Source organism: Mesorhizobium sp. M8A.F.Ca.ET.207.01.1.1 (assembly GCF_004794715.1).
In the GTDB taxonomy this organism is placed as follows: Bacteria; Pseudomonadota; Alphaproteobacteria; order Rhizobiales; family Rhizobiaceae; genus Mesorhizobium.
In genome coordinates this window covers 1-57,428 of the sequence record NZ_SRUS01000003.1, presented here as the reverse complement: position 1 = coordinate 57,428, position 57,428 = coordinate 1, and the positions used below count along the sequence as shown (strand labels likewise).

The following is a 57,428-nucleotide window of genomic DNA, read 5'->3' as shown; positions in this document are numbered from 1 at the left end:
CGCACGCCGGTCTTCTCGAACAGCCGCAGCAAATGCGTCCTGACCGTGCTCCGGCCGATGTTGAGGGCATCGGACGTCTCCTCCACCGTGCGGCCCGCCGCGATCTGCTCGAAGACACGTGCCTCGGCCGGCGTCAGGCCGAACAGCGCCGCGACCAGCGCGGTCGGCGCGACAAAGGGCGTATCCGCGCGTGCGACAAACACCGCCGCCACCACGCTGGCATCGAACGCCCCGCGCCCCGGACGCAGCGGCAGCACGTGCAAGGCTCCGGCCGAGCCGTCCTTCCAGCGTATCGGAACTCCCAGCCCCTTGCGATCGATGGCGCTTTCGTCCTGTGCCGCCTGCGATACCGCGACGGCCAGCGCGCTGGACACGGCGGCGACCCTGGCGGTGAGAACTCCGTTGCGGATGTTCAGCAACTCGCCCGTGGCGACGATGTCCTGGGCAGCTGGATTGGCATGCACGACATGCAGATCGGCGGTGGTGAGAAGGATCGGCGCCGTCAGCGTGTCGAGCACCGTCTGGAAGGTCGACCGGGCAATCGCCGCCATGTCCAGCAGCCGGTTGATCGTCGCGGCGCGCTGCAGATGCGGGATCAGCAATCGGGCGGCCTCGATCTGCAGATCGCTGATGGGAGCGGCATCGACATGGCGGCTGAAGGACAGCGAGCCTAGACCACGCCCATCCCGCGCGAGCGGCAGCGCCAGGGAATCGATCATGCCTTGCGGTTTGCCGCACTCCACGAAATAGCGGTTCGTCGTGGTGTCGAGGTTGGGATTGAGCTGGCTCAACACCGCCGGCCGATCCATCGGCAGCGAGCCTACCACCGCCATGCCACCCCATAGCTCGACGATTTCAGCGCCGTAGCTGGCCATCCGGTCGACATAGGGCTGCGGGATGTTGCTGGTCACGTTGACCAGCACCTCGCCCGACGGCAATGCTTGCAGGCGGATGGCGGCGGTCCCGAAGCCGAGCGCGATGCGCATCTCCTCGATCGCGACGGGCCAGCGCGCGGGATCGATCGCGGCGTCGTAGATCAGCCCGATCAGTTCGGACAACTGAGCCATCGAGAAGGCAGAACGCATCGCCACCATCCTTGCCGCACGGCAACAAAATCCTTGCTGTACCGCAGCAAAATTAAAGCATGATCCGGATCGGGCAAGCCCTTTGATCATCTCCCGACGGGGATGGTCATCCGGCCCCGGGCGCTACCATCGAACTCCGGCCGTCGCTATCCACCGAATGGTGGAAGACGCGGCATTCTCTTTGTGTTCGGTTGCCCCCCGTCGGGTGCTGCGGTCCTGCGCGGAATTCGAGGGCGTCGGTGTTTGCAAGGCGAGTGCTGTTCGGGGACGGCACAGCCGCCAAGTGCGCGATTGCCTGATCGTCAGCCCAGCCATGGTCGGAGCACCTCCCACCCGGCCCGGCCAGCGTGCGGGACCGACAGCGCCGGCAGGGGACTTGGTGGATTGTCTGGCAATGAAGCGAGGGCTTTGGGCGTGATTGCAGAAACGATTGGATGCGTGAGCGTATTGGAAGACGCCGCTGCCGAGACAATAAGCGAAACAGTCGCGACAAAGTGCCAAGGGCGAAAAGGCAATGGACTAATGTCGGCCGCGACGGCGGTTTTCGGTGGACTGGCATCCTCCCAAGTGCCCGCCCTCGGGACGGCAGTGATGGTGGCGATCGCGGCCACCGGCTTTGTCGCCTTCACGCCGGGCGCAGCGCGCGCGGGAGTCATCTGCTCGGATTTCAATGGTGTGGACGGTGGAGCAGCCTATGCCGGAGGCTCGACCCGCTCCACCGCATGCGGATATTTCGCCAACAGCAATGGCGATTTCTCGACAGCTATGGGCGATAGCGCGGGCGCCATTGCGGACAACAGCGTGGCGCTCGGCTACCTCGCTAACGCGGGCGGTTACTATGACCCCTATGGCAGCCCCACTATCAACTATGAGAATTCGAACACGACAGCCATCGGCGCCGGGGCTCAGGCCGGGGCCCGAGGGGCGGGCGGGTCAAATGCCACCGCCATTGGCGCTTCGGCTAAAGCGCGCGCTTTGAACTCCACCGCGCTGGGCGCGGGTGCGACCGCCCTCCAAGACAACTCCATGGCGATCGGAGCGGGCGTTACGGCGACGCGCGAAAATCAGGTCATGCTTGGCACGGGCAGCAACACCTACACGCTGGCCGGGATCACTTCGCAGGCGAGCACGGCCGCGCAGGCCGGCCCGACCTATCTGGTGACGACAGACGCCGGCGGCAATCTGGCGGCGTCGACATTCGATGTGGCCACGCTTACGAATTTGCCTGCACAGGTCGCCCAGAACGGCATCGCCATCGCCGATCTGAACAGCACGGTGAGCAGCCACACGACGCAGATCACCGCCAACACCACCGAGCTCGCCGACCACGAAACGCGCATCGCCAACAACACCTCACAGATCAGCACCAACACCCAAGAACTCGCCAATCATGAGACGCGTATCACCAACAACACCAACGAGATCGCGGATCTCGATACCAGGGTGACGACCAACACCGCCAACATCACCCAGCTCGACGGCCGCGTCGGCGCTCTCGAGGCCGGCCTCCAGGGCCTGGATGACCAGATCAGCGAAAACCGCACGGAAGCCCGTGCCGGCACCGCGCTAGCTCTGGCCACGGCGGGGCTGCGCTATGACGACAGGCCGGGAAAATTGTCGCTGGCCGGCGGCTTCGGCAACTTCAAGGGCCAGTCGGGCCTGGCGCTCGGTCTCGGCTACAATCCCAGTCTGGATTTCCGGCTCAACGCCGCCTTGTCGGCGACCACCAATCGCGGCGATGTCGGCGTCAGCCTCGGGGCTTCGTGGACGCTGAACTGATCACGAGTGCGAGGGGGCCGCTGGCGGCCGCGTTCCCACAGACGCGGTCGCCAGTATCGCCCGCCGCCGGCTCGATTGCGACCGCGGAGTCCACATGAAGCGCCTCCACTGTTCGGCGACAGGGCCGGTGACCCGGGCCGCCCTGGCAGCCTTGCTGGCGGCCAGCTTGATGGCGGCATCCCCGGGCGTTGCGTGGGCGCAGACGAAAAAGACCGAGAAGGGCGACAAGGTCCGTGTGGCCCATGCCGCCGGGATCGATCGCAACGGCGTGCTGATCCTGATCCGCGGCACGCTTCTGGCGCTCGACCAGGCCAACAAGACCGGCAACTACACGGTGCTGCGCGATCTCGGTTCACCGAATTTCCAGGCCAACAGCGCCGCCCAACTCGGCGACATCTTTGCCAACCAGCGCAAGCAGGCTCTGAATTTCGGCGCGGTCGCGGTGCTGGAACCGCAACTGACCCTGCTGCCGCAGATCGAGCCGAACGGCATGTTGCACATGGCGGGCTTTTTCCCTTCGGTCCCGATGCAGGTCAATTTCGAGCTCCTGTTCGAGCCGGTGAACCGGCAGTGGAAGATCTATGGCGTGTCGGTCAACCTCACCTCGGGAGCACCGCAGGCGCCCGATACGCCCGCCGCCGGACAGCCGAAACCAGACGAGGCCGGCCCACCGCCGGACGCGCCTTCGATGGAGGTGCAGCCGAAGAAGCCGATGAAACCCTGACATCCGTCGCGCATCGCGCCGGCGCCAGGGCGGTTCCCAAGGGAAAGCGCTCACACTTTCCGTGGAATTGCCCTATGGCAGCAATCCCACGCGCAGCGCGCTTGCCAGCAAGGACAGCGCGAAGACGAACAGACCCGAACTGAAGCCGAGATTGACGTAGCGCAGGCCGCGCGCGCTCAGCCGCTTTCGCAGATGGTTGGTGGCCAGCGTCAGCGTTGTCCACCAGCTTGCCGAACCGATCAGCACGCCGGCCGATACAAGCGCCAGGGTTTGCCAGGACGGCAAGCCCGCCCCCAGGATCCCCGGCGTGAGCGTGAGGAAACCAAGCAGTGTCATCGGGTTGCCCAACGTCCAGATCAGCCCCGTCAGATAGGCCCGGCCCGACGGCATACGGCGCTGCAGGGACGTGTCCAGCGACGGTGTCAGCCGCGCCGCCGTCACCGACATGTAGAGCAGGAACATACCGGCGCAGAGCTGCAGCCATACGTGCCAGCCCATCAGCATGTGCGCCACCGCCCCGAGCCCGGCGGCGGCCATAGAGGCATAGACCGAATGTGTGGTCGCCGCGCCATAGCCGGTCGCCAGACCGGGTACGATACCGCCGGCGATCGTGCGCTGCACGCATAAGAGCCCGGTGGGACCGATGGGCGCGGCGACCGCGAACCCCAGCAAGGCGCCCCGCATCATGTTGAGGAGAAGTTCCGGCGTGCCCGACATGCTGACAGATCTTCCTTTGACCGCACGTCGTCGGGGGAGCCCGGCCAGGCAACAGCCTGGGCCAGATGCCAGCCGTGGCCGGCCACGGTCACCCGTTTTCGTGAGCTGCTTCGACATTCTTCCGGTAGGACGGCCGTTGGCGGGGCTGACAAGCCAGTCGTCTTGAATCTCTCCAAGTATTAGCGAAATGTAATGTTCCGTCTCGCGCTATAGAGACGGCGTTCTGTCCCGTGAGTTGAAGACCTGACCGATGCGCCGGCGCATTCACTGGCGGTGGAGAAAATCTAGAATTCTCCTGATGCGCGTCACATGCTTTTGAATTCAGTCCAACCTTAAGCCGACGCACCCAATCACGAAATGGTCGTCGCGGCGTCCACCATTTGGATTAGGCTTGACACCCAGCTTCTATTTTTTTCTACTGACTTGGTCGCGAAGTCGAACGAGGATTGATCCCGTTGAAGCGATATCGGCGCAGCAGCACGCCATGTCCGACCGGGGCCGCCAGCCCATGTTGGTCAGCATGACTGCCCGATCCTATCCGGCGGAGCGCATTTCAGAACTCATAGGCACCATCTACGATTGCGTCCTCGATCCTGGCCGATGGCCATCGGTCGTCGACAACATTCGATTGGGAGCTGAAGTTCTGCTACGCGGTTCTCGGGTGTATCCGCTTCCGGGCGGCGAAGTTACGCTCGGCGTCGCGACAGGCATCGATTCGGTGAGGCTCGGCGAGGTTCCCGCCCATGGCCAGGACCTGGTCGACCTCTGGGGTGGCGACATCAGGGTCAAACAATATCCGCTCGAGGAGCCGTGGCTCAAGGCCACGCGCTATGATGTCGTCTGTCTTCAAGAACTCAAAACCTCGGATGAGAAGTTCGGTTGAGGCGATCGGCGGCGCTGCTTACGGCGAGCTGGCCAGCGGCATTGAGCGAGGCGCTGCGTGAATGTGTGATTTGAGCCGTGAACGACATGGAAAGGGACAGACCTCACCCACGCAAAATCTTGAAGGCACGATATGAACTTTGACATTAGGGCCAGAGTGTCGCTTCTGATCAACGCTAACCCGCAGGTTGTCTTCGACGCATGGGTTGACCCACCTGCGATGGAGCAATGGCTTTTCAAATCGCCGACTAACATCCTGAGGGCAGTGACCAATCCGCAACCGGGCGGGACATATTCGATCATCGAGCACGACGGGGACAGCGTCATTACGCATGACGGCATATACTCGGTGGTCGACCGCCCTGCCCGCTTAGCATTCAGCTTGGTAGTTCCCCAGCACTTCGAGGGGACGGCGTTCATCGAGATCCTGATTGCGTCCGAGGGTACGCAGTCACGCCTTGATTTCCTGGCCGCCGGAGACGGGCCTGAAGACGCGCAGAACCTTTGGAACCGGATGCTCGCAAATCTCGTCGAGCTGTTGAACCGAAAGTGAGTGGCCAAGGACAGCCACCGCCATTTCTTGGGCTATTAGCAAGTCAACTTTCCGGGGCGGAGCCGAAAGCTGGCGTTCCGTTTTCGGCATGGCTGTTAGGCCGACATTGAGGTTACGCATGCCGCCGACAGCACAGCCAGCCCTCGTCTTTGTGGCTAAAACGACATAGAGCGATCGCATAAAGGGTCGAGGCATAGCGGCGCGTGACCGCGATGCAACATGATGGGCGTCGAGGGCCGCGGCATCGCCCCTGTGAGAGCAGGATTCCCGAATTAGCTGGCTTGGCGCAATTCCGTACCTCGAATGGGGATGGAATTGACAAACCATTTCGCGCCAGCGCGCATAAGTATAGTAATCTTATCGACATAGAGAATTGGAGGCGACGATGACGGGCCATGTCGAGCGTATCGCGATTGCCGGCGTCACCGAATCCCGGCGGCCGGCCGGTGCGCGTCTGAATCCCGTTTCTGTGTCGCTGGCGTCACAAGGCGGGCCTAAAATCGCCGCAACGGTTTGAAAATCAAGCAAGATCAACCGCAATTGGCTTGTATATCATGTCACTAGAATTTATGTGTCATGGATGGTTCGGCGCGGCGGGGAGGCACGCCGGGCGTTTCGCAACGGATGGCTTCGCGCCGTCTCATGACAGAGAAACGTTCGCTTCATGCTCACCAAAAAAGGCAAGTACGGCCTCAAGGCGCTCGTGCATCTCGCTGAGATGCCGGCCGGGCAACTCGCTTTCGTTGGCGATATCGCGACCGGCAACAACATCCCGAAGAAGTTTCTCGACGCCATACTGGGCGAGCTGCGCAATGCCGGCTTCGTCCAGAGCCGCAAGGGCAAGGATGGCGGCTACCGCCTGGCGCGACCCGCCGACGAAATCAAGGTCGGCCACGTCGTGCGCGTGCTGGACGGTCCACTGGCCCCGATCCCCTGCGCCAGCCGAACACAATATCAGCGCTGTGAAGACTGCAACGAGGCGACATGCCAAGTCCGACATCTGATGCTGGAAGTCCGGCAGGCGATCGCCGAGGTGCTCGACCAGCGCAGCCTCGCCGAGATGCGCGACATTGCCGACGACCTCCCGGTCGCGCGGGACGACCTGCCGGTGAAGGTCCTGGCCTGAAGCCGGCGCTTCGTACGGGGCTCGCTCGCGCATGACCGGGCGAACCAACTCGATCAATTCCATCATCATCGTCGGCGGCGGCGCCAGCGGTGTTGTGCTGGCCGCGCATCTGCTCAAATCGCCCAATCCGGACCTGCGCGTCACGCTGATCGAAAAGCGCCCGCATTTCGGCCAGGGCATCGCCTATTCGACACTGCTGTCGGCGCATGTGCTCAATGTCGGCGCGGCCGGCATGAGTGCCTATGCCGACGATCCCGGCAATTTCTGGCGCTGGCTGCTGGAGCGCGGGCTGGCGACAGCAGAGCAGGCGCCGGTCTACGCGCCGCGCAGCCTCTATGCCCGCTATCTCAAGGAATTGCTCGACGATCTGGAAACGCGCGAGCGCGAGACCGGACGGCTGCGCCTGATCCGCGAGGAGAGCCTGTCGATCTCGCCCACCGCGTCCGGGGTCGAGGTGGCACTCGCCAACGGCACCAGCGTGGTCGCCCACCTTGCCGTGCTCGCCACCGGCCACGACGAACAGCCCGCGCAGGGCCATGCGATCCGGATGGGATCGGAGGCCGACACCGCGCTCGATCCCGACAGCCGGATCGTGGTGCTGGGGACGGGCTTGAGCATGGTCGACGCCTTCCTTTCCCTGGAGCAGCGCGGCCATCGCGGCGACATCATCGCGGTGTCGCGGCGCGGCCTGCTGCCCTCGCCGCACCGCAAGGGCAATCCGATCAAGCTCGACGTCGCCGACATCCCGCTCGGCACCCAGCTTTCCTATTTCGTCGGCTGGTTCCGCGACCTCATCCGCGAGAACCAGAAGGCAGGCGTCGACTGGCGCGACGTCGTCGACGGCCTGCGCCCCTTCAACCAGAAGATCTGGCAGAACTGGCCCGCCTCGGCCAAGCGCCGCTTTGTCGAACACACCAAGGCCTGGTGGGACATCCATCGCCACCGCATGGCACCCGAGGTCTACGCCAGGGTGACGGAGGCGGTGCAATCGGGGCGCATCCGGCCGATCGCCGGGCGCGTCGTCGGCGTCACGCCGGGCGACGGCTTCGCGGTGGAGGTCCAATCGCGCCACACCCAGCGCCTCGAAACATTCGACGCCGCCCGCATCTATGATTGCTCCGGCATCGTGCGCGACATCTCGACCTCGTCGAACAGCGTGGTGCGGTCGCTGGTCGACCGCGGTCTGGCGCGGCCCGATCCGCTGCGCATCGGCCTCGACGTCTCGGCCGATTGCGAGATCATCGCCGTCGACGGCACCGTCTCGCGAAAAATCCTCGCCGTCGGGCCGCTGACGCGCGGCACCTTCTTCGAGATCGACGCCATTCCCGATATCCGCGTCCAGTGCGCCAGGCTGAGCAAGCGGTTGCTGGGATAGAGCAATTCCGGCATCAATCGTATTTTTGACCGACCCGTCTTCGGCTCGACCCAAAAGCGGCTTCCGCGATCGCACCATAGTCGGCTGAGCGCAGTCTGGTATTTATTCGGGGCGGCCCTATGTCAGCCGAACAACTTCCGTTCTTAACTATAAGACGGCAGGACTAAAGTCTTGCGTGCCGGTAGGCCTTGGTCTGAGGGGCCTTCAAACGTTCCGTACCTGTCCATTGGACGTTCCGTACTTTAGTCAACTGAGATATACGTGACTTGACGCAGACCCGTTGCAAACGGGGCGTGATACCAGCGCTTTCGGTGTTGCTGATTTCCTCGGAAACCCGGTTTCGAGCCGGGCCTTCCTTTTTAGCCCCTAACGGCCAATTTCGACCGAATTTCCCTGACGGCGTTTGCGATGGCGTCAGCGGTCGTGAGGTCGAGAGCCATCCAAAAATGCCTTCCGTTGTCCGGATCGAAAGGATGCCTGGAGGGCCCTTCTCATCCTTGCACCCAGGTTGCGATTTGACGCTGGCCTAGGCTGCCAAGGGGGAAAAGAATGGCCGGTGCGGGGATGCTTGGGTTGAAAGCAGGTCGCACCGGCCATTGCGGGTTAGGCTTCGATTTGGGATCGTCCCCCGCATGACCAAGCTATATGTATATTAGCTATAGCTCAACTGAGACTGAAGTCCCTCCCGCAGTCAGCCGGAGGGATAGCGTTCAGCCGCCCAATGCCTCACACACGGCGCGCGCGGTCTCGGCGCCGGAAAAGCTCTGCTGGGCGGTGATCAGGTTGCCGTCGCGCACCGCACATTGCCATGTGCACGTTCGGCTAGCATGGTGAAATCGGCGGCTTTAACGAACGAGATGGTTCGTTGGACGGATGAGACGGTGCCGCAGCTTGGGGCCGTTGAGGTCGGCGCCCTACGGCGCCCGCCTCTGGCCTGCCGGCCATCTCCCCCTCAAGTGGGGAGATTGGCTGCGGCATCGTCTTCGCCAATCGTCGACTTTGTAAAATGGTGCGGCCCGCGAAGCTGTTGATCTCCCCCCTTGAGGGGGAGATGCCCGGCAGGGCAGAGGGGGGCGCTGTCCCGCCGGCGTCCCGGTCCGGCAGCGTATCGCCTCGCCCTGACGGGCGGCTGGAATTTCATTCCCCGTCTGGCCACCGGATTGGCACGATCTATCTTCTTTCCAACTGCGATCGGCTGGAAAAGACGCTAGGTTGATCCATGGAGGCTCCGACATGAGCGAGCACAGAAAAGCCACGGCCGACAGTGCCGCCTCGGACAGCGCCCCCTCGGCGAGCGCAATGTCGCGTCTGCGCCCGCCCTATGCGTCGGTGCTCGATCTGATCGGGCAAACGCCGATCGTCGAGCTGACCAAGTTCGATACTGGAAAATGCCGGCTGTTCATCAAGCTCGAAAGCCAGAACCCAGGTGGCTCGATCAAGGACCGCATCGCGCTGTCGATGATCGCGGCGGCCGAGAAGGATGGCAGGCTGAAGCCGGGCGGCACCATCGTCGAGGCGACCGCCGGCAATACCGGCCTTGGCCTCGCCCAGGTCGGCATTCCCAAGGGCTATCGCATCATCCTGGTGGTTCCCGACAAGATGTCGCGTGAAAAAATCCAGCACCTGCGCGCGCTCGGCGCCGAGGTGCGCATGACGCGCTCCGATGTCGGCAAGGGTCATGCCGAATATTACCAGGACATGGCGGAGAAGATCGCCGCCGAACTGCCCGGCGCCTTCTACGCCAACCAGTTCGCCAACCCGGCCAACCCGCTGGCGCATGAGGCGACCACCGGCCCGGAGATTTTCTGGCAGCTCAACAGTGATGTCGACGCGGTGGTGGTCGGCGTCGGCTCGGGCGGCACGCTGACCGGGCTTGGCCGCTTCTTCGCCGGCGTGTCGCCGAAGACGGAGATGGTGCTGGCCGATCCGGTCGGCTCGGTGCTGGCGCCGCTGATCAAGACCGGCAAGATGGAAGAGGCGGGGAGCTGGACGGTCGAAGGCATCGGCGAGGATTTCGTGCCGCCCAATGCCGATTTGTCGCTGGTCAAGAAAGCCTATTCCATCACGGACAAGCAGAGCATGCTGGCGGTGCGCGATCTGCTGTCGCGGGAAGGCATACTGGCCGGCTCTTCCTCCGGCACGCTGCTGTCGGCGGCCCTGCGCTATTGCCGCGAACAGACGGTGCCCAAGCGCGTCGTCACCTTCGTCTGCGACAGCGGCAACAAATACCTGTCGAAAGTGTTCGACGATTTCTGGCTGGCCGAGCAGGGGCTGGCCGAACACGAACAGCATGGCGATCTGCGCGACTTGGTGATGCGCACGCACCGCACCGGCGACACGGTGTTCGTCGGCCCCGACGAAAGCCTGCTCAACGCCTATGGCCGCATGCGCCGCTCCGATGTCTCGCAATTGCCGGTGCTCGACAATGGCAAGCTGGTCGGCATCGTCGACGAAAGCGACATCCTTGCCCATGTCGACGGCCCCTATGACGGGCGCTGGGAGCGCTTCAACGGCCCGGTGCGCACGGCGATGACCTCCAACCTGCACACGCTGCAGGCCAGCCAGACGCTGGACGCGCTGCTGCCGGTGTTCGACCGCAACGAGGTCGCCATCATCTTCGACGGCGACGAGTTCGTCGGCCTGATTACCCGCATCGACCTGATCAACCATCTGAGGCGCGCACGATGACCACATCCGGAAAGAACCGCCTGGCGTTTTCGACGCGCACCATCCATGGCGGCCAGAGCCATGATCCGCTGACCGGGGCGGTGATGGTGCCTCCACCTCGACCTATGGCCAGCAGTCGCCCGGCGTGCACAAGGGTTTCGAATATGCCCGCAGCCAGAACCCGACGCGCTTCGCCTTCGAGCGCGCGGTGGCTGACCTGGAAAGCGGCTCGGCGGCTTTCGCTTTCGCTTCCGGCCTGGCGTCGATCGCCACCGTGCTCGAACTGCTCGATTCCGGCGCGCATATCGTCGCCACCGACGACATCTATGGCGGCTCGTTCCGGCTGATGGAGCGGGTGCGCAAGCGTTCGGCCAACCTGCAGGTCTCTTTCGTCGATTTCACCGACCTTGCGGCGGTCGAGGCGGCGATCCGGCCGGAGACAAAAATGCTCTGGGTCGAGACGCCGACCAATCCATTGCTGCGCATCGTCGACCTCGAGGGCGTCGCGGCACTGGCCAGGCGCAAGGGAATCCTGTCGGTCGCCGACAACACGTTCTGCAGCCCCTATATCCAGCGGCCGCTGGAGCTCGGCATCGACATCGTCGTCCACTCGACGACCAAATATCTCAACGGCCATTCCGACATGGTCGGCGGCGTCGCCGTCGTCGGCGACAACAAGGATCTCGCCGACCGGCTGAAATTCCTGCAGAACGCCATCGGCGCCATTTCGGGCCCGTTCGACAGTTTCCTGGCACTGCGCGGCTTGAAAACCCTGGCGCTCAGGATGGAGCGCCATTCCGCCAACGGCCTGAAGATCGCGCAATGGCTGGAAGCGCGAAAAGATGTGCGCCGCGTCATCTATCCCGGCCTCGCCAGCCACCCGCAACATGGCATCGCCGTCCAGCAGATGCATGCCTTCGGCGGCATGATCACGGCCGTGCTCGACCGCGACCTCGCCGGCACCAAACGCTTCCTTGAACGCACACAGCTGTTCACGCTTGCCGAAAGCCTCGGCGGCGTGGAGAGCCTGATCGAACACCCGGCGCTGATGACGCATGGCTCCATTCCCGCCGAGAAGCGGGATGAGATCGGCATATCGGATTCGCTGGTGCGGTTGTCGGCGGGGATAGAGGATGGCGATGATCTGATCGCCGATCTGGATCAGGCGCTGGGGGGCTGATACGAGCGCTCTGGGCGGCTTATGCCGATACCTGTCGGGTGTCGGCGCCGCCCCTCACCCGCCTGCCGGCATCCTCTCCCCGTATAGTGACGGGGAGAGGGCGCTTTCCTCGGCGGTTTCGCCAATCGGCGACGTTGCAGGATTTGGCACCGAGGTCACGGCTGCTTCTTTCTCCCCGTCTCTATACGGGGAGAAATGCCCGGCAGGGTAATGAGGGGCGGCGCCAACGTTCCGGAATGGCAATTGACCACAAGCGCCATCTGTCCGAACTATTGCGCCCCATGACCACGCGCGACCCACCCGAACCCACCGAGCCCCTCACCTTCGCGGTGCTGGTATTCCCCGGTTTTCCGATGATGGCGTTCAGCTCGGTCATCGAGCCGCTGCGCGCCGTCAATGTGCTGGCGAAGCGGGAATGCTACCGCTGGATAATCGTTGGTGCGACCCAGGGTCCGGTCGAGGCGTCGAACGGCGTCGTCATCCAGCCAGGGTTCTATGCCGAGGCAGCACCCAAGGTCGACCGCATCGTCGTCTGCTCGGGCGGCGACGCCGATCATCTCGTCGCCGAGGACGCGGCAAGCTGGATCCGCCGCAGCCTGCGCGGCGGCGCCCATATCGGCGCGGTGGCGGATGCCGCCTTCTTCCTCGCTCGCGCGGGCCTGCTCGACGGCCATGCCTGCACCTTGCACTGGACCAGCCAGGCCGCGTTCACCGAGGCGTTTCCCAACATCGAGCTCAGGCGCGACCTCTATGTCATCGACCGCAAGCGCTTCACTTCGGCCGGCGGCGTCGGCAGCCTCGACATGATGCTGGAGATCATCACCCGGGATTACGGCGCCGAGCTTGCCGCCGGCGTCGCCGAATGGTTCGTGCACAGCCAGCTTCGATCGAGCGTCGACCGCAAGCTGATGCCCTTGCGCCTGCGTACCGGGGTGCAGAACGAACTGGTGCTGTCGGCCATCGCCATCATGGAAGACGCGGTGGAGGAGCGGCTCGGCATGGCGGAGCTCACCGCCAAGCTCGGCGTCTCCTCCGACAAACTCGAGCGCTCCTTTCGCTCCGAACTCGACATCTCGCCCAATGGCTACTACCGGCGGCTCAGGCTGAAGCGCGCCGCCGACCTGCTGGCGCACTCGACGCTCGCCGTGCGCGACGTGGCGCTCGCCTGCGGCTTTGCCTCGATGTCGAGCTTTGCCCGGGCGTTTCGCGAGGAGCACGGGCATCCGCCGAAGCTGGCAAGACGGCATTAGGGGCGCCCGCTGAAGCTGTGAGATGTTGGCGGGACAGCGCCCCCCTCTGTCCTGCCGGACATCTCCCCCACATGGGGGGAGATCGCTGCCACCTCGGCTTTCGCCTATCTCCAACATCGAAGACGGAGGCGCGGTTGGCGAAGCTGCCAATCTCCCCCCTCGTGGGGGAGATGCCCGGCAGGGCAGAGGGGGGCGCGAAGGATCGCGACGGCGCCTGTTGGCCAGCGGCATCTCGCACAACAAACGCGGTATTCCGCACAATCCATCCGCCCCGCCTGCGCCATGCTCGGCCCTCGCAAACCAGCCAAGGCCGAACCCCCATGAGCATCGTCGTATTCGACCCGGACAGCACCGAAGACGTCGACTTCAAGGACCGTATGCGCCACCCCGTGGCGGCCGATCCGGCGGGCGGCATGTGGCTGTCGGACACCGAGCCGTCCTTCATCGATGCCGATGCCTTGCGCAAGGGCCGGCTGGCGAAACTCCGCGGCTGGATGCGCGAGGCGGGCTATGGCGGCGTCGTGCTGTTCGATCCCTACAACCAGCGCTACGCCACCGGCTCACGCAACATGTTCGGCTATTTCCTGCGCAACTCGACCCGTTACTTCTTCATTCCGACCGAAGGGCCGATCGTGCTGTTCGAATATCCGCAGAGCTACCATGTCTCCATGGTGCTCGACACGATCGACGAGGCGCGTCCGTCCAAGCTTGTCTGGTCCTCCGTGTCGGGCCGCGACGATGAAACCGCGGGTCCCTTCGCCGACGAGATCGCCGAGCTCCTGAAGACGCATGGCGGCGGCTCGATGAAGCTCGGCCTCGACCGTTGCAGCCACCTGCAGGCGCTGGCGCTGGAAAAGCGCGGCTGCGAGGTCCGCGACTGCCAAGGCGAAATCCTGGCGGTGCGCGCGGTCAAGACGCCGGAGGAAGTCAAATGCCTGATGGCGTCGATGGCCGGCGCCGAGGCCGCCGTCTATGCGGTGCGCGAGGCGATCAAGCCCGGCGTCTCCGAAAACGAGCTGTTTGCGCTGATGTATGGCGAGGTCATACGCCAGGGCGGCGAGTTCATCGAAACGCGGCTCCTGACCTCCGGCCAGCGCACCAACCCGTGGTTCAACGAAGCCAGCGGCCGCAAGATCCGGCCAGGCGAGTTGCTGGCGCTCGATACCGACACGATCGGCTGCTACGGCTATTATTCGGATTTTTCCCGCACCTTCCGCTGCGGACCGGGCAAGCCGACGCCTTACCAGAAGTCGCTCTACCGCATGGCGCATGACCAGGTTCAGCACAATATTTCGATCGTCAAACCCGGTATGGCGTTCCGCGAGATCGCCGAGAAGGCGTGGAAAATCCCGGACCGCTTCGTCGACCAGCGCTACACCTCGGTCATGCACGGCGTCGGCATGCATGGCGAGACGCCGTTCATCGCCCACGCCATGGACTACGAGACCTATGGCCGCGACGGCCATATCGTGCCAGGCATGGTGGTGAGCGTCGAAAGCTATATCGGCGAGAAGGGCGGCCGCGAGGGCGTCAAGCTGGAGGACGAGATCCTGATCACCGACACCGGCACTGAGCTTCTGTCGCGCTTTCCCTATGAGGACGAGTTTCTGGAGAAAGAGGTTTGATAGCCGCTGCACCACTCGGTGACGTAGCCTTTACGGTTGGCGCAGCCTCCCATCGTTTCGTCATCCTAGGGCGAAGCAAGGAGCGCAGCGACGCGGCGCAGACCCTAGGATCCATGCCGGGACGTCAACGCGCCTCCCATCGCCTTCGTCATCCTAGGGCGGAGCAAGGAGCGCAGCGACGCAGGGCAGACCCTAGGATCCATGCCGTGGCGTCGATGCCGCGCAACGGTTACCGAATTCTGCTCCGTTGCGCCATTCGATGGACGTCACGGAATGGATCCTCGGGTCTCCGCGACGCCGCTGCGCGGCTGCTTCGCCCGTGGATGACGAAGTCGGGGAGGCTTCGGCCAATCATCACCGCTTGCGCCAACCCGCTAAAAGCAACGATGTCGGCTTTTGACCAGCCTGCCAACCGCCAGGTCGATTCAGCCTGCAACCCAGGCGCCTCCGCATGAAAGCCCCTATCTCCATCAAGCGCGGCACGGTGGCCGCCGTGTTCATCGACCTGCAGGAAGAGCACCGGCAGGACCCGCGCTACCTCGTCGAGGGCTACGAATACATCCTCGCCAACGTCCAGCGCCTGCAGGCGGCGGCGCGGCAAAACCATGTGCCGCTCCATCACTGGGCCTATATCGTCGATCTCGACAGCCAGGACCGGCCCTTTCATCCCACAGGCGAAGACGGCAAGTCGGCCTTTTCCGACAAGAGCGACCCGCTGACCGAGATCTGCCATGAGGTGGCGCCGGCGGAGGGCGAGGCGCTGCTGATCAAGGCCGAGGCCAGCGCCTTTCGCAGCGGTCCGGCCGCCGACCGGCTCGAGGCTTCCGGCATCGAATGGCTTGTTGTCGCGGGCGTGTGGACCGAGGCCTGCATCGACGCCACCGTAAAGGACGCGGTGGCGAAGGGCTTTCGCGTGTTGCTGGTCAAGGATGCCTGCGGCAGCGGCAGCGCGGCGATGCACCAGACTGGCATCCTCAACCTTGCCAACCGGCTCTATGGCGGCGCGGTTACCGACACCGACGGCGCCTGCCGGCTGCTGGCCGGCGAGACGGTCACCGTCTGGCAGGTCGAAGGCTCGGTACCCCTGCGCTTCACCTTTGAAAACGCCGCCCGTCTCTATGCCGAGCTTTGACGTGCCCCGCCGACTGAAATGACCGGCCGCGGCAAATACGAAACCCGGCTCGACCCGGCACTCTGGGCCTATATCGACAGCGTCAACGCCTGGTATCCGCCCGAGATATCAGGCCTGCCGGTCGACAAGCAGCGCGCGGTCTATGCCAGGATGTGCCGCGCCTTCCATCAGGGCAGACCGCCCGGGGTCAGGGCCCGCGACAGCTTGGTCGCCGCTTCCAAGCATGGCATCCCGGTCCGCCGTTACCGGCTCGCCGGCGCGGCGCCGCATGCGACGGTGCTCTATTTCCACGGCGGCGGCTTCATCCTCGGCGGGCTCGAAAGCCATGACGACATCTGCGCCGAAATCTGCGCCGGCACCGGCTTCGACGTGCTGTCGGTCGACTACCGGCTGGCGCCCGAGCACCTTCATCCCGCCGCCTTCAACGATGCGCTGGCGGGTTTCGAATGGGCGGCCGCAAGCAGCGGCCTGCCGCTCGTGCTGTGCGGCGAAAGCGCGGGCGGCAACCTGGCGGCGGCGGTGGCACAGGCCACGCGTCACCATCCGCGCGCCGCGATCGGCCAGGTGCTGATCTATCCCGATCTCGGCGGCAACGAGGTGGTGGGCTCCTATGTCGAACACGCCGATGCGCCGCTGCTGTCGACAGGCGATGCCGCCTTCTATCGCGACGTTCGCTCGACCAGGAAGCAATCGCCCGACGATCCGACCTTTTCACCGCTGCGCGACACGGACTTTTCCAGCCTGCCGCCAACGGTGATCATAACGGCCGAATGCGATCCGCTGTCGTCGGACGGCGAGGTCTATCGCGACCGCATCCTGCAAGCCGGCGGCAAGGCGTGGTGGCATGAGGAGCCCCGCCTCGTGCACAGTTTCCTGCGCGCTCGCACCACAGTGCCGGCCGCGGCGGAAGCCTTTGCGCGCATCATCGCGGCGGTTGCCGCGCTGGGCCGGGAGGAGTGGCCGTACTGAAGGTCCGGGTTACGAAGAGGTCGCGGCACTTGCCTCGGACGACGTTGCCTTCAGCCAAAGCGCCTTTTCGCCAAGCGTGGCGACCATGGCGGCGTGCGCCGCGCGCTCTGCTTCGGTGAGGCGCGGCACGAGCGGCGCCGGCCGTTCGGCGACGATGATCTCGATATGGCGGACGTTCTCGCCCTGGGCAGGCGCGGTGGCGCTGTCGAGGATGAGCGCGGCCTGCTTGCCGCCGATCAGCTCGATATAGACCTCGGCCAGCAATTCGGAATCGAGCAGGGCGCCGTGCTTGGTGCGTTTCGTATTGTCGATGCCGTAGCGCCGGCACAGCGCGTCGAGCGAATTGGGACCCATCGGGTGCTTGCGGCGCGCCAGGGCCAGCGTATCAACGACAAGCCCGTTATCGACGGGCGGATGACCGAGCCGGCCGAATTCGACATTGAGGAAGCCGATATCGAATGTGGCGTTGTGGGCGACCAGCTTGGCGCCTTCCGTGAACCGCAGCCATTCCTCGGCGATTTCGGCGAAGGTCGGCTTGCCCGCGAGATCGGCAGCGCTGATGCCGTGCACGGACTGCGCCTCGGCATGGATCGCGCGCCCTTGCGGGTTGATATAGTGATGGAAGGTCCTGCCGGTCGGAAAACGATTGACCAGCTCGACACCCCCAAGCTCGATCACGCGGTCGTCGCGCGAATCGAGGCCGGTGGTTTCGGTATCGAAGATGATCTCGCGCATCGAATCAGTTGCTCCAAAGGAGCAGAATCGCGAGACCGGAACAAAATGGCAATGGGCAATGCTGACGGCATGCCGTCAGCAGCCCCGCTTATCCCCGAAGTTCGGCAATGATCGAAGCAACCGCGGCGCGCGCGGCGTCCAGTCCCTGGCCGGTGTCGATGACGAAATCGGCCAGCCGCCGCTTTTCGGCATCCGGCACCTGCTTGGCCAGGATCGCCGCCAGTTTTTCCTCGCTCATGCCAGGCCGTGCCAGCACGCGCTGGCGCTGGACTTCGGCCGGCGCGGTGACGACGACGACCTTGTCGACCCGGCCACGGCCGCCGGTTTCGAACAGCAGCGGGATGTCGAGGACCGCGATCGATTCGCCGGCGTTACGATGCTTGGCCAGGAAGGCGTCGGCATCGGCACGGACCAGCGGATGGATGATGGCTTCGAGCTTTTTCAAGGCCGCCGCGTCGCCAAGCACACGGGCGCCGAGTTTTGCGCGGTCGACGCTTCCGTCGGCGGTGGTGCCGGGAAAGGCGGCCTCGACCAGGGGAGCCGCCTTGCCGGCATAGAGGCGGTGCACCGTTTCGTCCGAATCATGCACCGGCACGCCGGCCTCGGCGAACATCCTGGCCGTGGTCGACTTGCCCATGCCGATCGAGCCGGTGAGGCCGAGCACGATCATGGTTTGCGCACCAGATCGGCAACGATGATCGCGCGGAGCTCCGCCGTCACCTTCGGCCTGACGCCGAACCAGCGTTCGAAGCCGGGCACCGCCTGGTTGACTAGCATGCCGAGCCCGTCGACCGTCTTCAGCCCCCGTGCCCGCGCGGCGGCGAGCAGGGGGGTCTCGAGCGGCACGTAGACGATGTCGTTGACCACGGCATGGTCGGGAAGCAGCGTGGGGTCGGCGGGCAAACCCTCATTGCCCTGCATGCCCAGCGCGGTGGTGTTGACCAGCAGGCCGGCGTCGCCCAGCAATTCGGCGGTCGCGGCCACTTCGTGCGCCGAAACACCGGCGCCAAAGCGGTCGCGCAATTCGATCGCCCGGGCGAGCGTGCGGTTGACGATGCGGATGTCGCCGAGGCCGCGCTCCTTCAGCGCGTGGATGACCGCGCGGGCGGCGCCGCCGGCACCCAGCACCACGGCCGGGCCATTGGACGCCCAGCCTGCGGCGTAGTCGTCGAGATTGGCGGAAAAGCCATGGCCGTCGGTGTTGCCGCCCCACAAGGTCCCGTCTTCGAGCCACAGCGTGTTGACGGCGCCGATTTCGTCCGCCGCATGGTCGCGGCGCGCGACCCCGGAAAAGGCCGCCTCCTTGTGCGGGATGGTGACGTTGCCGCCGCGATAGCCATTGGCCTGCAAGCTCGCCAGGAATTCGGCGAAATCCCGCGGCGCCACGTCGATCGCCTGGTAGCTGCCGTCAATGCCATGTTCGGCCAGCCAGTGGCCGTGGATCATCGGCGAGCGCGAATGTTTTATCGGATGGCCGGTGACGAAGGCCTTCTTCATTGCCTCAGCCATCGATGGCTCCCAGCGTGCGCAGTTCCGCCAGCAGCGCCAGCAGCGGCAGGCCGACAATGGTAAAATGGTCGCCTTCGATTCTTTCGAACAGCTGGATGCCTTCGCCCTCGATTTGATAGGCGCCGACGCTCGACAATGCCTTGGCGCCGACCCGGGCGAGATGGCGTCCGATGAAGGCGGGGTCGAGCTTGCGCATGGTCATCGAGGCGATGCCGACATGGCGCCACAGCACCTTGCCGTCTCGCACCAGCACGGCGGCGCTGTTCAACTGATGGGTCTTGCCCGACAGCGCCAGGAGATGGCGGCGCGCGCCTTCCATGTCGGCCGGCTTGTGGAACACCTCGTCGCCGAGCGACAGCGTCTGGTCGCAGCCGAGCACCAGCGCGCCGGGCCGGCGCTCGCTGACTTCGGTGGCCTTGGCTTCGGCGAGCACCAGGGCGACGTCCTCGGGCGAGGCGCCACTGTCCTGCAAGGGCGCTTCCAGCGCCCGCTCGTCCAGCGTCGCGGGAACCGCCTCGATGTCGACGCCGGCATCGACCAGCATCGCCTTGCGGAACGGGCTGCCTGAAGCGAGGATGATTTTTTCTGTCATTTTTTGCACTCGAGCGCAGACGCGGCGCGGTTAGCGTATGAGGAGCTTTACTCTGTAAGGTTGGCGCCGCCCCTCATTGTCCTGCCGGACATTTCTCCCCGTATAGAGACGGGGAGAAAGGGGCAGCTTCAGTGCAGCCGCTCTTTCCGGCAACGCTGGCGATTGGCGAAACCATCGACGACAGCGCCCCTCTCCCCGTACTATACGGGGAGAGGATGCCGGCAGGCAGGTGAGGGGCGGCGCCGACCTCCGCTAAAGGTGACTCGGAAAACTCACTGTCCGCTCATCTATCTCGTCTTCCCCCGCAGGGCAACGATGGCCGCGGCGGTCTCCTCGATCGAGCGGCGGCTGACGTCGATCATCGGCCAGCCGTGGCGGGTGCAGATCTGGCGGGCGTAGGCGAGCTCCTCGTTGATGGCGGCGCGGTCGACATAGTCGGTCGGCACGTAGGTGCTCGAATTGCCGAGGATGCGGTTCTGACGCACATGCGAGATGCGCTCGGCGGTGGCGATCAATCCGACGATCAGCGGTGTTCTGGCGGTGACCAGGCTTTCGGGCACCGGCACGCCGAGCACGATCGGGATGTTGGCGGTCTTGATGCCACGATTGGCGAGATAGATGCTGGTCGGCGTCTTCGACGTGCGCGATATGCCGATCAGCACGACATCGGCGTCATCCATGTTTGCCGGCAGCTGTCCATCATCATGGTCCATGGTGAAATTGAGCGCATCGATGCGGCGGAAATATTCGGCATCGAGAACATGCTGGGCGCCGACGCGGCGGCCGGCCGGGGTGCCGAGATAGGACTGGAACACGGTGAGCACGGGTTCCAGCACGGACACGCAAGGCAGGCCCATGGCCGCGCAGCGTTCGTCGATGCCGCGCGCCAGCTTCTGGTCGACGACCGTGTAGAGGATGATGCCCGGCTCCTCCTCTATGTCCTCGAACACCTTGGCTATCTGCTTTTCGGTGCGGATGAGCGGGTAGATGTGCTCGATGGCGCGCGCATCCTTGTACTGCGCCGAAGCGGCGCGCCCGGCGGCGAGCAGCGTTTCCCCCGTGGCGTCGGAAATCAGATGCAGGTGGAAGAAGCTCTGGGGTTTGTTCACAGGGGTCACCTGGGGCTGTGGGCGGATGTGGATAAGGTTGGACAGGCGGGCGTACTGGCCAGAGGCGACTGTATCAGATGCCGGTTTGTCCACAATTCGATGCGCTGTCAGCTTCGCCGGACGGCTGGGGACAAGTTCGTGGACGAGACGTTTTGCCTTTCGCCTGTCCACAGGGGAGGCTTCGAGGGTGGTCGATCTAGCGCATTGACTCGCCTGCGAGATTCCTGATTGTCCCCAGAACCCTGCAAACCGCGATCGGGAGTGCGCGACAATATGCTTGCTGGCGTTTTGGCGGCCAAAGCGGGACAGGTGACAACCACCACAACCAACAGACTCTTAGAATCAGAAGACTCTTTTAAAATAAGATATTTGATTAAGAGGAAGCCGGGAGAGGCGAGCGCTCGATGCCTGCAAGACGGATCATGCTGGATGTCCTGAAGGGCAAGACGGTGTTTCCTCCTCCGCTCTGGATGATGCGCCAGGCCGGACGCTATCTGCCGGAATATAGGGAAACGCGAAAGCGTGCCGGTTCCTTCCTGGATCTCTGCTACGACCCCGACCTTGCCGTCGAAGTGACGCTGCAGCCGATCGAGCGCTTCGGCTTCGACGCTTCGATCATGTTCTCGGACATCCTTGTCGTTCCCCATGCGCTTGGCCGCGACGTGCGCTTCGAGGAAGGGCGCGGGCCGCTGCTGACGCCGATTTCCGCGGCCGAGATCGCGGCGCTGGGAAGCGAGATGTTTCACGTGAATCTCGAGCCGGTCTACGAGACGGTTCGGAGGCTGCGGGCGAAATTGCCCGACGAGACGACGCTGATCGGCTTCTGCGGCGCGCCATGGACGGTAGCGACCTACATGATCGCCGGTCACGGTACGCCGGACCAGGCGCCGGCGCGGCTGTTCTCCTACCGCGAGCCGGCCGCGTTTCGGCAGCTGCTGAAAGTGCTCGCCGATCATTCGGCTTCCTACCTGATCCGCCAGATCGAGGCCGGTGCGGATGTCGTGCAGATCTTCGATTCCTGGTCGGGGGTGCTCGACGATGTATCGTTCGAACAGTGCTGCGTCGAACCGGTGGCCGAAATCGTCAGGCAGGTTCGGGCCGTCCATCCCGACGTGCCCATCATCGGTTTTCCCAAGGGGGCAGGAGCGCGCTACCAGAGCTATCGCGCCAAGACCGGCGTGACCGGGCTCGGCATTGACTGGACGGTGCCGCTCGAGGCAGCGAAGGCGTTGCAGCGGCAAGGAGCGGTCCAGGGCAACCTCGATCCCTTGCGGCTTGTGGCCGGCGGGCAGGCGCTGGCCGATGGCGTCGAGGCGATCCTCAAGGCGTTGGGGGACGGGCCGCTGATCTTCAATCTCGGCCACGGCATCACCCCCGACACGCCGGTGGCGCATGTCGAGGCGATGGTGAAACAGGTCCGGAGCGCGGCACGCTGATGGCTGACAGAGATGACACCAACAGCACCGGCCAGGCGATGAAGCGCATGGCCGTCGGCATCGCAGTCCTGATTGTTCTCACCGCGCTTTTGTTTTTCTTCGCACCGGAAAGCTTCTATCCCTGGGCAAAGGCGATCCATATCCTCGCCGTCATTTCCTGGATGGCCGGCATGCTCTATCTGCCGCGGCTGTTTGTCTATCACGTCGACGCGGAGAAGGGCTCCGTCCAATCCGAAACCTTCAAGGTGATGGAGCGGCGTCTGCTGCGCGGCATCATCAATCCGGCGATGATCCTCACCTGGCTGTTCGGGCTGTGGCTGGCCTGGAAGATATTCGCGTTCCAGGGCGGCTGGCTGCATGCCAAGATCGGCCTGGTGCTGCTTATGTCGGGCATTCACGGCTATCTGGCCGCCGCGGTGCGCAAATTCGCCGAGGACCGCAACGAAAAAACGGCAAGGCACTGGCGGATCGTCAATGAGATCCCCACATTGCTGATGATCGCAATCGTGATCCTGGTCGTAGTGAAGCCCTTCTGAGGCTTCATCCGGCCCCGTCAAAAGGCGGCTTGCTCTTTCAGCCGACCGACGATACAAGACGGGTCTTCCTTCCCGTCATGCGCCGCCCCTCATTGCTTTCGGCCGCGCCCGGCATTTGTCGCATCCCGCCGATTTTTTTCCCCAAAGCCTACCCAGAGTCCGTCTAATGCAAGAAATGAAACTCACCGAGTTCAAGAACAAGAAGCCGCCAGAGCTGATCGCTTATGCCGAATCGCTCGAGGTCGAGAACGCCAGCGTCATGCGCAAGCAGGAACTGATGTTCGCGATCCTCAAGAAGCTCGCCGCCCAGGACATCGAAATCATCGGCGACGGTGTGGTCGAGGTGCTGCAGGACGGTTTCGGCTTCCTGCGCTCCGCCAATGCCAACTACCTGCCAGGTCCCGACGACATCTATATCTCGCCGTCGCAGATCCGGCGCTTTTCGCTGAAGACCGGCGATACGGTCGAAGGACCGATCCGCAGCCCGAAGGAGGGCGAGCGCTATTTCGCGCTGCTCAAGGTCAACACGATCAATTTCGACGATCCCGAGAAGATCCGCCACAAGATCCACTTCGACAATCTGACGCCGCTCTATCCGACCTCGCGGCTGAAGATGGAGGTCGACAATCCGCCCAGCAAGGACATATCGCCTCGCGTGATCGACCTGGTGGCGCCGATCGGCAAGGGCCAGCGCGCTTTGATCAACGCGCAGCCGCGCACCGGCAAGACGGTGCTGTTGCAGAACATCGCGCACTCGATCACCGCCAATCATCCGGAATGCTATCTGATCGTGCTTCTGATCGACGAGCGACCGGAGGAAGTGACCGACATGCAGCGTTCGGTCAAAGGCGAGGTGATCTCCTCGACCTTCGACGAGCCGGCCGTGCGCCACGTCCAGGTCGCCGAAATGGTCATCGAGAAGGCCAAGCGCCTGGTCGAGCACGGCCGCGACGTGGTGATCCTGCTGGATTCGATCACTCGCCTCGGCCGCGCCTACAACACCGTCGTGCCGTCATCCGGCAAGGTGCTGACCGGTGGTGTCGACGCCAACGCGCTGCAGCGGCCGAAGCGCTTCTTCGGTGCCGCCCGCAACATCGAGGAAGGCGGCTCGCTGACCATCATCGCCACGGCGCTGATCGACACCGGCAGCCGCATGGACGAAGTCATCTTCGAAGAGTTCAAGGGCACCGGCAACTGCGAAATCCAGCTCGACCGCAAGGTGGCCGACAAGCGCATCTATCCGGCCATCGACATCCTGAAGTCCGGTACCCGCAAGGAAGATTTGCTGGTGTCGCGCCAGGACCTGCAGAAGATCTTCGTGCTGCGCCGTATCCTGGCGCCGATGGGAACCACCGACGCGATCGAGTTCCTGATCGACAAGCTGAAGCAGACCAAGACCAATGGCGATTTCTTCGATTCGATGAACACTTGAGTTCGGAGGGGGTTCGCCCCCTCCTCTTCGTTCTCGGATCTGCGCCGTGTCCGCTTCCTGCCCTATCATCTCGCGGCGAGTTAGGGTCGTCGCACCAATCCTTCCAGCTCATCCGGATCCGTAACCACCGGCAGGCAGACCTGGCCGGTGCAGAACCAGGCGCCGCGCCGGTTGGTCGGCGGCAGGATTCCGCCGGGCAGCAGCGGTCGATTCGCCGCCGTACCGATCGGCACGACGATATCGACGCGACGCGGATCGGGATTTCGATTCGCGACCGGAATGAGCTTCGGATCGTCCGGCCCATCGACGATGACCAGTTTCAGCGGCTCGATGGCAAGCGCGCAGGCATTGACGATGCCCGTCTGGCCATAGGCCTGATGCGCGGCGCGGCCGGCGGCGTGCTCGGCGGTTTTCCACGCCTTCTCCTGCAAGTCGAGATTGCCGGTGAGGGAGGCGAGCCGGAGCTGCGCCTCGATGATCTGGCTGGTGGCCGACGGAATGGCCTCGTCGACATCCCCCCTGATGCGGATCGGCACGTCGGTGCTGTCCGAGGCCGTCAGATAGTGGCCCGCCCCTTCGGCGTCGGCGTGCCAACGGTCCAGTTGTTCGAGGAACTGGCTGGCCTTTTCGACATAATTCCAATCGCCCGTGGCTTCGAACAGCGAGATCGCGGCGTTGGTCATAGCGGCATAGTCGCTCGACAGAGCGGGAAACAATTTCCGGGCGCCGAGCATGGAATGCGGCAAGCGATTGTCGCGGCTGGCGGCGCTGACATGGGCAAAGGCCTTTGCCGCCGCCTCGACCCAATCCGGGCGGGCCAGGGAGCGGCCAGCCTCGGCGACTGCGGCGATCATCAGGCCGTTCCAGTCGGTAACGGTCTTTGCATCCAGGCCCGGCCTGACGCGTTCTTCCCGGACAGCGAGAAGCCTTGCCTTGAGCGGCACCAACTGGTCGCGGTCCTCCACACCAAGCGCTTGCTGGGAGAGGGTCTGATGGACCACCGGCTTGCCTTCCCAGCCGGGCGGGCTGGAAAGCGTGAAGTATTTGAAAAACAAGGCTGAATCGCCGCCAAGGACGGATTCGATCTCTTCCCTGCTCCAGGTGTAGAACAGCCCTTCCTCGCCATCGCTGTCGGCGTCGAGACTGGCGGCAAAGGCGCCGCCGTCGACCCGCATTTCGCGCAGCAGCCAGTCGACCGTGTCTTCGATTCGTATCCGGAACAGATCGTTGCCGGTTGCCGCGTGAGCCCAGTTGCAGAAACGGATGAGTTGGGCGTTGTCGTAGAGCATCTTCTCGAAATGCGGCACCAGCCATTCGGCGTCCGTCGAATAGCGGCTGAGCCCGCCGCCGATGTGATCGTAGATGCCGCCGCTCAGCATATGTTCGAGGCTGGTGAGAACGTCGTCACGATGCGCGGCATTGCCGTCGCGCAGCCAGGACAGCCACAACGTTTGCATGAACGGCGCGTTCGGGAATTTCGGCGCGCCGGCGAGGCCGCCGCGGTCGCGGTCGACCATGCCGCCGATGCGGCCGGCAAGGTCGGACAGCGTATCGCGATCGAGAAGCGCCTTGGCATGCGTGGCCGAGAGCCGCGCCTCGACATGGGAGGTCAGGCCATCGGCGCTCTGGTGCAGGCTCGCCCGCTTGTCGCGCCAGGCCTTGTCAACCGCTTCCATCACCTGGATGAATCCCGGACGGCCATAACGCGGCTCGCGCGGAAAATAGGTGCCGCCCCAGAACGGCTTGCCGTCCGGCGTCAGGAACATGGTCAGCGGCCAGCCGCCCTGCTCGCCCATTGAGGACAGGGCCGCCATGTAGATCTGGTCGATGTCGGGGCGCTCCTCGCGGTCGACCTTGATATTGACGAACAGACGGTTCATGACGGCGGCGACGTCGTCATTCTCGAAGCTTTCATGGGCCATGACATGGCACCAGTGGCAGGCGGCATAGCCGATGGAGAGCAGGATAGGCCTGTCCAGCGCCTTTGCTTCTTCCAGCGATGCCGGCGACCATCCCCGCCAGTGCACGGGATTGCCGCTGTGCTGCTGCAGATAGGGGCTGGCCTCGTCGGCAAGCAGGTTTCGCGCGGGCAAAGTCACAAGGGCCAAACTTTCGGGGCAATCCGGGGGCGGTGATGAGGCGGAAGCTAGGGCGGTTCGGTAGAGCGGGCAAATGATTTCAGGCGAATCGATCGTGGCGCTGTCGAGCGGCCGGCTCCCCGCCGGCGTCGCAGTGCTGCGCATATCCGGCCCACGGACTCGATTCGTTGTCGAAACGATTGCCGGCGGCGTGGTTAAAGAGCGGAGCGCGGTTCTGCGCAGGTTCAAGGCGGCGGATGGAACGCTGCTCGACAGCGGTTTGGTTCTCTTCTTCCCCGGGCCCGCGAGCTTCACCGGTGAGGATGTCGCCGAGTTTCATGTTCATGGCGGCCGCGCCGTGGTGGCCAGGATGCTGGAGACGATCGCTGGCTTTGACGGCGTCAGGCATGCCGAACCTGGAGAGTTCACGCGCCGCGCGTTCCTCAATGGCAAGGTCGACCTGGTCGAGACCGAGGCGCTGGCCGACCTCGTCAACGCCGAGACGGAAGCGCAGCGGCGTTTTGCTATCCAAAATGCCGAAGGCGCGCAGAGCGAGCTCTACCTCAATTGGCGTCGGCGCCTGATCCATGCGCGGGCGATGATCGAGGCGGAGATCGACTTCGCCGATGAGGATGACGTGCCGGGTTCCGTTTCGGATACGGTTTGGTCAGACGTGCGGTCGATGATGTCGGAAATTGGCCGCCATATAGCGGGATTCCACGCCGCCGAAATCATCCGCGACGGCTTCGAGGTCGTCATCCTCGGCGCGCCCAATGCCGGCAAGTCCAGCCTGTTCAATGCTTTGGCGCGGCGCGATGCGGCTATTGTAACGGATGAACCCGGCACCACCCGCGACCTGCTGGAGGTGGTGCTGGATCTCGAAGGCCTGCGTGTCAGGCTGACCGATACGGCCGGGTTGCGGGATGCGCCGGGGAAGGTCGAGGCGATTGGCATAGAGAAGGCGAAAGCCAAGGCGGATCGCGCCGATCTCGTGCTGTTTCTCGAGGACGCCGCCAACCCAAGGGATGCGGGTCCGCTGACAGTGACGGCGCCGGCATTGCGCGTTGGCACCAAGCTTGATCTGCTTGACAGCGAAGCGGCTCACAATGGCGTTCGGCGCTATGAGTTTGGCATATCGGTGATCGACGGGACGGGCGTGGATGGATTGCTGGCGGAGATCGGGCGCCGCGCCAGTCAGGCAGCGGGCGGCGCCGGCGACGTGCTGCCGTCGCGGCTACGCCATGTCGAGTTGCTCGATGCCGCGCACCGGCATCTGCACCGCGCCGCCGATGAGCGCTGCGCCCAGGAATTGCGCGCCGAAGAACTGCGCCTGGCAGCCGATCGGCTGGGGCGAATCGTGGGCGCCGTAGACGTCGAGGACTTGCTGGACGTGATCTTTTCCCAGTTTTGCATCGGAAAGTGACTCACGTGAAACACTGCGGTCGCTGGCAGGGCCTCCTCCGACTGACTCACGTGAAACAATCTTGGGGCCGTGATTCACGTGAAACGCGGACAGAAGCAGCCTTTCCCTGTTTCACGTGAAACGTCGCGCGGAAGTTTTCTTGACAGCATGGCCTCGCAGGGACATGTGTCGCTCATCTCATTGAGTCCGGGACCTATGTAAAATGACCGATCACTATGATGTGGTTGTGGTGGGCGGCGGCCATGCCGGTTGCGAGGCTGCCAGCGCGGCCGCGCGCGCCGGCGCCAGCACCGCTCTGGTATCGCTGCGTTTCGATACGATCGGCGTCATGTCGTGCAATCCGGCGATCGGCGGTCTCGGCAAGGGGCATCTGGTGCGCGAGATCGACGCCATGGACGGGCTGATGGGCCGCGTGGCGGACGCCGCCGGGATCCAGTTTCGTCTGCTCAACCGCCGCAAGGGGCCAGCGGTGCGGGGTCCGCGCACGCAGGCCGACAGGAAGCTCTATCGCCTTGCCATGCAGGAAGCGATTCGGCAGCAGAATGATCTCGACGTCGTCGAGGGCGAAGTTCTCGATTTCGAAATGCCAGATGGAAAGATCGCCGCGGTTCTGCTGGCGGACGGCCGCCGGCTTGCCTGCGGCGCCGTGGTGCTGACGACGGGAACCTTCCTGCGCGGTCTCATCCACATCGGCGAGAAGAAGATCGTCGCCGGCCGCATGAACGAGAAGGCCAGCATGGGATTGTCGGCGACGATGGACCGCGCCGGGTTCAAGCTCGGGCGGCTCAAGACCGGCACGCCACCGCGGCTCGATGGGCGGACCATCGACTGGGCATCGCTCGACAGCCAGGCGGCGGACGAGCATCCCGTGCCGTTCTCCCTGATGACCGACCGCATCGTCACACCGCAGATCGATTGCGGCATTACCCGCACGACGACGGCGACGCATGAGCTAATCCGAGCCAATCTTGGCCGTTCGGCGATGTATTCCGGCTCGATTGAAGGGGTTGGGCCGCGCTATTGCCCGTCGATCGAGGACAAGATCGTCAAGTTCGGCGATCGCGACGGGCACCAGATTTTTCTCGAGCCGGAAGGGCTCGACGACCACACTGTCTACCCCAACGGGATTTCGACCTCGCTGCCTGAAGACGTTCAGCTCGATATCCTCAAGACCATTCCGGGGCTGGAGGGTGCCATCATGTTGCAGCCCGGCTATGCCATCGAATATGATCATGTCGATCCGCGCGAACTGCATCAGACACTGGAGACCAAACGCGTTGCCGGGCTCTTTCTCGCCGGGCAGATCAACGGCACGACCGGCTATGAAGAGGCGGCTGGACAGGGCCTGCTCGCCGGCCTCAATGCCGCGCGGCGCGCCGGAGGCGGCAAGCAGGTCGTCCTCAGCCGCACCCAGGCCTATATCGGCGTGATGGTCGACGATTTGACCAGCCGCGGCATCAGCGAACCCTATCGGATGTTCACCTCGCGGGCCGAGTTCCGGCTGTCGCTGCGCGCCGACAACGCCGATGAGCGGCTGACCCCGCTGGCCGACAAGCTTGGGATCGCCTCGGCGCGACGGATGCAGCGTTATGCCGATGTCATGCGGCGGCTCGACGAAGCGCGCCAGCTGGCGCTTTCGCTGACCATGACGCCGAACGAGGCGGCACGGCACGGTCTGGAGATCAACCGCGACGGCGTGCGCCGGTCCGGCTTTGAACTCCTGGCCTATCCCGGTGTCGACGTGGCCTGGCTGGCCAGGGTCGAGCCGAAGTTTCACGACATCAACGCCAAGACCGCCGAGCGTCTCGAAACGGAAGCGAAATATTCGGTTTATCTCGATCGCCAGAGCACGGATGTCGCGCAGATCCGGCATGAAGAGAGCCGGCTGATCCCGGAGACGGTCGATTTCGCCGGCGTGCCCGGACTGTCCAATGAGCTGAAACAGAAGATGCAGGCGAGGCGGCCGCGCTCCATCGCGGATGCACAGCGCATGGAAGGGATGACGCCGGCAGCGCTGGCGATCATCGTCGCGCATGTCCGCCATTGGGAATCCGCACAAAAGGCCGAGCAGAGGGACGTTGCGTGAGCTCGTTTTCCCTGAAGAGCCTGCAACACGCCGCCGGCCCGGTTTCACGTGAAACATTCGAGCGCCTTGTGGCGTTCGAAAACATGTTCCAGAAATGGAATCGCAGCATCAATCTCGTGGCACAGTCGACCGCGGCCGATGTCTGGCAGCGCCACATACTGGACAGCGCCCAGCTCGCACGGATAGAGCTTGAAGCCAGGCGTTGGGTCGACATCGGTTCCGGCGGCGGCTTTCCTGGGCTTATCATGGCCTTTCTGCTCGCCGAGCGCCCGGGGGCCAGCATCGATCTGGTCGAAAGCAACCGCAAGAAGGCCTCTTTCCTGCAGACCGTCATCGGTCAATTCGGCTTGCCGGCGCGGGTCGTGGCGCGCCGTATCGAGGGCAGCCATGGGCTTGTTTCGAAGCCGCAAATCGTCACGGCGCGGGCGCTGGCTTCGCTTCCGGTCCTGCTCGACCTGTCCGCGCCATGGCTGACCTCGGGCGCGCGCGGATTGTTCCACAAAGGCCGGGATTACCGCGCCGAAGTGCAAGAAAGCGTTAACCGGTGGACCTTCGATCTGGTAGAACATCCAAGCGTGACAGACGCCAGCGGCGTCATCCTCGAATTGTCCAATGTGCGGCCTGTCTGAACCGAGACCGGCCTGTTATTCGGCGACCCAAAGATGAATTTCTGGCATAAGCCCATGATGAAGAACGGCCCTCGAATCATCACCGTAGCCAACCAGAAGGGCGGTGTCGGCAAGACGACCACTGCCATCAACCTGGCCACCGCGCTCGCGGCAATCGGTGAAAAAGTGCTGATCGTCGACCTCGACCCGCAAGGCAATGCAAGCACTGGCCTCGGCATCGACCGCAAGGACCGGGCGGTCTCGTCCTATGATGTGCTGACGGGCGAACTGGACCTGGAAGCCGCCGCCATTCCGACCGCGGTGCCGGGCCTGTCGATCGTGCCCTCGACGCTCGACCTGCTCGGCATCGAGATGGAGATCGCATCGGCGCCCGACAGGGTCCTCAAGCTGCGCAATGCGCTGCGTGCCGCGACCGAGCGCGGGGCGCCTTTCGGCTATGTGCTGATCGATTGCCCACCCTCGCTCAATCTTTTGACCTTGAATTCAATGGCGGCCGCCGATTCCGTTCTCGTACCGCTGCAATGCGAATTCTTCGCGCTGGAAGGCCTCAGCCAGTTGCTTGAAACCGTCGAGCAGGTGCGCCGCTCGATCAATCCGGATCTCACCATCCAGGGCATCGTGCTGACCATGTATGACGGCCGCAACAACCTCGCCAACCAGGTGGTGCAGGACGTGCGCGAGCATATGGGCGATAAGGTCTATGAGACCATCATACCGCGCAATGTGCGCGTGTCCGAAGCGCCGTCCTATGGCAAGCCGGCGATCCTCTACGACCTGAAATGCTCTGGCAGCCAGGCCTATCTGCAGCTGGCCTCCGAAGTGATCCGCCGCGAGCGTAAATTGCGCGCCGCTTGATTAGGCGAGATGCATAATCAACAGCCGATTCGATACCGAAACGATTCGAAATAGACGTGGAATAAAGATGAACGAAGATCTCTCGAGGAAAAGACTGGGTCGCGGGCTGGCAGCTTTGATCGGTGAGATCGACCGCCCGGCCGCACCGGAAAAACCGGGCATGAGCGCCGATGGCAAGGTGCCGATCGAGTTCATCAGCGCCAATCCGAAAAATCCGCGCCGGCATTTCGGCGATGCCGAACTGACCGACCTCGCCCAGTCGATCCGCGAGCATGGCGTCGTGCAGCCGGTGGTGGCGCGGCCATCGCCCACCCAGGCGGGCCGTTACGAGATCATCGCCGGCGAGCGTCGCTGGCGCGCGGCGCAGCGCGCCGGGCTGACCGAGATCCCGGTCATCATCCGCGATGTCAACGACCGCACGGCGCTGGAGCTGGCGATCATCGAGAACGTCCAGCGCGCCGACCTCAATCCGGTCGAAGAGGCGCAGGGTTACCAGCAGCTCATCGACGACCATGGCTACACCCAGGCCGATCTCGGCCAGGTGATCGGCAAGAGCCGCAGCCATGTGGCCAACACTTTGAGATTGTTGAAGCTGCCCGACGTGATCCGCGACATGCTGGTCGACGGCGCGCTGTCGGCCGGCCACGCCCGCACGCTGGTGACGGCGGAGGACCCCGCCGGCCTTGCCAAGCGCATCGTCGAGGAAGGCCTTTCCGTGCGCCAGGCCGAAGCGCTGGCGCAGATGCCGGCCGGCACAACTTCCAACGCCGCCAAGCCCGCCGCGCCGGCCGCGGAAAAGGACGCCGACACATTGGCGCTGGAAAAGCTGCTCACCGACACGACCGGCATGATCGTCACGGTCGACCACAAGGGCAAGGGCGGGGTGCTGCGGGTTGCGTATCGGAGCCTGGAGCAGCTGGATGAGCTGTGCAGGAGGTTGAAGCAGGATTAGAGGTGGCCCCGGTGATTCACTGGACTACCAATCCGTTCTGACTGTTGTTTCCACGCAGTTAGAGTAATTCCAGGAAAAGTGCGTAGCGGTTTTTCCGGGAGAAGCGCGTAGCGCTTCCCCTTGGGAATCGCGTAAAAACAAGAAGTTAGAGCGAGAGGCCGCGACAAACTTTTCCCGGGATGCTTGGTATTTAGCCGGCGAATGTTTCGCGCGGTTCTCCCTTCTCCCCTTGTGGGAGAAGGTGTCGCCGAAGGCGACGGATGAGGGGTGCTCCAGGGAACGCCAACGTATCACTCCGCTGGAACACCCCTCATCCGTCTCGGCGCTACGCGCCGATCCACCTTCTCCCACAGGGGGAGAAGGAATAGGGCGCCTACCACTGCCCCAGCCTCGCGCTCTCCACGGCGATCCCCTGCAACGCCTCTCGCCAGCCCTGGCGCTCGCGGCTTGACAGTGCCGGGCAACGGTATAACCTCAATTAGAGATGGCTTAAATTATCTGCCCTAGCGTGCCGGTCAGCCGCGGCGAGGGCTGTCTGCCATTCCTACATGCCCATGAATGGCACCGCCTCGCCAAAACGATATGCCGACGCGCCTGACGCAAACGGGAGGTGCAAATGGCAGTTCGTTGGCAATTGTCCGGAAGTTACTTCGAAAATTGTAGCTGCGATGTCGTGTGTCCTTGCCTGCTGTCCACCAACGCGCAGCTGACATCGAAGCCGACGAGAGGCGTTTGCGACGTTGGTTTGGTCTTTCATATCGATACCGGCAATTACGGCGACGTTCGACTGGATGGGCTGAGTGTCGCGATGGTTGCTCACACGCCGGGTCCGATGGCAAACGGCGACTGGACGGCCGCCGCCTATATCGACGAACGGGCCGATGACGGGCAAACAGAGGCGCTAGGTGCCATCTTCACTGGCGCGGCCGGCGGCCCCATGGCGGTATTGGCACCCATGATCGGCACGAACCTCGGCGCCAAGAAGGTGCCGATAAGCTACCGGATAGACGGCAACAAGCGGTCGGCGGAGATTGCGGGTATCATGCGGATGGCTGTCGAGCCATTGCCGACAATGCGCGAGGATGGGCAGATGTGGGCGGCCACCGGCCATCCTGTCAATCCCGACTGGCTCGCCATGGCGATGGGGGCGGAAGGCAGCACATTCAGCGACCATGGCATGAGCTGGGACAATTCCCGCCGAAACGGACATTACGCCCCGATCAACTGGTCTGGCCAGCAGTAGAAGCTGGCCGCATTGTACGGAAACGTACTTGTCGATGGCGCCGACGTTCCAGCGATACATCATTCTCGCGCTGCTAATCTCCATCGCGGCGGCGGCGTGGATCCTGCTTATCTGGCAGCAGATGGGCATGGACGCGGACATGCGCGTGGAAATGTACTCACTCACCATGGGCATGAGGGCGCCGCTGTTCCTTGCCGTCTGGATGATCATGATGATTGCCATGATGTTTCCGACGGCCGCGCCCATGATCCTGACCTTTCACACGGTCCAGGCCGGCAAACGGGGCCGCGGCGAGACCTTTGTCTCGAGCTGGGTGTTCGTGGCCGGGTACATGCTGGTTTGGGGCGTGATGGGCGTTATCGCCTTTGCCGGCGCGGCGGGTGCGGAGATGCTTGCCGGACATGTGGGATTGTCCACGGCGACGGCCGCGCGCATCGGCGGCGCGCTGCTGATGGTTGCCGGCGCCTATCAACTCTCCCCGCTGAAAGATCTGTGTCTGGCCAAATGCCGCACGCCGATCGGCTTCATCCTGACCTCATGGCGCGACGGTTACTGGGGCGCGGTTCGCATGGGCCTGGAGCACGGACTTTTCTGCCTGGGCTGCTGCTGGCTCTTGTTTCTCGCCCTCTTTCCTCTCGGGATCATGAACGTCGCCGCAATGGCCGTGGTCACCTTGCTGGTCCTTGCGGAAAAGACCCTTCCGGCAGGAGATCGGATCGCAAAGATGTCGGGTGTCGCTCTGCTCCTTTATGGCGCGGCGGTGCTGGTCTTTCCACAGGCGCTGCCAACCTTTCAGCCGGTGGGCGCCATGAGCATGAATTAACCAGCGCTCGGCACCGAAAAGGGGAGATCGCTCTGCTACCTTTGCGCCAGCCGCGCGCTTTCCACCGCGATCCCCAGCAGCGCCTGCCGAGCCAGCGCCACCGACAGGTCCGGCCGGCGCCGCGTCTGCAGCACGGCTGACTGCAGGCGGCTCAGCGCGCGGCCGAGCGCTTCGCTGTTCCAGCGCTCCAGCGTCTTTTCCACCAGCTTGCGCCTGGAGAAAAAGACCGGCGGGCGGGCGGCGGCGACGACGGAAGCGGCGTTGCGGCCGCCGGTCTCCATCTGGCCGCGCATGACCTGGATCTGCTGTAACTGCCGCATCGCCGAGGACAGCACCAGGAAAGGCGGGCCGCCACCCTGGCAATGGCGGGTGAAGGCGGTGTCGAAGTCGCCGACCTTGCCTTCGAGCAGCGCGTCGACGGCGTCGTCGAACGAGGCGCCGGACACGTCGCCGGACATGGCTCGCACCTCTTCCAGCCCGATTTCTTTCTGGCCGTGGGCGTAGAGGGCGAGCTTTTCGATCTCGCCGCGCGAGGCCAGCCGGTCGCCGCCGAGATTGCGGCGCAGCGCTTGCCTCGCCTCCAGCGTCATCGACATGCCGGCCTTGCGCAGCTCGTCGTCGATGACGGTGTCGATGTCGCGGGCCTCGTCGGCGTAGCAGGGCAAAGCCATGGCGTTGTCGGCGCCCTCGACCACGGCGCGCAGCCCGACGCCTTTCTTCAAGTCGCCGGCCTCGATCAGGATGATGGCATCCCTCGCCGGCTCCGCCGTCAGTGCCTTGACGTCGTCGGCCAGCGCCTTTTGTCCGGTGGCGTTGCGCACCCAGAGCAGCCGCCGGTCGGAAAACATCGGCACGGTGCGGGCCTCGTCGAGCAGGCGGCCCTCGTCGCGGTCGACCTCCGAACCCTCAAGCCTGACCACCGAGAACGGATCGTCGAGCGGCAAGCCGGTCTTCCCGGCAAAGGCCTTCGCTCGCTCCGAGACCAGGCCGCGATCGGGGCCATAAAGCAGGACGATCGAGATACGCGGATCAGGCCGCGCCAGCCAACCATCGACCTCGAAAGCTTTCTTCTGTGCCATGGAGGGTGGTTAGCATGATGCGGGGAGGGAGTGAACGGCGATCCGCACCGAGCGCTCTTTCCCTTCTCCCACAAGGGGAGAAGGAAGGTCGCTTCTGGCCCCGCCTCCTAAAAATACCTCCTCTTGCGGCAACCTGCCCGCAACCATTCGCCAAATTGCGTGCCGCCGCTCAACATCGACAAGAAATTTCGCGGACATATCTTCATCTTGAGCGCGGGAGGCCGGATCGGCCGGCGTGGCCGAACCGATAGCTGAAGGGCTTGCCAGGCGAATTCGCACTGGCCTGGATGCACGGATGTGCAAATATCCGCACCCAGGCAACATTGGAGGATCTGAGGTCATGGCCGATGCTGGGATGTTGCGGTTCCACGTTCCGGAGCCGGAAGTGCGGCCGGGCGGCACGCCTGATTTCTCCAACGTGACCATCGCCGGGGCCGGCTCGGTGCCGCGCCCCGACATCGATGTCGATCCACGCACCATCCGCGACATGGCCTTCTCGATCATCCGCGTGCTCAACCGCGATGGCGAGGCGGTCGGGCCGTGGGCCGGGCTGCTTTCCAGCGAGGAATTGCTGCAAGGCCTGCGCAACATGATGACGCTGCGGACCTTCGATGCGCGCATGCAGATGGCGCAGAGGCAAGGCAAGACGTCCTTCTACATGCAGAATCTCGGTGAAGAAGCGGTGAGCTGCGCCTTCCGCAAGGCGCTGGCGCCCGGCGACATGAATTTTCCGACCTATCGGCAGGCCGGACTGCTGATCGCCGACGGCTATCCGATGGTCACGATGATGAACCAGATCTATTCCAACGAGGCCGACCCGCTGAAGGGCCGGCAGCTGCCGATCATGTATTCGTCGAAGGAGCACGGCTTCTTCTCCATCTCCGGCAATCTGGCGACGCAGTATATCCAGGCGGTCGGCTGGGCGATGGCCTCGGCGATCTCGAATGATTCGCGCATCGCGGCGGCCTGGATCGGCGACGGCTCGACGGCCGAGTCGGATTTCCATTCGGCGCTGGTGTTCGCCTCCACCTACAAGGCGCCGGTGGTGCTCAACGTCGTCAACAACCAGTGGGCGATCTCGACCTTCCAGGGCATCGCGCGCGGTGGCTCGGGCACCTTCGCGGCCCGAGGCCTCGGCTTCGGCATCCCGTCGCTGCGCGTCGACGGCAATGACTATCTCGCCGTCCATGCGGTGGCCAAATGGGCTGCCGAGCGGGCTCGCAGCAATCTCGGGCCGACGCTGGTCGAATACGTCACCTACCGCGCCGGCGCCCATTCCAGTTCGGACGATCCCTCCGCCTACCGGCCGAAGACCGAGTCCGACGCCTGGCCGCTCGGCGACCCGGTCATGCGGCTGAAGAACCATCTCATCAAGCTCGGCGTCTGGTCGGACGAGCGGCACGCGCAGGCCGAGGCCGAAATCCTCGACACGGTCATCGCGGCGCAGAAGGAGGCGGAAAGCCACGGCACGCTGCATGCCGGCGGCAAGCCGTCGACGCGCGAGATGTTCGAAGGTGTGTTTGCCGAGATGCCGCCGCATCTCAGACGCCAACGCCAGCAGGCGGGAGTCTGAGCCATGCCAAGGCGGACCATGATCGAGGCCATTCGCGACGCCATGGACGTGTCGATGGAGCGCGACAGCAAAGTCGTCGTGTTCGGCGAGGATGTCGGCTTCTTCGGCGGCGTCTTTCGCGTCACGCACGGGCTGCAGGCCAAGTACGGCAAGAGCCGCTGCTTCGACGCGCCGATCAACGAATCCGGTATTGTCGGCTCGGCCATCGGCATGGCCGCCTATGGCCTGAAGCCGTGCGTGGAAATTCAGTTTGCCGACTACATGTATCCGGCCTACGACCAGCTGACGCAGGAAGCCGCAAGGCTGCGCTACCGCTCCAATGGCGACTTCACCTGCCCGATCGTGGTGCGCATGCCGACGGGCGGCGGCATTTTCGGCGGCCAGACGCACAGCCAGAGCCCGGAAGCGCTGTTCACCCATGTGTCGGGCCTGAAGACGGTGGTGCCGTCCAATCCGCATGACGCCAAGGGCCTGCTGATCGCGGCGATCGAGGACCCCGACCCGGTGATCTTCCTCGAGCCGAAGCGGCTCTACAACGGTCCGTTCGACGGCCATCACGACCGACCGGTGACGCCATGGTCGAAGCACGAGCTCGGCGAGGTCGCCGACGGCCATTATACCGTGCCGCTCGGCAAGGCGGCGATCCGCAGGGCGGGTACGGCTGTCACGGTGCTCGCCTACGGCACCATGGTCTATGTCGCCCAGGCGGCGGCCGCGGAAACCGGCATCGATGCCGAGATCATCGATCTCCGGACGCTGCTGCCGCTCGATCTCGACACCATCGTGGCCTCGGTGAAGAAGACCGGACGTTGCGTCATCGTGCATGAGGCGACGCTGACCTCCGGTTTCGGCGCCGAACTCTCGGCGCTGGTGCAGGAAAATTGCTTCTACCATCTGGAGGCGCCGGTGGCCCGCGTCGCCGGCTGGGACACGCCCTATCCGCACGCGCAGGAGTGGGAGTATTTTCCGGGACCCGCCCGCGTCGGCCGTGCCCTCATCGAAACATTGGAAGCTTAGGGAGGCCTGAGATGGGCGAACACATCATCAAGCTGCCCGATGTCGGCGAGGGCGTCGCTGAGGCCGAACTCGTCGAATGGCATGTGAAGATCGGCGACATCGTGCGCGAGGACACGGTGCTTGCCGCCGTCATGACCGACAAGGCGACGGTCGAAATCCCGTCGCCGGTCGATGGCGAAATCCTGTGGCTGGGCGCCGAGATCGGCGACACGGTGGCGATCGGTTCGCCCATCGTGCGGTTGAAGGTGGCGGGCGAGGGCAATGTGAAGGCCGCCGGCAAAGAAGCGGAGCCAACCGCCGAGGCCGAAGCGCCCGCCAAGCTACCGAGCCCAAAACCCGAAACCGCACCGTCGCCCAAGGTGGCAAAGCCCGCCGAGGCACAGGTTAAACCCGCACCGCCTGCTGCGAAGACCACTGCACGGGTCTCGGCCGGCGCGCCGCGCCCGGAAGGCGAAAAGCCGCTGGCGTCGCCAGCCGTCCGTTTGCGGGCGAAAGAGGCCGGCCTCGATCTCAGGCAAGTCGCAGGCAGCGGCCCGGCCGGCCGCATCGGCCACGAAGACATCGAGGCGTTCCTGGCGCGCGGGCCGCAACTGGCCAAGACATCGGGTCTCGCCCGCAACGACGCGGTCGAAGACATCAAACTGGTCGGGCTCAGGCGCAAGATCGCCGAGAAGATGACGCTGTCCAAGTCGCGCATCCCGCACATCACCTATGTCGAGGAGATCGACGTCACGGCGCTGGAGGAACTGCGCGCCGCGCTCAACAAGGAAAAGCGCCCGGCCAAGGGAGGCGCGGAGAGGCCCAAGCTGACGCTGCTGCCGTTCCTGATGCGGGCGATGGTCAAGGCGATCGCTGACCAGCCCCAACTCAATTCGCTGTTCGACGACGAGGCCGGCATCATCCACCAGCATGGCGGCATCCATATCGGCATCGCCGCGCAGACGCCGTCGGGGCTGGTGGTGCCTGTCGTCAAGCATGCCGAGGCGCGCGACATCTGGGATTGCGGCGCCGAGGTCGCCAGGCTGGCCGAGGCGGCCAAGTCGGGCACGGCGACCCGTGACGAGCTGTCCGGGTCGACCATCACCATCACCTCGCTCGGCGCCATGGGCGGCGTGGCGACCACGCCGGTCATCAATCATCCGGAGGTCGCGATCATCGGCGTCAACAAGATGATGGTGCGGCCCGTGTGGGACGGCACGCAGTTCATCCCGCGCAAGATGATGAACCTGTCGTCGAGCTTCGACCACCGCGTCATCGACGGCTGGGACGCGGCGGTGTTCGTGCAGCGGATCAAGGCGCTGCTGGAAACGCCGGCGCTGATTTTCGTCAATTAGAGGGGCGGCGGAATGACCGAGATGACTGCGGGACAGCGCCCCCCTCTGCCTTGCCAGGCATCTCCCCCACAAGGGGGGAGATTGGACGCCACGCCGGGTTTCGCCAATCTCCATCGTCGCAAGAATGAGCGAAGCGACGAAGCTGCCAATCTCCCCCCTCGTGGGGGAGATGTCCGGCAGGACAGAGGGGGGCGTGAAGGATCTCGACGGAGCATTCCCTCGGATCGAAGGGTCACATCATGAAAGAAATCTCCTGCAAGCTGCTCGTCATCGGCGCCGGTCCCGGCGGCTATATCTCAGCCATTCGTGCCGGCCAGCTTGGCGTCGATACGGTCATCGTCGAAGCCGGCAAGCCCGGCGGCACCTGCCTCAATGTCGGCTGCATCCCCTCAAAGGCCCTGATCCACGCGGCGGAGGAGTTCGAGAAGGTCTCGCATATGGCCGGCGGCAACAGCCCGCTCGGCATTTCGGTGACGGCACCGGTGCTCGATCTCGCCAGGACCGTCGCCTGGAAGGACGGGATCGTCAGCCGGCTCAACAGTGGCGTTGCCGGCCTGCTCAAGAAGGCCGGGGTGAAGACCGTGCAGGGCTGGGCGACCTTCCGCGACGGCAAGACCGTCGAGGTCGAAACCGAGACGGGAAGCCAGGTGATCCGGGCCGAGGCGATCGTCATCGCGACGGGCTCGGCGCCGGTCGAACTGCCTTTTCTTCCCTTTGGCGGGCCGGTGATCTCATCCACCGAGGCCCTGGCGTTGAGCGAAGTGCCGAAGAAGCTCGCGGTCGTCGGTGGCGGCTATATCGGGCTGGAGCTCGGCATGGCCTTCGCCAAGATGGGCGCAGAGGTGACCGTGGTCGAAGCCCTGCCGCGCGTGCTGGCGCAGTATGATGCGGAACTGACCCGGCCCGTGGTCAAACGGCTCGCCGCGCTCGGCGTCGAAGTGATGACAGGCGCCAAGGCCAAGGGCCTGTCGACGAAGGGCGACGCGTTGCTGGTCGAGACATCCGACGGCAAGAGCGGCAAGGTCGCCGCGGACAAGATCCTGGTGACGGTCGGCCGCAAGCCGGTGACCGAGGGCTGGGGGCTCGAGCAGATCGATCTCGACAGGGCCGGAAAATTCATCAGGATCGACGACCAGTGCCGCACCTCGATGCGCGGCATCTTCGCCATCGGCGACGTCACCGGCGAGCCGATGCTGGCGCACCGGGCAATGGCGCAAGGCGAGATGGTTGCCGAGATCGTCGCCGGCCACAAGCGCAGCTGGGACAAGCGCTCGATCCCCGCCGTCTGCTTCACCGATCCCGAGCTGGTGACGGCGGGCCTGTCGCCCGAAGAGGCCAAAGCTCTCGGCGGCGAGATCAAGATCGGCCTGTTCCCCTTCGCCGCCAATGGCCGCGCGATGACCAAGCTCGGCGAAGACGGGTTCGTCCGCGTCGTGGCGCGCGCCGACAATCACCTGGTGCTCGGCATCCAGGCGGTCGGCCAGGGCGTTTCGGAACTGTCGGCGGCCTTTGGGCTGGCGCTGGAAATGGGAGCGCGGCTGGAGGACATCGCCGGAACGATCCATGCCCATCCGACGCAGGGCGAAGGGTTCCAGGAAGCGGCGCTGAAGGCGCTGGGGCACGCTCTGCATATTTGAGCGCGGCGTTGGTCTTTCCTTCTCCCCTTGTGGGAGAAGGTGGCCTCGCGAAGCGAGGTCGGATGAGGGGTGCTCCAGGGAACACCAACGCCTCACTCCGCTGGAACACCCCTCATCCGTCTCGGCGCTGCGCGCCGATCCACCTTCTCCCACAAGGGGGAGAAGGGAGAAAGGCTGGCGCTCTTCACCCCGCCAGCCGGCTTACCATATCGTGCTGGGCATAGGCGCGGCCGAAGCGGTTTGCGAGGAAGGCGTCGAGCGCGATCTCCTCCTGCTTGACGAAGCCGGTCGCCGGCAGCGAGCCGTCGGCCAGCATGTCGAGCACGGCGCAGATTCCGGAAGCCGTGGTGATCTGGATGGCGCTGCGCACCGTCTGGCCGACGCGCCTGGAGTAGATCTTGTTGGCGTAGGTCTCCTGCAGCAGACGGCCTTGTCTGCGGCCACTGACGGTGACGAAGACGATGACCACGTCCTGCAGCGTCGCCGGCAAAGCACTTTCGAAAATGTCCTTCAACACGTCGCGGCGATGGCGCAGGCCGAGATCGTTGAGCAGCGCCTTCATGATCGCGGCATGGCCGGGATAGCGGATGGTGCGGTAGTTCAGCGTGCGCACCTTGCCCTTCAGCGTCTCGGCCAAGGTGCCGAGCCCGCCGGAGGTGTTGAAGGCCTCGTAGGTGACGCCGTCGAGCGAGAACTCCTCGCGCTCTTCCAGCGGCGGCACCTCGACCAGTTCGCCTTCGACGATCGCCTCGCAAGGCTCGCAATATTCGTTGATGACGCCGTCGGTGCTCCAGGTCAAATTGTAGTTCAGCGCGTTGGACGGGTATTGCGGCAGCGCGCCGACGCGCATGCGCACGCTTTCCAGCGTGTCGAAGCGGCTGGCGAGGTCGTTGGCGACGATCGAGATGAAGCCTGGCGCCAGCCCGCATTGCGGGATGAAGGCGCTCTTGGCCGTCCGGGCCAGTTCCTTGACGCGCCTGGTCGAGACGACATCCTCGGTGAGGTCGAGATAATGCACGCCGGCGCTGGCCGCCGCCTCGGCGATGCGAGTGGTGAGATGGAAGGGGGCGGCGCTCAGCACCGCGAACTTGCCGGCGAGCGCCGCTTCAAGCGCACCGACCGCGGCGATGTCGAGTTCGAGCGTCTCGACGCCGGCGGGCACTTCGGCAGCAGTGAGCTGCGCCGCCGAGCGGTCGACGAGGGTGACCTGGTAGTCGCCCGTTTCAGCAAGCATTTCGGCGATGGTCGAGCCGATCTTGCCGGCCCCGACGATAACGACTTTGTTCATGGTCTAAATTCCCCTGCGATGCGCGTTTGCCGGGATCATCGCAGCTTGCCTGTCGAAAGGAAGCGTGGAATTCTGCAAAGTGAACCCTAACTTTTATCTATTTGCCGAAAGGATTCGTCGAAATGCTCAGTGACGCCGAACAGGCCCTGCTTTCGCTGCTGCGCGCCAACGCGCGCGCCTCGACGGCCGAACTGGCGCGGCAACTCGGCGTGTCGCGCACGACGGTGCAAAGCCGGATCGAGCGGCTGGAGCAGCGCGGCATTATCACGGGCTATGGCGTCAGGCTGGCGCCGGACTATGAGCAGGGGCTGGTCAGGGCACATGTGCTGCTCACCGTCACGCCCAAGCTCGCCGACAAAGTGGTGCGCGCCCTGCAGGCGCTGCCACCGGTCAGGACGCTGCACTCGGTCAGTGGCAATTTCGACATGATCGTCATCGTCGACGCGCCGTCGATCCGCGACCTCGACACACTGCTCGACCAGATCGGCGCCATGGACGGGGTCGAGCGGACCGCGTCATCGATCATCCTGTCGACGCGGATCGACAGGTGAGTACTCAGGACTCGGGCTCCTCGCTCCCGCCAGAGGCGCTAAGCATGCGCACATTTCCAGCGGCTGGTCTTTGGCGATAGCGTGCATGGCAGCTTGGCGCATGCATTGTCCTATGCTGCGCTGGTCGACCCCCACTCCGTCTCGGCTTCGCCGAGCCACCTCTCCCCCGATCGACGGGGGAGAGGAAAGGCGCCAGGCCTTTTTAGCCGTCAACGCGCGTCCAGCAACGCTCCCTTCCTTTCCCTCCGGAGGGGGGAAATGTGGCGCTGCGAAGCAGCGACGGATTGGGGGAACCACGTGGCAATCAAGCCTCGGGCCGATCACGCCAGTCACAGAAGATGTGTTCATAGCGTAGCCAAAGCGGGGGCGAGGAACCCAAGCTGGCCTGGCCAGCACCGGCAATTTGTCGGCTAAGCCGTAGCTACGGGAAAACTCACCACCACGGCGAGGCCGGGCTTACGGTCCTCAAGCGCGATGGTCGCGCCGTGCAGATCGGCGATGGCCCGGACGAGGCTGAGGCCAAGGCCGCTGCCGGGCGTCGACCGGCTGTGATCCAGCCGGTAGAGCCGCTGAAACACTTTTTTGCGCTCGCCCGGAGGAATACCGGGGCCATTGTCGGCGACGCTGGCAAGGACACGCTCGCCCCGGCGCGTCACCGTCAGTTTGATGGTCGTGCCGGGAGGGCAATGGCGCAGCGCGTTCTCGACCAGATTGGCGAACATCTGCGTCAACAGTTCCCGGTCGCCATGGACCCGGTCCACCATTTCGTTCAGCTGCGTGGGCGACAGCACCTTCCCGTCATCCTCGGCCACGTCGGTGTAGATCTCGGCGATGGTCCGCAGGATCTCGCCGAGATCGACATCGGTGAAGCGCGCCTTGCGCGCGCCGGCTTCGATCTGCGCGATCCGCAACAGCGCATCGAAAGTCTCGTTGATCTGGTGGCCTTCGGAACGCGCGTCGGCCAGATCGTCGGAGACGTCCTGGCGCCGCGCGGCCTTGTCGGCGGCGCTCTCCAGGATCATCTGCAGCCGGTTGAGCGGCGTCTTCAAATCATGCGCGATATCGGCGCTGACCTGCTTCATGCCTTCGACCAGCGCCGACAGGCGGTCGAGCGCGTCATTGACCTGGCTGGACACGATGTCGATGTCGTCGTCCTTGCCGGTCAGCGGGATGCGGGTGTCCAGCCGGCCATGCGAGACGTCAACCATCGTGGCGGCAATGCCGTCGAGACGGCGCTGGACGCGCGAGGCGAGCAGGGCGCCGCCGGTGACGGCCAGGCCGGTGATGATCAGGGTCGCCCAGCCGAAGCTCATCAGCATGATCGTTTCCAGCTCCTCCGTCTCGGAGAGGCTGAAGGCGACGGTCAAGGTGTCGGCGCCGACCGAACCGGAGTAGGCGCGATATTCGGTCCCAGCGGGCAGGCCAGGCATCTCGGCGCCGAACATCGAGAAGCCGTCGGGAAGCCCGGCCGCGGTGAAGTTGCCGGCCAGGCGGTTACCGGCCGAGTCGGTCAGCGAAAACAGCTGCTCCTTCTTCGGGCTGAGCGTGGCGTGGCTCTCCACGATCTCGACCAGCTCCTTGGGATCGTTGTCGGCATAGGCTGAGGCGATGACGGCGTAGGTTTCCTTGATGGTGTCGTCAAGCTGCTCGGCGAGATCGGCGCTCATCATCTGGTAGACGATCGCGCCCGCCAGCACGAAGGCCAGCATGAACAGGAAGGCGAACGTCAGGGCGAGCCGGAACGGCGTGCTGCGCAGCAGGCGGGTCCATGCCTCCGTCATGCGGAAAGCGGCGCGTGCAGACTGTAGCCGGTGTTGCGGATGGTATGGATGAGCTGGGTTTCGAACGGCTTGTCGACCTTGGCCCGCAACCGGCTGATATGGGTTTCGACGACACTGGTCTTGGGATCGAAATGAAAATCCCAGACGCGCTCCAGAAGCATGGTGCGGGTGATGACGCGGCCCTCGCCGCGCATCAGCACCTCCAGCAGGCTGAACTCCCTCGGCTGCAGGTCGATCGGCTGGCCTTGCCTGACGACGCGCCGCATGATGAGGTCCATCTCCAGGTCGGCAACCTTCAACACCGTCTTCTGCTCCTGCGCCGCCGGCCGCCGGCCGAGCGCATTGATGCGGGCGAGCAGCTCGGAAAAGGCGAAGGGCTTGACCAGATAGTCGTCGCCGCCGGCCTCGAGGCCCTCGACGCGGTCGTCGATGCCGCCGACGGAGGTGAGGAAGATCGCCGGCGTGCGCACGCCCGCGGCACGGACCGCCTTGACCATCGACAGGCCATCGAGACCCGGGATCATCCGGTCGGCAATGATCACGTCGTAGCCGCCGCTGGTTGCCGCGAAAAGCGCGTCATGACCGTCGCGCAGGAGGTCGCAGACATGGCCGGCCTCGGTCAGCCCCCTGACGACGTAATCGGCCGTCCTTTGGTCGTCCTCGACAAGAAGAAGTCGCATTGCTGTTCCGGTTGATTGCCGATGTCGGGGGCAGGCTATCACCGGCACGGGTTGGTTCCTAGGACCGCGGTGAAGCTGGCCGATCCCGCGGCGCTCGCCGCCTGGGTTCAATCCGAGTCCAGCAACATCTCGTCGAGCTCGTCGGCATTCTTTCTCAGCGTCATGTAGAGAATCAGGGCGACGATGCAGCCGAGGAAGGCCAGGCTGGTGAAGGTGGTGCCGAAGCCGAGGCCGCCATATTCAACGGGCTGCGACAGCCAATCGCCGAAGGACGCGCCAAGCGGCCGCGTCAGGATGTAGGCGAGCCAGAAGGCCAGGATGCCGTCCAGACGGAGCAGATAGTAGGCGACAGCGATGAGCGCGATGACGCCGCCGAACAGCAGGCCCGTGGTCAGATAGCCCATGTCGAAGCTCTCGGCGACCAGATCGCCGGCGGCGGTGCCGAGCGAGAAGGTGAAGAGGATCGCCAGCCAGTAGAAGATCTCGCGCCGGGTCGTGAAGATGGTGTGGATCGACAGCGTCCGTTCGGCTGCGTACCAGACCGCGAACGTCGCCGCGAGCACCACGGAAAAGGCAATCGTGGTGGTCTGCAGGCGCACGCCGAAAGTGTCGACGAGATTGTCGGTGATCAGCGTGCCGACGACGCTGATCAGCACCACCGCCAGCCAGTAGGCCCAGGGCACGTAGCGCTTCTGCGCGAACTGGACGGCAAGGGCGACGATCAGGACGCCGGTCATGATCAGCGAGGTGACGGTCAGCCCAAGACCGAGGTTGACGGCGAGATAGTCGGCCGCCGTCTCGCCCATGGTGACGGCCATCAGCTTGATCAGCCAGAAATCGAGAGTGACGTCGGGAACCCTGTTTTGGTTTGGTGCGGTGGGAAGCGCGAGCATGGCAGATATCCCGATGTCGATGGTTGCGGTGGCGATCCGGCATCCGGACAATAGGCAAACGGCTTCACCCCAGCCTGTCCGCTGGCATACAAATTCGTAAGGATCGCTGTCGTTGACGCAAAAGGCCTTTACGAAAGCCTCGCGGTGCGCTGATAGAGGGCGAGCGCCTTGTATCCGCCATCAATGGCGTGCCCCAGTGGCCGGGCTCGCACGGAGCGCCCCAGGAAAACCCGAATGACCTACGCCTCCCTCAAGCCGGTTTCGAAGGCTTTCGATCAGCGCAAGCGGCTGATTTTCATCCGCATCGCGGCGGCGCTGGCGGTGCTGCTCCTGTTCCTGACCAAACCGGCGCTCAGCGAAGGCTCGGATGGGCACGAAACGCTCGAACTGGTCGGCTTCTGCCTGGTGCTGATCTGCGTCGTCGGCCGGCTGTGGAGCATCCTCTATGTCGGCGGCAAGAAGAATGAGGAGCTGGTTTCGACGGGACCGTTCTCGATGAGCCAGAACCCGCTCTACTTCTTCTCGACGGTCGGCGCGGTCGGCATCGGCCTGCTCTACGGCTCGCTGGTGGCCGCCGCCGCCCTTGGCGTTGCCAGCTTCCTCATCTTCCGCGTCACGGCGCGCAAGGAAGCCGAATATCTCCTGGGCAAGTTCGGCGCGGCCTATACAGCCTATATCAAGGCGACGCCCCGGTTCTGGCCGAACCCGCTGCTCTACCGCGACAATGACGAGCTGCAGTTCTCGACGCGCGCGCTGCGGCGCACCTTCTTTGACGGACTCTATTTCCTCGCCATCTTCCCGGCCATCGAGCTTATCGAGTATTTGCGGGAGACCGGCGTGATGTTCCCGGCCTTCGTCACGCTTTACTGATCGGCTAGCCGCCCAGCGGATAGGGCATGTAGCCGACGAAGCCTGATATCTTCCAGTTCGCCCCGACCTTCCGGCAAAAATACAGCGTCTGCCATTTCAGCCGGTCGACGCTGCCGTCTGCCTTGGCGACGCTGCCGTCGAACTTCTTGTGCAGCACGGCGCGGTCGCCGTCGACATCGATGTCGCGCAGATTGGTGACGCGAAACAGCGCCTCGCGCAGCGGCTCGGCGAATTTGGTCGCCGCCGTCTCCTTGGCCTGGCGCAGCCACTCGTCGCGATAGATTTCCAGCCTGGGAAATTGCAGCCGCCAGGCATCGGCGTTGGCCAGGAAATGCGCGTGCATGCCAAAGAAGCTCTCGGCGACGAAGTCGTTCTCGACCATGGACCAGTCCTGGCCGATGAAGGCGTCGATGTCGCGCCGCACCAGCATCTCCCACAGCGCGTGGCGGTCGGCGTCGCCTGAAGGAAACGGGTTCTTGTCGAAGGTCATTGTCGGGGTCTCCGTCTCGCAAGGGCGCCTGTCCGTCGTGGCGTCGAGCCCGTCCGGCAATCGCGTACGATGCAAGCGCTTCTGTAATAAAGCAACACGGATTTCGAAGAATGTTGCTTTCCAACAAGCCCCCTATCGGGATCGCCCCGATCGCGGTAAATCTCCCCCCAAAGCGGGGGCCGCCTCGGTGCCTCGCCGCGTCATCGGAGGAGCCATCCCGTGCCCAAGCAGACTTTTGGAACGTCCCACGTGCCGCTGTCGCCCGCCGTGCGGGCCGGCGATTTCGTCTTTATCTCGGGCCAGGTTCCGGTCGGCGGCGACGGCATCGTGGTCAAGGGTGGCATCACGGAACAGACCGAGCAGGTGCTCGCCAACGTCAAGGCCGCGCTGGCGCTGGCCGGCTGCACGATGGACGACGTGGTCAAGACCACTGTCTGGCTGGAAGACGCGCGCGATTTCGGCGCCTTCAACGCGGTCTATGCCAGGCATTTTCCCAAAAATCCGCCGGCGCGCACGACGGTCGAATCGCGGCTGATGATCGACATCAAGATCGAGGTCGAGGCCGTCGCGTACAGGCCGGCCTGAAAGACGAAGTAACAAGGCGGAGGCATCTCCATGCAATTCGACCTCCTGCTGAAGGGCGGACGGCTGATCGATCCGGCGTCCGGCATCGACGCGCCGCGCGATGTCGCCATCGCCAATGGCCGAGTCGCCGCGGTCGACGCCGACATCCCCGTGACCAGCGCCGCGCAGGTGGTCGATGCGACCGGTTGCATCGTCGCGCCCGGCCTCGTCGACCTGCACAGCCACGTCTATTGGGGCGGCACCTCGCTCGGCGTCGATGCCGACCGGCTCGCCGCGAAAAGCGGAACCACCACCTTCATCGATGCCGGCAGCGCCGGTGCGGGCAATTTTCTCGGCTTCCGCCGCCATGTCATGGAGCGCTCGAAGGTGCGCATCCTGGCCTATGTCAACATTTCCTTTGCCGGCATTTTCGGCTTTTCGCAGACGGTGTCGGTCGGCGAATGCAGCGATCTCCGGCTTTGCGAGCCGCGCGAGGTGGTGGCCGCGGCGCGCGAGCACGCCGACGTCGTGGTCGGCGTCAAGGTCCGCTCCGGCAAGCATGCAGGCGGCACCAGCGGCATCGCGCCGGTGGATCTGGCGCTGGAGGCCGCCGACAAAGCCGGACTGCCGCTGATGGCGCATATAGATGAGCCGCCACCCGGCCGCTCCGAAGTGCTGCCGCGCCTGCGCCGGGGCGACATCCTCACCCATTGCTTCCGGCCGTTTCCCAACGCGCCGGTCTTCGCTTCCGGCATGGTGCGGCCCGACATGCGGCTGGCGCGCGAGCGCGGCGTCATCTTCGATCTCGGCCACGGCATGGGCTCGTTCGACTTCGACGTCGCGCGCGCGATGCTGGCCGAAGGGCTGGCGCCCGACGTCATTTCGAGCGACGTGCATCTCTACTGCGTCGACGGGCCGGCCTTCGACATTCTGGTCTGCATGTCGAAGCTGATGGCGCTCGGCATGCCGGTGGCCGAGGTCTTGCGCGCGGCGACGCAAGCGCCGGCGCGGGCGATCGCCCGGCCGGACCTCGGCACGCTGGCGGTCGGTACCGTCGGCGACGTCGCCGTGCTGCGGCAACGCCCAGGCCGCTTCACCTTCGTCGATGCGGTTGGCGCCTCGCTCACCGCCGATCAGCGGCTGGTATCGGAAGGCATCGTCATCGGCGGCACCTGGTGGCCGAACGAAGCGGTCAACGATGTCGGCGAGACCGAGCGTTTCGCGGCGCATGCGCGACATACGCATGTCGAGGTGGCGGCCCGGCATTTCGGGCACCGGCATGAATGATCAGCCAATCTCCCCCCTCGTGGGGAGATGCCCGGCAGGGCAGAGGGGGGCGCGAAGGAACGCAAACCCTGGCCATCCTGCGACCTGCAAAGAACCTGTGCCAAGCGCAATTGCAATCGGCTGAGAGGCCGGCGGGACAGCGCCCCCCTCTGGCCTGCCGGCCATCTCCCCCACGAGGGGGGAGATCAGCAGCTTCACTGCCTAGCGTTACTAGGCTTGCCATAAACCGGCGTATCGATCCCTTCCATCCGCGCCTTGATCTGCAGCGCGACATACTTCGAATAAAACCGCGACAGGGCCAGATTGCCGCCGTGGAACCATAGGGCTTCCTGTGCGGTCGGTTTCCACATGTTGCGCAATTCGCCTTGCCAGGGGCCGGGGTCGCCCTTGACGCCGGAGCCGAGGCCCCAGCAGGGGCCGACCTTGTCGGCGACCTCGCGCGAGACAAGCGCCGCCACATTCTCGTTCATCGACTGGTAGCCGGTGCAGGCGACGATGGCGTCGGCCTCGAGTTCGCTGCCGTCCTCGAACTGGATGCCTTTCGGCGTCAGTGATTTGATGGCGACGCCGCTGCGGATGCCGACCTTGCCGTCGATGATCAGGTCCGAAGCGCCGACGTCGATGTAATAGCCCGAGCCCGTGCGGTAGGCCTTCATCAGCAGGCCGGTCTCGTCGTCGCCGAAATCCAGCGCGAAGCCGGAGGCGGCGAGCCGTTCATAGAAGGCGGCGTCGCGCGCGCGGATGACGTCGTAGAGCGCGCGCTGGCCCTTGGGCACCAGCGCGAACGGCGTCGAGGCGACGATCATGTCGGCCTTTTCGGTGGTGATGCCGCGCGCCAGCGCATCCTCGGAGAAGATTTCGAAGCCGACCTGCATCAGCGTGTCCGACTTGACCACGGTGGTCGGCGAGCGCTGGATCATGGTGACGTCGGCGCCGCTCTCCCAGAGATCGACGCAGACGTCGTGCCCGGAGCTGGCCGCGCCGATGACGGCGACCTTTTTGCCGCGGAATTTCTCGCCACTGGCATACTGGCTGGAATGCAGCAGCTCGCCCTTGAACTGGTCCGCGCCGGGCAGCTCGATCTTGCGCGGCGGACCATAGGCGCCGGTGGCAAAGACGATATGCTTCGGCTTCAGCGTGATGCGCTGGCCGACGCGATCGACCACCACGGTCCATTCTTTCTCCGCCTCGTCGTAACTGGCGCTGAGGCACCTGGTGGCGACCCAGTAATTCAGCTCCATGACGCGCGTGTACATCTCCAGCCAGTCGCCCATCTTGTCCTTGGGCGTGAAGACGGGCCAGTTGTCGGGGAAGGGAATGTAAGGCAGATGGTCGTACCAGACCGGATCGTGCAGCACGAGGGTGCGATAGCGGTTGCGCCAGGAATCGCCCGGCCTTGCATTCTTCTCGATAATAATGGTGGGCACGCCGAGCTGACGCAGCCGTGCGCCGAGCATGATGCCGCCCTGGCCGCCGCCGATGACCAGGCAATAGGGCTGCTCCGAGACGCCGAGCTCGCGCGTCTCGCGTGCCCGCGCCTCCGACCAAGTCTCGCGCTGGGGGTCGGCCTTGTGGCGTACGCCGAGCGGCCGCGCCGGTCCCTTGCGCTCCTCGAACCCCCTGAGGTCGGTCATCGCCGTGAACAGGGTGCGGCAGCGGCCGTCGCGTAGCCTCATGATGCCTTGTCCCGTGGCCACAGCCGTTTCGAAGGTGAACCAGGCTTCGATGGTGCCTTCATCCGAGGTCGCTTCGCCGGTGATCCGCCATGCCGTTGGCTTGGTGGTCGCCAGCGTTGACTTGAGCATGGCGATAATGGCCTCGCGGCCTTCCATGGTGGTGACGTTCCAGGTGAAGGTCAGCAGGTCGCGCCAGTAGCAATCGTCGACGAAGAGGTTGCTTGCGGCGGTCACATCGCCGGCTGCGAGCGCCTGCGCCAGGGATGCGAGCCATGCGGCTGCCTGTTTCGTCGGTGCCATTTCGAGCATGTCTTCCCTCTTTCTTCTTCCTTCTCCCCTTGTGGGAGAAGGTGGATCGGCGCGCAGCGCCGAGACGGATGAGGGGTGCGCCACGGGGTGCCGTCGGTGCCAAGCTGGAACACCCCTCATCCGTCGCCTTCGGCGACACCTTCTCCCACAAGGGGAGAAGGAAGAACGCCTCATCAATCTCCGAGCGGCTCCATTTCCTTGCCCGTGCGGTGGATCTGGGCGTTGTACTTGATGCGGCGGACCGTCTCGCGGGCGGAGCCGTCGAGCTTGTAGGCCGAGGCCACCGCCAAAAGGTCGATCATTGCCAGGAAGGCATAGCGCGAGGCGGTCGGCTTCAGCGTGTCGGGATATTCGGGCACGGCGACCGTCAGCCTGACGTCGCAGGCGCGGGCGAGCTCGGTGTCGGGCGCCGTCACGGCGATCCCGTTGGCGCGGTAGTGCTTGGCGAGTTCGACGGCCTCGATCACTTCGCGCGTGCGCCCGGTCGCCGAGATGGCGATCACCAGGTCGCCAGGCTTCAGCGTCGAGGCGGTCATGCGCATCAGATAGGGATCGCATTGGGCGCTGATCGAGATGCCATAGCGAAACAGCCGATACTGGGTCTCCTGCGCCAGCGCCGAAGAGCTGCCGCCGAGCCCGAACACGGTGACTTGGCGGGCCCGGGCGATCAGCTCGGCCGCCTTTTCCAGCTCACCCGGATCGAGTTGCCGCTCGGCCTCCTGCAGTGCCCGGCGCGCTTCGCCGAACACGGCGTTCCAGAACGGCATGCCGGTATCGCCCTCCCTGGCCGGCGAGGTGTCCAGATAGAGCGCGCCGACGACGAGGCTCTGTGCCAGCTTCAGCTTGAAGTCGCGCACACCCTCGCAGCCGATGGCGCGGCAGAACCGGGTCACCGTCGGCTCGCTGACGCCGGCGCGCTGCGCAAGGGCGGCGTTGGAGGCGTCGACCGCGTATTTGACATTTTCGAGCACGACATCGGCGACGCGGCGTTCGGCCGGGCGCAATTCCGCGTAGGAATCCTTGACGAGCGAGATGATGTCGGGAATGCGCCGGACAGGCTCGTCCCCGGCCCCCCCTTCGTCCACGATCGGATGGCTGGCAGCTTCGGTCATGAAGGCGGTCTTCCCTAGCCCGTTTTCGACCTGACCTCTTATCATGTTTGCACGCCGTCGTTCCATGCGCCCGGCACTGTTGCAACCGATGCGTGCCGCAAGGCCGGCACCGCGTGCGCTTGTCTAACTATGTAGGAAAGCAACACGGATTTCAAGGCAAAGAAAATATCATAAAAACAACCGGCTAACACATATCCTAGATTCTGATGATACGCTTACCACCACCGGCGCTTGACAGCAAAGTAGGATAGTTACACACTGATTTCTGGCAGTCTGATGACCTATTGGATCATCACGCAATCTCCGAGGGGCGGATGAACGCGGGCGAAGCAACAACGCCGAAGCTTGGCGTGCAGGCAGCGACCAAGATCTATCACACGGCGTCCGGCGACCTCCTGGCGCTGGACCGCTGCAGCCTTGACGTCAGGGCCAATGAAATCGTCTCGATCGTCGGCCCGTCGGGTTGCGGCAAGACCACGCTTCTGTGGTCGATGTCGGGCCTGCACGGCCTGACCAGCGGCGAGATCCGGCTCGACGGCAAGGCGATCACCGGGCCGCATCCCGATATCGGCATCGTGTTCCAGGAAGCCAACCTTCTGCCGTGGCGCAATCTCGACGCCAACATCCGCTTTCCCTTCGAGATCAAGGGCGAAAAACCCGACCGCGCCTGGATCGCGCATCTCCTGAACCGGGTCGGCCTCGACGGTTTCGGCGGCAAGTTCCCGCGCGAGCTTTCGGGCGGCATGCAGCAGCGCGCGGCGATCGTGCGGGCGCTGGCGCTGAAGCCTTCGGTGCTGCTGATGGACGAGCCGTTCGGCGCGCTCGACAGTTTTACCCGCGAGGAGATGAACCGGCTGGTCGAGGAGATCTGGCTCGACACCAAGACCACCATCGTCTTCATCACCCACTCGATCGAGGAAGCGATTTTCCTCTCGGACCGCGTGGTGGTGCTGAGCGCGCGGCCGGGCAAAGTCGCCAAGGAATATCGCGTGCCGTTCGCGCGGCCGCGTTCGCTGGAGATCATGGCGACGAAGGAGGTTTTCGACCTCACCAACCGGATCAAGATGGACATTGTCGGCGAGCGCACCAGGCCGAAGGCGCCGGAACGCCCGAGTGCCGAGATCGTGAGGATCAGGCCGTGAGCGACGCCATTCCCGAATTCTCCAAGTCGAAATCAGGTGATGGACAGGATGTCAGCCTGACCAACCTTTCGGCCTTCGCCAGTGGCCCTGGCATCAAGTCGGGCAAGGAGGTGGCGGCCATCCTCGCCGTCGCCGTCATCATCATCGGCGGCATCGAACTGGCGCTGCGGCTGTTTCACGTGCCGCTCTACATCATGCCGCCGCCGAGCTCGATCGGCTATGCGCTGTTCGACGAGTTTCCGCTGATCGCGCCGCATCTTGGCTACACGCTGGTCGAGCTGGTGTCCGGCTTTGCCATCGGCGCGGTGATCGGGCTGGTGCTGGCCGCCGTCATCACCCAGTTCCCCTTCGCGGAAAAGATCGTCGCGCCCTACATATTGCTGCTCGTCACCACGCCGATGCTGGCGCTGGTGCCGCTTTTGATCCTGCGCTTCGGTTTCGGCTACACGCCGCGTATCATCGCGGTGGCGCTGGCAGCCGGGCCGATGGTGATGATCAACGCCGCCACCGGCTTCCGCCGCGTCGACAGCGCCAAGATCGCGCTGGCACGATCCTACGGCGCCAGCACCTTGCAGATCTTCTGGAAGATCCGCGCGCCGATGGCGTTGCCGATGATCCTGGTCGGGCTGATGATCGGCGCCATCTTCGGCCTTCTCACCGCCGTCGGCGCCGAGATGGTCGGCGGCGGCTTCGGCCTCGGCAACCGGCTCACCACCTATTCGTCGATGATCCAGATGCCGCAATTCTTCGCCGTGGTGCTGATCCTGTCGATGCTAGGCATCCTGATCTACGTGCTGTTCTTCCTCATCGGCAAGAAATGGGCGAGCTGGGAGGCTTGAAGCAGAGGGCAATGACCGCGCCCCGGAGACGGCGACTGACCAACATCAAACAAAAAGGGGAATGCCATGACCAACGACAATTTCATCCACAAGGCGGGAATGAGCCGCCGTACCTTCCTGCAGGTCACCGGCGCCGGGTTGGTGACGGCGACCGCGCTAGGCGCGTCGGGCCTCAAGGCCAAAGCCGAGGCCTATGGAAAATTCACCTGGATCTCGCCGCGCGGCACGCTCGAAGTGCTCGACGACTATCCCTACTGGGCGGCCAAGAAAGCCGGCTATTTCGGCGGACTCGACACCGACATGCAGCCGGGACCGTCCGACGGCACGGCAACCGTGAAGTTCGTCGATGTCGGCCAGGCCGACATGGGCTTTCCCTCGCCCGGCGTGTTCTCCTTCGCCATCCAGAACGGCATGAAGCTGAAGTCGGTGTTCCACATGGGCGCGCGCGACACGTTCTCCATCGCCTTCCGCAAGGGCGAGGGCTCGAACGACCTGAAGAAGCTTGAAGGCAAGACCATCCTGCTCGGCTCCGCCGCCTGGCAGTCGATCACCGATCCGCTGCTTGCCGCGCAGGGCGTCGACATCAAGAAGGTCAAATATGTCGAGGCCGGCTGGCCGACCTGGGGCACCGCGCTTGCCGGCGGCCAGGGCGACGCGGCGCTGTCATGGGAAGGCTTGCGCGCAGAATGGATCGCCAAGGGTCTCGACTTCGAATACTGGCTCGGCGTGAAGAACTCCAAGCTGCCGGCGAACACCTTCGTCGTGCGCGCCGCCGACCTTGCCGATCCCGACAAGAAAGCGTTCCTGGAAAAATACCTGCGCGGTTGGGCGATGGGCCTGGAGTTCGGGTATCAAAATCCGCGCGCGGCGGTCGAGGCGGTGTTCGAGCAGTTCCCGACGCTGGCCAAGAATCTCGGGCCGGAACTCGGCACCACCTCGATCCTGCAGCAGATCAACGTCTTCCGTGGCGACATGGACAAGCGCGGCGGCTGGGGTTCGCACGACATGGCGAGCTGGCAGGGCTTCTTCGACGAGATCCACAAGATCGGCCAGATCACCAATCCGGTGAAGGCCGAGGATGTCTGCACCAACGATCTCATTCCCGCAGCCAACGACTTCGACAAGGCCAAGGTGAAGGCCGACGCCGACGGCGTCAAACTGTCGGAAGGCTTCGCCGCGCTCGATGTCGAGAAGATCAAGGCGCATCTGTTCGATTCGGCGGTGCAGTAGCACCGGCAATTGCCGAAGTCGGCGCCGCCCCTCACCTGCCTGCCGGCATCCTCTCCCCGTATAGTGACGGGGAGAGGGGCGCTCGCGTCGATGATTTCGCCAATCGCTAACGTTGCGGCCAGCTACTTTCTCCCCGTCACTATACGGGGAGAAATGCCCGGCAGGGCAATGAGGGGCGGCGCCAACCTGGCGTGATTTGCTCTGGACGAAGCAACAAGGGCGGCAGCGCGCCGCGCACGATTCAATCAGGAACGGGAGGCAGTAGTGGCCGACAAGGTAAAAGTGCTGGTGGTGGGTCTCGGCAATATGGGTGCGTCGCACGCCAGTGCCTATCACCGCTCCGAGGGTTTTCAGATCGTCGGCATCATGAGCCGCTCGATCAAGAGCAACACCAAGATCCCAGCCGAACTTGCCGGCTATCCGCTCTACGAAGATTTCGACCTGGCGCTGAAGGAGACCAAGCCGGACGCCGTCTCGATCAACAGCTGGCCCAACACGCATGCCGAATACGCGCTGAAGGCGATCGCGGCCAACTGCCATGTGTTCATGGAAAAGCCGCTCGCCACCAACATCGAGGACGCCGAGAAGGTGGTGGCCGCCGCGCGGGCGAAAAATCGTAAGCTGGTGCTCGGCTATATCCTGCGCGTCCATCCCTCATGGATCAAATTCATCGAGGTCGGCAAGACGCTGGGCAAGCCGCTGGTGATGCGGCTCAACCTCAACCAGCAGAGCAGCGGCAGCGCCTGGCACTGGCACAAGAACCTGATCGATTCGCTGATCCCGATCGTCGACTGCGGCGTGCACTATGTCGATGTCATGTGCCAGCTGACCGGCGCGAAGCCGGTCCGCGTGCACGGCATCGGCGCCAAATTGTGGGCAGAGGCCGACAAGCAGAATTACGGCCACCTGCACGTCACCTTCGACGACGGCTCGGTCGGCTGGTATGAAGCCGGCTGGGGGCCGATGATGAGCGAGACGGCCTATTTCGTGAAGGACGTCGTCGGGCCGAAGGGTGCGGTGTCGATCGTCGCCGGGCAAGCCGCCAGCATCGCTTCCGACGCTGAAGTGTCGAACTCCGCCGACATCGATCGCCACACCAAGACCGATGCGCTCAAGATCCACTATGCCGCTGTCGACGGCGACAAGAACTTCAAGAAACCAGACGATATCGTCAGCATGGAGGACGAGCCCGGCCATCAGGAATTGTGCGACCGCGAGCAGGCTTTCTTCCTGCGCGCCATCCGCGAGGACCTCGATCTGACCGAGCAGATGGACGCGGCGGTCAACAGCCTGCGCATCGTGCTCGCGGCCGAACAGAGCATCGAGCTGGGGCGGACGGTGGAACTGGGCTGATGCAATCCGGCCGCTGGCGCTGGAGGAGGCGCCGGCGCGGCCTGATCTTCCAGGGCAAAGATTGGAGCCTCCACAGGACAATCGTTTCAGGTTCGCGCCGCCCCTTGTATCTGCACGAGATGATTTTTGTGCGATGGAAGCGACTGAGCCTCGGGCCGGATGGCCATCCGGCCCGAGGCTTGGCGAAGTCGCCCGCTGCCCCTCCGGCTACAACCGTCAAT

Annotated in this window: 50 protein-coding genes and 1 pseudogene (1 of these 51 running past the window's edge); 35 read left to right on the top strand and 16 right to left on the bottom strand. The window is 64.3% G+C overall.

What is annotated here, in order from left to right; all coding sequences use genetic code 11:
- On the bottom strand, positions 1–1,085 hold the 5' portion of the coding sequence (locus EN850_RS08905) for a helix-turn-helix transcriptional regulator (RefSeq protein ID WP_189591036.1). It extends 64 nt beyond the left edge of the window; only the first 1,085 of its 1,149 coding nucleotides appear in the window; it begins with the start codon at positions 1,083–1,085; the stop codon falls past the left edge of the window.
- A gap of 591 nt (positions 1,086–1,676) precedes the next feature.
- On the opposite strand from EN850_RS08905, the gene EN850_RS08900 reads away from it, so the two are divergent.
- Together EN850_RS08900 and EN850_RS08895 are read left to right on the top strand one after the other, a co-directional pair.
- Entirely contained in the window at positions 1,677–2,864 is a 1,188-nt protein-coding gene (locus tag EN850_RS08900) for a YadA-like family protein (protein ID WP_245525182.1), read from the top strand.
- Between the two features lie 94 nt (positions 2,865–2,958).
- Complete coding sequence (locus EN850_RS08895) at positions 2,959–3,588, top strand: hypothetical protein (protein ID WP_136091039.1); 630 nt, start codon at positions 2,959–2,961, stop codon at positions 3,586–3,588.
- 72 nt (positions 3,589–3,660) lie between these two features.
- On the opposite strand, the gene EN850_RS08890 is transcribed toward EN850_RS08895, so the two are convergent.
- Positions 3,661–4,305, bottom strand: a complete 645-nt coding sequence (locus EN850_RS08890) for a LysE family transporter (protein ID WP_189524228.1) — start codon at positions 4,303–4,305, stop codon at positions 3,661–3,663.
- Between the two features lie 484 nt (positions 4,306–4,789).
- Between EN850_RS08890 and EN850_RS08885 the strand changes: the two genes are divergently transcribed.
- The 11 genes and pseudogenes from EN850_RS08885 (at position 4,790) to EN850_RS08810 (ending at position 17,064) form a co-directional block, all read left to right on the top strand.
- Complete coding sequence (locus EN850_RS08885) at positions 4,790–5,188, top strand: hypothetical protein (RefSeq protein ID WP_189343802.1); 399 nt, start codon at positions 4,790–4,792, stop codon at positions 5,186–5,188.
- 132 nt (positions 5,189–5,320) lie between these two features.
- A complete protein-coding gene (locus EN850_RS08875) occupies positions 5,321–5,740 on the top strand; it encodes an SRPBCC domain-containing protein (protein WP_135918109.1) in 420 nt (139 codons plus the stop codon).
- A gap of 385 nt (positions 5,741–6,125) precedes the next feature.
- Positions 6,126–6,257 (top strand): hypothetical protein, encoded by a 132-nt coding sequence (locus EN850_RS37700; RefSeq protein WP_272483033.1) that lies wholly within the window; start codon positions 6,126–6,128, stop codon positions 6,255–6,257.
- A 147-nt stretch (positions 6,258–6,404) separates the two neighbouring features.
- Positions 6,405–6,866 (top strand): Rrf2 family transcriptional regulator, encoded by a 462-nt coding sequence (locus EN850_RS08870; protein ID WP_135918108.1) that lies wholly within the window; start codon positions 6,405–6,407, stop codon positions 6,864–6,866.
- A gap of 31 nt (positions 6,867–6,897) precedes the next feature.
- On the top strand, positions 6,898–8,241 hold the full coding sequence (locus EN850_RS08865; RefSeq protein ID WP_135930970.1) for an FAD/NAD(P)-binding protein: 1,344 nt from the start codon (positions 6,898–6,900) through the stop codon (positions 8,239–8,241).
- Positions 8,242–9,474: 1,233 nt separating this feature from the next.
- Complete coding sequence (locus EN850_RS08850; RefSeq protein ID WP_136091038.1) at positions 9,475–10,929, top strand: pyridoxal-phosphate dependent enzyme; 1,455 nt, start codon at positions 9,475–9,477, stop codon at positions 10,927–10,929.
- Positions 10,926–12,088, top strand: a pseudogene (locus EN850_RS08845) (PLP-dependent aspartate aminotransferase family protein). The gene EN850_RS08850 and the pseudogene EN850_RS08845 overlap by 4 nt, the downstream one beginning before the upstream one ends.
- Positions 12,089–12,369: 281 nt before the next feature.
- Positions 12,370–13,338 carry a GlxA family transcriptional regulator gene (locus EN850_RS08835; RefSeq protein ID WP_136091037.1) on the top strand — a complete coding sequence of 323 codons (969 nt, stop codon included), beginning with the start codon at positions 12,370–12,372 and terminating at the stop codon, positions 13,336–13,338.
- A gap of 320 nt (positions 13,339–13,658) precedes the next feature.
- Complete coding sequence (locus tag EN850_RS08825) at positions 13,659–14,963, top strand: Xaa-Pro peptidase family protein (RefSeq protein WP_135922104.1); 1,305 nt, start codon at positions 13,659–13,661, stop codon at positions 14,961–14,963.
- Between the two features lie 451 nt (positions 14,964–15,414).
- Positions 15,415–16,095, top strand: a complete 681-nt coding sequence (locus EN850_RS08815) for an isochorismatase family protein (RefSeq protein ID WP_136091035.1) — start codon at positions 15,415–15,417, stop codon at positions 16,093–16,095.
- 18 nt (positions 16,096–16,113) lie between these two features.
- Positions 16,114–17,064: an alpha/beta hydrolase gene (locus EN850_RS08810; protein WP_136091034.1), complete on the top strand. Its 951-nt coding sequence runs from the start codon at positions 16,114–16,116 to the stop codon at positions 17,062–17,064.
- 9 nt (positions 17,065–17,073) lie between these two features.
- Here EN850_RS08810 and dnaQ read toward each other — a convergent pair whose 3' ends face one another.
- The 5 genes from dnaQ to EN850_RS08780 form a co-directional block, all read right to left on the bottom strand.
- On the bottom strand, positions 17,074–17,799 hold the full coding sequence (gene dnaQ, locus EN850_RS08805) for a DNA polymerase III subunit epsilon (protein ID WP_127276253.1): 726 nt from the start codon (positions 17,797–17,799) through the stop codon (positions 17,074–17,076).
- Between the two features lie 88 nt (positions 17,800–17,887).
- The gene (gene coaE, locus EN850_RS08800) at positions 17,888–18,469 is read right to left on the bottom strand and encodes a dephospho-CoA kinase (protein ID WP_136091033.1); all 582 of its coding nucleotides are present in this window, start codon (positions 18,467–18,469) and stop codon (positions 17,888–17,890) included.
- Complete coding sequence (locus tag EN850_RS08795) at positions 18,466–19,308, bottom strand: shikimate dehydrogenase (RefSeq protein ID WP_136091032.1); 843 nt, start codon at positions 19,306–19,308, stop codon at positions 18,466–18,468. Before EN850_RS08795 ends, coaE begins: the two co-directional genes overlap by 4 nt.
- Entirely contained in the window at positions 19,301–19,900 is a 600-nt protein-coding gene (locus EN850_RS08790; protein WP_136091031.1) for a Maf-like protein, read from the bottom strand. Before EN850_RS08790 ends, EN850_RS08795 begins: the two co-directional genes overlap by 8 nt.
- 287 nt (positions 19,901–20,187) lie before the next feature.
- Positions 20,188–21,009 carry a pyruvate, water dikinase regulatory protein gene (locus EN850_RS08780; protein ID WP_136091030.1) on the bottom strand — a complete coding sequence of 274 codons (822 nt, stop codon included), beginning with the start codon at positions 21,007–21,009 and terminating at the stop codon, positions 20,188–20,190.
- Positions 21,010–21,413: 404 nt separating this feature from the next.
- Between EN850_RS08780 and hemE the strand changes: the two genes are divergently transcribed.
- The 3 genes from hemE to rho all read left to right on the top strand — a co-directional run bounded on the left by hemE (position 21,414) and on the right by rho (position 24,413).
- Positions 21,414–22,445 carry a uroporphyrinogen decarboxylase gene (gene hemE / locus EN850_RS08775; RefSeq protein WP_136091029.1) on the top strand — a complete coding sequence of 344 codons (1,032 nt, stop codon included), beginning with the start codon at positions 21,414–21,416 and terminating at the stop codon, positions 22,443–22,445.
- Positions 22,445–22,981, top strand: a complete 537-nt coding sequence (gene hemJ, locus EN850_RS08770; RefSeq protein WP_127276237.1) for a protoporphyrinogen oxidase HemJ — start codon at positions 22,445–22,447, stop codon at positions 22,979–22,981. The genes hemE and hemJ overlap by 1 nt, the downstream gene beginning before the upstream one ends.
- A gap of 166 nt (positions 22,982–23,147) precedes the next feature.
- Positions 23,148–24,413, top strand: a complete 1,266-nt coding sequence (rho, locus tag EN850_RS08765) for a transcription termination factor Rho (protein ID WP_027145740.1) — start codon at positions 23,148–23,150, stop codon at positions 24,411–24,413.
- An 80-nt stretch (positions 24,414–24,493) separates the two neighbouring features.
- Here rho and EN850_RS08760 read toward each other — a convergent pair whose 3' ends face one another.
- Positions 24,494–26,512 carry a thioredoxin domain-containing protein gene (locus EN850_RS08760; protein ID WP_136091339.1) on the bottom strand — a complete coding sequence of 673 codons (2,019 nt, stop codon included), beginning with the start codon at positions 26,510–26,512 and terminating at the stop codon, positions 24,494–24,496.
- A gap of 73 nt (positions 26,513–26,585) precedes the next feature.
- Between EN850_RS08760 and mnmE the strand changes: the two genes are divergently transcribed.
- From mnmE to EN850_RS08720, 7 genes are all read left to right on the top strand, one after another.
- Complete coding sequence (gene mnmE, locus EN850_RS08755; RefSeq protein WP_136091028.1) at positions 26,586–27,914, top strand: tRNA uridine-5-carboxymethylaminomethyl(34) synthesis GTPase MnmE; 1,329 nt, start codon at positions 26,586–26,588, stop codon at positions 27,912–27,914.
- A gap of 202 nt (positions 27,915–28,116) precedes the next feature.
- Positions 28,117–30,000, top strand: coding sequence for a tRNA uridine-5-carboxymethylaminomethyl(34) synthesis enzyme MnmG (mnmG, locus tag EN850_RS08750; protein ID WP_136091027.1), 1,884 nt, complete (start codon positions 28,117–28,119; stop codon positions 29,998–30,000).
- On the top strand, positions 29,997–30,629 hold the full coding sequence (gene rsmG / locus EN850_RS08745) for a 16S rRNA (guanine(527)-N(7))-methyltransferase RsmG (RefSeq protein WP_136091026.1): 633 nt from the start codon (positions 29,997–29,999) through the stop codon (positions 30,627–30,629). The genes mnmG and rsmG overlap by 4 nt, the downstream gene beginning before the upstream one ends.
- A 54-nt stretch (positions 30,630–30,683) precedes the next feature.
- Positions 30,684–31,484, top strand: coding sequence for a ParA family protein (locus EN850_RS08740; protein ID WP_136091025.1), 801 nt, complete (start codon positions 30,684–30,686; stop codon positions 31,482–31,484).
- Between the two features lie 67 nt (positions 31,485–31,551).
- Positions 31,552–32,436: a ParB/RepB/Spo0J family partition protein gene (locus EN850_RS08735; RefSeq protein ID WP_136091024.1), complete on the top strand. Its 885-nt coding sequence runs from the start codon at positions 31,552–31,554 to the stop codon at positions 32,434–32,436.
- A 616-nt stretch (positions 32,437–33,052) separates the two neighbouring features.
- Positions 33,053–33,679, top strand: coding sequence for a DUF1326 domain-containing protein (locus EN850_RS08725; protein ID WP_127873596.1), 627 nt, complete (start codon positions 33,053–33,055; stop codon positions 33,677–33,679).
- A 34-nt stretch (positions 33,680–33,713) separates the two neighbouring features.
- Complete coding sequence (locus tag EN850_RS08720) at positions 33,714–34,502, top strand: DUF2182 domain-containing protein (protein WP_136091023.1); 789 nt, start codon at positions 33,714–33,716, stop codon at positions 34,500–34,502.
- 35 nt (positions 34,503–34,537) lie between these two features.
- On the opposite strand, the gene holA is transcribed toward EN850_RS08720, so the two are convergent.
- Positions 34,538–35,581 carry a DNA polymerase III subunit delta gene (holA, locus tag EN850_RS08715; RefSeq protein WP_136091022.1) on the bottom strand — a complete coding sequence of 348 codons (1,044 nt, stop codon included), beginning with the start codon at positions 35,579–35,581 and terminating at the stop codon, positions 34,538–34,540.
- 340 nt (positions 35,582–35,921) lie between these two features.
- Between holA and EN850_RS08710 the strand changes: the two genes are divergently transcribed.
- From EN850_RS08710 to lpdA, 4 genes are all read left to right on the top strand, one after another.
- A complete protein-coding gene (locus tag EN850_RS08710; RefSeq protein WP_136091021.1) occupies positions 35,922–37,154 on the top strand; it encodes a 3-methyl-2-oxobutanoate dehydrogenase (2-methylpropanoyl-transferring) subunit alpha in 1,233 nt (410 codons plus the stop codon).
- Between the two features lie 3 nt (positions 37,155–37,157).
- On the top strand, positions 37,158–38,171 hold the full coding sequence (locus tag EN850_RS08705; protein ID WP_136091020.1) for an alpha-ketoacid dehydrogenase subunit beta: 1,014 nt from the start codon (positions 37,158–37,160) through the stop codon (positions 38,169–38,171).
- A gap of 11 nt (positions 38,172–38,182) precedes the next feature.
- A complete protein-coding gene (locus tag EN850_RS08700; RefSeq protein ID WP_136091019.1) occupies positions 38,183–39,505 on the top strand; it encodes a dihydrolipoamide acetyltransferase family protein in 1,323 nt (440 codons plus the stop codon).
- Between the two features lie 239 nt (positions 39,506–39,744).
- Complete coding sequence (gene lpdA, locus EN850_RS08690) at positions 39,745–41,142, top strand: dihydrolipoyl dehydrogenase (RefSeq protein ID WP_136091018.1); 1,398 nt, start codon at positions 39,745–39,747, stop codon at positions 41,140–41,142.
- Between the two features lie 184 nt (positions 41,143–41,326).
- Here the strand turns inward: lpdA and EN850_RS08685 are convergent, their stop codons facing one another.
- A complete protein-coding gene (locus EN850_RS08685; RefSeq protein ID WP_136091017.1) occupies positions 41,327–42,430 on the bottom strand; it encodes a saccharopine dehydrogenase family protein in 1,104 nt (367 codons plus the stop codon).
- Between the two features lie 122 nt (positions 42,431–42,552).
- Here EN850_RS08685 and EN850_RS08680 point away from each other — a divergent pair, with 122 nt between their 5' ends.
- Entirely contained in the window at positions 42,553–42,981 is a 429-nt protein-coding gene (locus tag EN850_RS08680) for an Lrp/AsnC family transcriptional regulator (protein ID WP_135931035.1), read from the top strand.
- 410 nt (positions 42,982–43,391) lie between these two features.
- Here the strand turns inward: EN850_RS08680 and EN850_RS08675 are convergent, their stop codons facing one another.
- The 3 genes from EN850_RS08675 to EN850_RS08665 form a co-directional block, all read right to left on the bottom strand.
- On the bottom strand, positions 43,392–44,762 hold the full coding sequence (locus EN850_RS08675; RefSeq protein WP_136091016.1) for an ATP-binding protein: 1,371 nt from the start codon (positions 44,760–44,762) through the stop codon (positions 43,392–43,394).
- A complete protein-coding gene (locus EN850_RS08670) occupies positions 44,759–45,442 on the bottom strand; it encodes a winged helix-turn-helix domain-containing protein (protein ID WP_127873606.1) in 684 nt (227 codons plus the stop codon). Before EN850_RS08670 ends, EN850_RS08675 begins: the two co-directional genes overlap by 4 nt.
- Before the next feature lie 107 nt (positions 45,443–45,549).
- Entirely contained in the window at positions 45,550–46,335 is a 786-nt protein-coding gene (locus EN850_RS08665) for a hypothetical protein (RefSeq protein WP_136091015.1), read from the bottom strand.
- Between the two features lie 234 nt (positions 46,336–46,569).
- Between EN850_RS08665 and EN850_RS08660 the strand changes: the two genes are divergently transcribed.
- Entirely contained in the window at positions 46,570–47,205 is a 636-nt protein-coding gene (locus EN850_RS08660) for an isoprenylcysteine carboxylmethyltransferase family protein (RefSeq protein WP_127278164.1), read from the top strand.
- Positions 47,206–47,209: 4 nt separating this feature from the next.
- On the opposite strand, the gene EN850_RS08655 is transcribed toward EN850_RS08660, so the two are convergent.
- Complete coding sequence (locus EN850_RS08655) at positions 47,210–47,695, bottom strand: hypothetical protein (protein WP_127873604.1); 486 nt, start codon at positions 47,693–47,695, stop codon at positions 47,210–47,212.
- A 219-nt stretch (positions 47,696–47,914) separates the two neighbouring features.
- On the opposite strand from EN850_RS08655, the gene EN850_RS08650 reads away from it, so the two are divergent.
- Both EN850_RS08650 and EN850_RS08645 read left to right on the top strand, forming a co-directional pair.
- Positions 47,915–48,280, top strand: a complete 366-nt coding sequence (locus EN850_RS08650; RefSeq protein WP_127873603.1) for a RidA family protein — start codon at positions 47,915–47,917, stop codon at positions 48,278–48,280.
- Between the two features lie 30 nt (positions 48,281–48,310).
- Positions 48,311–49,546 (top strand): amidohydrolase/deacetylase family metallohydrolase, encoded by a 1,236-nt coding sequence (locus EN850_RS08645; protein WP_127873602.1) that lies wholly within the window; start codon positions 48,311–48,313, stop codon positions 49,544–49,546.
- A 194-nt stretch (positions 49,547–49,740) separates the two neighbouring features.
- Here the strand turns inward: EN850_RS08645 and EN850_RS08640 are convergent, their stop codons facing one another.
- Positions 49,741–51,531 (bottom strand): NAD(P)/FAD-dependent oxidoreductase, encoded by a 1,791-nt coding sequence (locus EN850_RS08640; RefSeq protein WP_136091338.1) that lies wholly within the window; start codon positions 51,529–51,531, stop codon positions 49,741–49,743.
- A gap of 173 nt (positions 51,532–51,704) precedes the next feature.
- Positions 51,705–52,643 carry a MurR/RpiR family transcriptional regulator gene (locus EN850_RS08635; protein ID WP_135930040.1) on the bottom strand — a complete coding sequence of 313 codons (939 nt, stop codon included), beginning with the start codon at positions 52,641–52,643 and terminating at the stop codon, positions 51,705–51,707.
- Between the two features lie 314 nt (positions 52,644–52,957).
- On the opposite strand from EN850_RS08635, the gene EN850_RS08630 reads away from it, so the two are divergent.
- The 4 genes from EN850_RS08630 to EN850_RS08610 all read left to right on the top strand — a co-directional run bounded on the left by EN850_RS08630 (position 52,958) and on the right by EN850_RS08610 (position 57,207).
- Positions 52,958–53,785: an ABC transporter ATP-binding protein gene (locus tag EN850_RS08630; RefSeq protein ID WP_136091014.1), complete on the top strand. Its 828-nt coding sequence runs from the start codon at positions 52,958–52,960 to the stop codon at positions 53,783–53,785.
- The gene (locus EN850_RS08625) at positions 53,782–54,624 is read left to right on the top strand and encodes an ABC transporter permease (RefSeq protein WP_127278611.1); all 843 of its coding nucleotides are present in this window, start codon (positions 53,782–53,784) and stop codon (positions 54,622–54,624) included. The genes EN850_RS08630 and EN850_RS08625 overlap by 4 nt, the downstream gene beginning before the upstream one ends.
- A gap of 66 nt (positions 54,625–54,690) precedes the next feature.
- On the top strand, positions 54,691–55,854 hold the full coding sequence (locus tag EN850_RS08620) for an ABC transporter substrate-binding protein (RefSeq protein WP_136091013.1): 1,164 nt from the start codon (positions 54,691–54,693) through the stop codon (positions 55,852–55,854).
- A 264-nt stretch (positions 55,855–56,118) separates the two neighbouring features.
- Complete coding sequence (locus EN850_RS08610; RefSeq protein ID WP_136091012.1) at positions 56,119–57,207, top strand: Gfo/Idh/MocA family oxidoreductase; 1,089 nt, start codon at positions 56,119–56,121, stop codon at positions 57,205–57,207.
- Positions 57,208–57,428 lie beyond the last annotated feature (221 nt).

Coding starts and splice junctions, on each gene's coding strand:
- EN850_RS08670 (WP_127873606.1), bottom strand. CDS start 45,442: ATGCGACTTCTTCTTGTCGAGGACGACCAAAGGACGGCCGATTACGTC.
- EN850_RS08700 (WP_136091019.1), top strand. CDS start 38,183: ATGGGCGAACACATCATCAAGCTGCCCGATGTCGGCGAGGGCGTCGCT.
- EN850_RS08685 (WP_136091017.1), bottom strand. CDS start 42,430: ATGAACAAAGTCGTTATCGTCGGGGCCGGCAAGATCGGCTCGACCATC.
- EN850_RS08740 (WP_136091025.1), top strand. CDS start 30,684: ATGATGAAGAACGGCCCTCGAATCATCACCGTAGCCAACCAGAAGGGC.
- EN850_RS08635 (WP_135930040.1), bottom strand. CDS start 52,643: ATGACCGAAGCTGCCAGCCATCCGATCGTGGACGAAGGGGGGGCCGGG.
- hemE (WP_136091029.1), top strand. CDS start 21,414: ATGCCTGCAAGACGGATCATGCTGGATGTCCTGAAGGGCAAGACGGTG.
- EN850_RS08640 (WP_136091338.1), bottom strand. CDS start 51,531: ATGCTCGAAATGGCACCGACGAAACAGGCAGCCGCATGGCTCGCATCC.
- lpdA (WP_136091018.1), top strand. CDS start 39,745: ATGAAAGAAATCTCCTGCAAGCTGCTCGTCATCGGCGCCGGTCCCGGC.
- EN850_RS08795 (WP_136091032.1), bottom strand. CDS start 19,308: ATGGCTGAGGCAATGAAGAAGGCCTTCGTCACCGGCCATCCGATAAAA.
- EN850_RS08660 (WP_127278164.1), top strand. CDS start 46,570: ATGACCTACGCCTCCCTCAAGCCGGTTTCGAAGGCTTTCGATCAGCGC.
- mnmG (WP_136091027.1), top strand. CDS start 28,117: ATGACCGATCACTATGATGTGGTTGTGGTGGGCGGCGGCCATGCCGGT.
- EN850_RS08790 (WP_136091031.1), bottom strand. CDS start 19,900: ATGACAGAAAAAATCATCCTCGCTTCAGGCAGCCCGTTCCGCAAGGCG.
- EN850_RS08865 (WP_135930970.1), top strand. CDS start 6,898: ATGACCGGGCGAACCAACTCGATCAATTCCATCATCATCGTCGGCGGC.
- EN850_RS08875 (WP_135918109.1), top strand. CDS start 5,321: ATGAACTTTGACATTAGGGCCAGAGTGTCGCTTCTGATCAACGCTAAC.
- EN850_RS08825 (WP_135922104.1), top strand. CDS start 13,659: ATGAGCATCGTCGTATTCGACCCGGACAGCACCGAAGACGTCGACTTC.
- EN850_RS08735 (WP_136091024.1), top strand. CDS start 31,552: ATGAACGAAGATCTCTCGAGGAAAAGACTGGGTCGCGGGCTGGCAGCT.
- rho (WP_027145740.1), top strand. CDS start 23,148: ATGCAAGAAATGAAACTCACCGAGTTCAAGAACAAGAAGCCGCCAGAG.
- EN850_RS37700 (WP_272483033.1), top strand. CDS start 6,126: ATGACGGGCCATGTCGAGCGTATCGCGATTGCCGGCGTCACCGAATCC.
- EN850_RS08645 (WP_127873602.1), top strand. CDS start 48,311: ATGCAATTCGACCTCCTGCTGAAGGGCGGACGGCTGATCGATCCGGCG.
- EN850_RS08895 (WP_136091039.1), top strand. CDS start 2,959: ATGAAGCGCCTCCACTGTTCGGCGACAGGGCCGGTGACCCGGGCCGCC.
- EN850_RS08665 (WP_136091015.1), bottom strand. CDS start 46,335: ATGCTCGCGCTTCCCACCGCACCAAACCAAAACAGGGTTCCCGACGTC.
- EN850_RS08870 (WP_135918108.1), top strand. CDS start 6,405: ATGCTCACCAAAAAAGGCAAGTACGGCCTCAAGGCGCTCGTGCATCTC.
- EN850_RS08655 (WP_127873604.1), bottom strand. CDS start 47,695: ATGACCTTCGACAAGAACCCGTTTCCTTCAGGCGACGCCGACCGCCAC.
- coaE (WP_136091033.1), bottom strand. CDS start 18,469: ATGATCGTGCTCGGCCTCACCGGCTCGATCGGCATGGGCAAGTCGACC.
- EN850_RS08890 (WP_189524228.1), bottom strand. CDS start 4,305: ATGTCGGGCACGCCGGAACTTCTCCTCAACATGATGCGGGGCGCCTTG.
- EN850_RS08850 (WP_136091038.1), top strand. CDS start 9,475: ATGAGCGAGCACAGAAAAGCCACGGCCGACAGTGCCGCCTCGGACAGC.
- EN850_RS08810 (WP_136091034.1), top strand. CDS start 16,114: ATGACCGGCCGCGGCAAATACGAAACCCGGCTCGACCCGGCACTCTGG.
- EN850_RS08885 (WP_189343802.1), top strand. CDS start 4,790: ATGTCCGACCGGGGCCGCCAGCCCATGTTGGTCAGCATGACTGCCCGA.
- hemJ (WP_127276237.1), top strand. CDS start 22,445: ATGGCTGACAGAGATGACACCAACAGCACCGGCCAGGCGATGAAGCGC.
- EN850_RS08620 (WP_136091013.1), top strand. CDS start 54,691: ATGACCAACGACAATTTCATCCACAAGGCGGGAATGAGCCGCCGTACC.
- EN850_RS08680 (WP_135931035.1), top strand. CDS start 42,553: ATGCTCAGTGACGCCGAACAGGCCCTGCTTTCGCTGCTGCGCGCCAAC.
- EN850_RS08720 (WP_136091023.1), top strand. CDS start 33,714: ATGGCGCCGACGTTCCAGCGATACATCATTCTCGCGCTGCTAATCTCC.
- holA (WP_136091022.1), bottom strand. CDS start 35,581: ATGGCACAGAAGAAAGCTTTCGAGGTCGATGGTTGGCTGGCGCGGCCT.
- dnaQ (WP_127276253.1), bottom strand. CDS start 17,799: ATGCGCGAGATCATCTTCGATACCGAAACCACCGGCCTCGATTCGCGC.
- EN850_RS08725 (WP_127873596.1), top strand. CDS start 33,053: ATGGCAGTTCGTTGGCAATTGTCCGGAAGTTACTTCGAAAATTGTAGC.
- EN850_RS08835 (WP_136091037.1), top strand. CDS start 12,370: ATGACCACGCGCGACCCACCCGAACCCACCGAGCCCCTCACCTTCGCG.
- EN850_RS08900 (WP_245525182.1), top strand. CDS start 1,677: ATGGTGGCGATCGCGGCCACCGGCTTTGTCGCCTTCACGCCGGGCGCA.
- EN850_RS08710 (WP_136091021.1), top strand. CDS start 35,922: ATGGCCGATGCTGGGATGTTGCGGTTCCACGTTCCGGAGCCGGAAGTG.
- EN850_RS08630 (WP_136091014.1), top strand. CDS start 52,958: ATGAACGCGGGCGAAGCAACAACGCCGAAGCTTGGCGTGCAGGCAGCG.
- EN850_RS08705 (WP_136091020.1), top strand. CDS start 37,158: ATGCCAAGGCGGACCATGATCGAGGCCATTCGCGACGCCATGGACGTG.
- EN850_RS08815 (WP_136091035.1), top strand. CDS start 15,415: ATGAAAGCCCCTATCTCCATCAAGCGCGGCACGGTGGCCGCCGTGTTC.
- mnmE (WP_136091028.1), top strand. CDS start 26,586: ATGATTTCAGGCGAATCGATCGTGGCGCTGTCGAGCGGCCGGCTCCCC.
- EN850_RS08675 (WP_136091016.1), bottom strand. CDS start 44,762: ATGACGGAGGCATGGACCCGCCTGCTGCGCAGCACGCCGTTCCGGCTC.